Source organism: Streptomyces sp. NPDC057854 (genome assembly GCF_042797055.1).
Lineage (GTDB): Bacteria > Actinomycetota > Actinomycetes > Streptomycetales > Streptomycetaceae > Streptomyces.
Window position 1 is genome coordinate 1 of record NZ_JBHVMF010000012.1, and the last position, 54,942, is coordinate 54,942.

The 54,942-nt window shown below is 74.8% G+C and carries 54 protein-coding genes (1 of these 54 only partly in view); 38 read left to right on the top strand and 16 right to left on the bottom strand.

Features of this window, described 5'->3' with window-relative positions:
• The first annotated feature begins 153 nt into the window (after positions 1-153).
• Genes ACFVQZ_RS18495 through ACFVQZ_RS18505 form a run of 3 tightly spaced genes read left to right on the top strand, consistent with a single transcriptional unit; the run spans position 154 to position 2,976 of the window.
• On the top strand, positions 154-972 hold the full coding sequence (locus ACFVQZ_RS18495) for a hypothetical protein (RefSeq protein WP_383624243.1): 819 nt from the start codon (positions 154-156) through the stop codon (positions 970-972).
• A complete protein-coding gene (mycP, locus tag ACFVQZ_RS18500; protein WP_383623898.1) occupies positions 969-2,195 on the top strand; it encodes a type VII secretion-associated serine protease mycosin in 1,227 nt (408 codons plus the stop codon). Before ACFVQZ_RS18495 ends, mycP begins: the two co-directional genes overlap by 4 nt.
• A gap of 46 nt (positions 2,196-2,241) precedes the next feature.
• Positions 2,242-2,976 (top strand): SseB family protein, encoded by a 735-nt coding sequence (locus ACFVQZ_RS18505; RefSeq protein ID WP_383623902.1) that lies wholly within the window; start codon positions 2,242-2,244, stop codon positions 2,974-2,976.
• Between the two features lie 24 nt (positions 2,977-3,000).
• On the opposite strand, the gene ACFVQZ_RS18510 is transcribed toward ACFVQZ_RS18505, so the two are convergent.
• Positions 3,001-3,390: a DUF1844 domain-containing protein gene (locus ACFVQZ_RS18510; RefSeq protein ID WP_030493493.1), complete on the bottom strand. Its 390-nt coding sequence runs from the start codon at positions 3,388-3,390 to the stop codon at positions 3,001-3,003.
• Between the two features lie 302 nt (positions 3,391-3,692).
• Between ACFVQZ_RS18510 and infC the strand changes: the two genes are divergently transcribed.
• The 10 genes from infC to ACFVQZ_RS18560 all read left to right on the top strand — a co-directional run bounded on the left by infC (position 3,693) and on the right by ACFVQZ_RS18560 (position 14,807).
• On the top strand, positions 3,693-4,382 hold the full coding sequence (infC, locus tag ACFVQZ_RS18515) for a translation initiation factor IF-3 (RefSeq protein WP_081958947.1): 690 nt from the start codon (positions 3,693-3,695) through the stop codon (positions 4,380-4,382).
• A gap of 123 nt (positions 4,383-4,505) precedes the next feature.
• A complete protein-coding gene (gene rpmI / locus ACFVQZ_RS18520) occupies positions 4,506-4,700 on the top strand; it encodes a 50S ribosomal protein L35 (protein ID WP_030493495.1) in 195 nt (64 codons plus the stop codon).
• Between the two features lie 106 nt (positions 4,701-4,806).
• Positions 4,807-5,193, top strand: coding sequence for a 50S ribosomal protein L20 (gene rplT / locus ACFVQZ_RS18525; protein ID WP_030493496.1), 387 nt, complete (start codon positions 4,807-4,809; stop codon positions 5,191-5,193).
• 109 nt (positions 5,194-5,302) lie between these two features.
• Positions 5,303-6,142, top strand: a complete 840-nt coding sequence (locus tag ACFVQZ_RS18530) for an RNA methyltransferase (protein WP_030493497.1) — start codon at positions 5,303-5,305, stop codon at positions 6,140-6,142.
• Positions 6,143-6,275: 133 nt separating this feature from the next.
• Positions 6,276-7,409 carry a PAS domain-containing sensor histidine kinase gene (locus ACFVQZ_RS18535; RefSeq protein WP_030493498.1) on the top strand — a complete coding sequence of 378 codons (1,134 nt, stop codon included), beginning with the start codon at positions 6,276-6,278 and terminating at the stop codon, positions 7,407-7,409.
• Positions 7,410-7,576: 167 nt separating this feature from the next.
• The gene (gene pheS, locus ACFVQZ_RS18540) at positions 7,577-8,704 is read left to right on the top strand and encodes a phenylalanine--tRNA ligase subunit alpha (protein WP_383623908.1); all 1,128 of its coding nucleotides are present in this window, start codon (positions 7,577-7,579) and stop codon (positions 8,702-8,704) included.
• Positions 8,704-11,217 (top strand): phenylalanine--tRNA ligase subunit beta, encoded by a 2,514-nt coding sequence (gene pheT / locus ACFVQZ_RS18545; RefSeq protein WP_030493500.1) that lies wholly within the window; start codon positions 8,704-8,706, stop codon positions 11,215-11,217. The genes pheS and pheT overlap by 1 nt, the downstream gene beginning before the upstream one ends.
• A 280-nt stretch (positions 11,218-11,497) precedes the next feature.
• Positions 11,498-12,592: a PP2C family protein-serine/threonine phosphatase gene (locus ACFVQZ_RS18550; protein WP_030493501.1), complete on the top strand. Its 1,095-nt coding sequence runs from the start codon at positions 11,498-11,500 to the stop codon at positions 12,590-12,592.
• 281 nt (positions 12,593-12,873) lie between these two features.
• Positions 12,874-14,214 (top strand): transcriptional regulator, encoded by a 1,341-nt coding sequence (locus ACFVQZ_RS18555; protein ID WP_383623913.1) that lies wholly within the window; start codon positions 12,874-12,876, stop codon positions 14,212-14,214.
• Between the two features lie 62 nt (positions 14,215-14,276).
• Positions 14,277-14,807 carry an NUDIX domain-containing protein gene (locus tag ACFVQZ_RS18560; protein ID WP_030493503.1) on the top strand — a complete coding sequence of 177 codons (531 nt, stop codon included), beginning with the start codon at positions 14,277-14,279 and terminating at the stop codon, positions 14,805-14,807.
• A gap of 138 nt (positions 14,808-14,945) precedes the next feature.
• On the opposite strand, the gene ACFVQZ_RS18565 is transcribed toward ACFVQZ_RS18560, so the two are convergent.
• Positions 14,946-15,806, bottom strand: a complete 861-nt coding sequence (locus ACFVQZ_RS18565) for a 3-hydroxybutyryl-CoA dehydrogenase (protein ID WP_030493504.1) — start codon at positions 15,804-15,806, stop codon at positions 14,946-14,948.
• Positions 15,807-16,015: 209 nt separating this feature from the next.
• Here ACFVQZ_RS18565 and ACFVQZ_RS18570 point away from each other — a divergent pair, with 209 nt between their 5' ends.
• Positions 16,016-17,254 carry a glycoside hydrolase family 10 protein gene (locus ACFVQZ_RS18570; RefSeq protein ID WP_383624246.1) on the top strand — a complete coding sequence of 413 codons (1,239 nt, stop codon included), beginning with the start codon at positions 16,016-16,018 and terminating at the stop codon, positions 17,252-17,254.
• Between the two features lie 101 nt (positions 17,255-17,355).
• Here ACFVQZ_RS18570 and ACFVQZ_RS18575 read toward each other — a convergent pair whose 3' ends face one another.
• A complete protein-coding gene (locus ACFVQZ_RS18575) occupies positions 17,356-17,568 on the bottom strand; it encodes a DUF1918 domain-containing protein (RefSeq protein ID WP_030493506.1) in 213 nt (70 codons plus the stop codon).
• A 78-nt stretch (positions 17,569-17,646) separates the two neighbouring features.
• Positions 17,647-18,612: a DMT family transporter gene (locus tag ACFVQZ_RS18580; protein WP_383623918.1), complete on the bottom strand. Its 966-nt coding sequence runs from the start codon at positions 18,610-18,612 to the stop codon at positions 17,647-17,649.
• Between ACFVQZ_RS18580 and ACFVQZ_RS18585 the strand changes: the two genes are divergently transcribed.
• From ACFVQZ_RS18585 to ACFVQZ_RS18600, 4 genes are all read left to right on the top strand, one after another.
• Positions 18,611-20,044, top strand: coding sequence for a PLP-dependent aminotransferase family protein (locus ACFVQZ_RS18585; RefSeq protein WP_383623921.1), 1,434 nt, complete (start codon positions 18,611-18,613; stop codon positions 20,042-20,044). The genes ACFVQZ_RS18580 and ACFVQZ_RS18585 overlap by 2 nt on opposite strands.
• A 118-nt stretch (positions 20,045-20,162) precedes the next feature.
• A complete protein-coding gene (locus ACFVQZ_RS18590) occupies positions 20,163-20,612 on the top strand; it encodes a GNAT family N-acetyltransferase (protein WP_030493509.1) in 450 nt (149 codons plus the stop codon).
• Between the two features lie 68 nt (positions 20,613-20,680).
• Positions 20,681-21,274 carry a histidine phosphatase family protein gene (locus tag ACFVQZ_RS18595; RefSeq protein ID WP_383623926.1) on the top strand — a complete coding sequence of 198 codons (594 nt, stop codon included), beginning with the start codon at positions 20,681-20,683 and terminating at the stop codon, positions 21,272-21,274.
• A gap of 83 nt (positions 21,275-21,357) precedes the next feature.
• Positions 21,358-22,509, top strand: coding sequence for a methyltransferase (locus ACFVQZ_RS18600; RefSeq protein ID WP_383624249.1), 1,152 nt, complete (start codon positions 21,358-21,360; stop codon positions 22,507-22,509).
• Positions 22,510-22,547: 38 nt separating this feature from the next.
• Here the strand turns inward: ACFVQZ_RS18600 and ACFVQZ_RS18605 are convergent, their stop codons facing one another.
• Positions 22,548-23,420, bottom strand: coding sequence for an RNA polymerase subunit sigma-70 (locus tag ACFVQZ_RS18605; RefSeq protein ID WP_383623929.1), 873 nt, complete (start codon positions 23,418-23,420; stop codon positions 22,548-22,550).
• Between the two features lie 144 nt (positions 23,421-23,564).
• Here ACFVQZ_RS18605 and ACFVQZ_RS18610 point away from each other — a divergent pair, with 144 nt between their 5' ends.
• Positions 23,565-25,199, top strand: coding sequence for an SMI1/KNR4 family protein (locus tag ACFVQZ_RS18610; protein WP_383623932.1), 1,635 nt, complete (start codon positions 23,565-23,567; stop codon positions 25,197-25,199).
• Here the strand turns inward: ACFVQZ_RS18610 and ACFVQZ_RS18615 are convergent.
• The 3 genes from ACFVQZ_RS18615 to ACFVQZ_RS18625 all read right to left on the bottom strand — a co-directional run bounded on the left by ACFVQZ_RS18615 (position 25,094) and on the right by ACFVQZ_RS18625 (position 26,724).
• Complete coding sequence (locus ACFVQZ_RS18615; RefSeq protein ID WP_383623934.1) at positions 25,094-25,564, bottom strand: hypothetical protein; 471 nt, start codon at positions 25,562-25,564, stop codon at positions 25,094-25,096. The genes ACFVQZ_RS18610 and ACFVQZ_RS18615 overlap by 106 nt on opposite strands.
• Positions 25,565-25,726: 162 nt before the next feature.
• Positions 25,727-26,215, bottom strand: a complete 489-nt coding sequence (locus ACFVQZ_RS18620; protein ID WP_383623937.1) for a MarR family transcriptional regulator — start codon at positions 26,213-26,215, stop codon at positions 25,727-25,729.
• Complete coding sequence (locus ACFVQZ_RS18625) at positions 26,212-26,724, bottom strand: MarR family transcriptional regulator (RefSeq protein WP_030493516.1); 513 nt, start codon at positions 26,722-26,724, stop codon at positions 26,212-26,214. The genes ACFVQZ_RS18620 and ACFVQZ_RS18625 overlap by 4 nt, the downstream gene beginning before the upstream one ends.
• Before the next feature lie 190 nt (positions 26,725-26,914).
• On the opposite strand from ACFVQZ_RS18625, the gene argC reads away from it, so the two are divergent.
• From argC to ACFVQZ_RS18650, 5 genes are read left to right on the top strand one after another with little or no spacing between them, the layout of a single operon-like run.
• Positions 26,915-27,943 (top strand): N-acetyl-gamma-glutamyl-phosphate reductase, encoded by a 1,029-nt coding sequence (gene argC / locus ACFVQZ_RS18630; RefSeq protein ID WP_383623940.1) that lies wholly within the window; start codon positions 26,915-26,917, stop codon positions 27,941-27,943.
• Entirely contained in the window at positions 27,940-29,106 is a 1,167-nt protein-coding gene (gene argJ / locus ACFVQZ_RS18635) for a bifunctional glutamate N-acetyltransferase/amino-acid acetyltransferase ArgJ (protein ID WP_030493518.1), read from the top strand. The genes argC and argJ overlap by 4 nt, the downstream gene beginning before the upstream one ends.
• Positions 29,103-30,008 carry an acetylglutamate kinase gene (gene argB, locus ACFVQZ_RS18640; protein ID WP_030493519.1) on the top strand — a complete coding sequence of 302 codons (906 nt, stop codon included), beginning with the start codon at positions 29,103-29,105 and terminating at the stop codon, positions 30,006-30,008. The genes argJ and argB overlap by 4 nt, the downstream gene beginning before the upstream one ends.
• A complete protein-coding gene (locus ACFVQZ_RS18645; protein ID WP_383623944.1) occupies positions 30,005-31,210 on the top strand; it encodes an acetylornithine transaminase in 1,206 nt (401 codons plus the stop codon). Before argB ends, ACFVQZ_RS18645 begins: the two co-directional genes overlap by 4 nt.
• A gap of 7 nt (positions 31,211-31,217) precedes the next feature.
• On the top strand, positions 31,218-31,754 hold the full coding sequence (locus ACFVQZ_RS18650) for an arginine repressor (RefSeq protein ID WP_030493521.1): 537 nt from the start codon (positions 31,218-31,220) through the stop codon (positions 31,752-31,754).
• Positions 31,755-31,761: 7 nt separating this feature from the next.
• Here the strand turns inward: ACFVQZ_RS18650 and ACFVQZ_RS18655 are convergent, their stop codons facing one another.
• The 4 genes from ACFVQZ_RS18655 to ACFVQZ_RS18670 are packed head-to-tail and all read right to left on the bottom strand — an operon-like array spanning position 31,762 to position 35,537.
• Positions 31,762-32,454: a L,D-transpeptidase gene (locus tag ACFVQZ_RS18655; protein ID WP_383623947.1), complete on the bottom strand. Its 693-nt coding sequence runs from the start codon at positions 32,452-32,454 to the stop codon at positions 31,762-31,764.
• Positions 32,455-32,492: 38 nt separating this feature from the next.
• The gene (locus tag ACFVQZ_RS18660; RefSeq protein WP_030493523.1) at positions 32,493-33,098 is read right to left on the bottom strand and encodes a pyridoxamine 5'-phosphate oxidase family protein; all 606 of its coding nucleotides are present in this window, start codon (positions 33,096-33,098) and stop codon (positions 32,493-32,495) included.
• 59 nt (positions 33,099-33,157) lie between these two features.
• A complete protein-coding gene (locus ACFVQZ_RS18665; RefSeq protein WP_383623950.1) occupies positions 33,158-34,297 on the bottom strand; it encodes a hypothetical protein in 1,140 nt (379 codons plus the stop codon).
• Positions 34,298-34,337: 40 nt separating this feature from the next.
• The gene (locus ACFVQZ_RS18670) at positions 34,338-35,537 is read right to left on the bottom strand and encodes a hypothetical protein (RefSeq protein WP_383623953.1); all 1,200 of its coding nucleotides are present in this window, start codon (positions 35,535-35,537) and stop codon (positions 34,338-34,340) included.
• 137 nt (positions 35,538-35,674) lie between these two features.
• Here ACFVQZ_RS18670 and argH point away from each other — a divergent pair, with 137 nt between their 5' ends.
• Positions 35,675-37,102, top strand: a complete 1,428-nt coding sequence (argH, locus tag ACFVQZ_RS18675) for an argininosuccinate lyase (protein WP_383623956.1) — start codon at positions 35,675-35,677, stop codon at positions 37,100-37,102.
• 9 nt (positions 37,103-37,111) lie between these two features.
• Here argH and ACFVQZ_RS18680 read toward each other — a convergent pair whose 3' ends face one another.
• A complete protein-coding gene (locus ACFVQZ_RS18680) occupies positions 37,112-37,459 on the bottom strand; it encodes a hypothetical protein (protein ID WP_383623959.1) in 348 nt (115 codons plus the stop codon).
• A gap of 49 nt (positions 37,460-37,508) precedes the next feature.
• Between ACFVQZ_RS18680 and ACFVQZ_RS18685 the strand changes: the two genes are divergently transcribed.
• Both ACFVQZ_RS18685 and ACFVQZ_RS18690 read left to right on the top strand, forming a co-directional pair.
• Entirely contained in the window at positions 37,509-38,060 is a 552-nt protein-coding gene (locus tag ACFVQZ_RS18685; RefSeq protein ID WP_030493528.1) for a TetR/AcrR family transcriptional regulator, read from the top strand.
• The gene (locus ACFVQZ_RS18690) at positions 38,057-39,601 is read left to right on the top strand and encodes an MFS transporter (protein WP_383623963.1); all 1,545 of its coding nucleotides are present in this window, start codon (positions 38,057-38,059) and stop codon (positions 39,599-39,601) included. The genes ACFVQZ_RS18685 and ACFVQZ_RS18690 overlap by 4 nt, the downstream gene beginning before the upstream one ends.
• Before the next feature lie 78 nt (positions 39,602-39,679).
• Here the strand turns inward: ACFVQZ_RS18690 and ACFVQZ_RS18695 are convergent, their stop codons facing one another.
• Complete coding sequence (locus tag ACFVQZ_RS18695; RefSeq protein ID WP_030493530.1) at positions 39,680-40,354, bottom strand: lysophospholipid acyltransferase family protein; 675 nt, start codon at positions 40,352-40,354, stop codon at positions 39,680-39,682.
• 222 nt (positions 40,355-40,576) lie between these two features.
• On the opposite strand from ACFVQZ_RS18695, the gene ACFVQZ_RS18700 reads away from it, so the two are divergent.
• The 3 genes from ACFVQZ_RS18700 to ACFVQZ_RS18710 all read left to right on the top strand — a co-directional run bounded on the left by ACFVQZ_RS18700 (position 40,577) and on the right by ACFVQZ_RS18710 (position 42,903).
• Complete coding sequence (locus tag ACFVQZ_RS18700; protein ID WP_383623966.1) at positions 40,577-41,752, top strand: glycerophosphodiester phosphodiesterase; 1,176 nt, start codon at positions 40,577-40,579, stop codon at positions 41,750-41,752.
• A 106-nt stretch (positions 41,753-41,858) separates the two neighbouring features.
• Complete coding sequence (locus ACFVQZ_RS18705; protein WP_383623969.1) at positions 41,859-42,398, top strand: sigma-70 family RNA polymerase sigma factor; 540 nt, start codon at positions 41,859-41,861, stop codon at positions 42,396-42,398.
• 25 nt (positions 42,399-42,423) lie between these two features.
• Positions 42,424-42,903, top strand: coding sequence for a GNAT family N-acetyltransferase (locus ACFVQZ_RS18710; RefSeq protein WP_383623972.1), 480 nt, complete (start codon positions 42,424-42,426; stop codon positions 42,901-42,903).
• 22 nt (positions 42,904-42,925) lie between these two features.
• On the opposite strand, the gene ACFVQZ_RS18715 is transcribed toward ACFVQZ_RS18710, so the two are convergent.
• The gene (locus ACFVQZ_RS18715; RefSeq protein ID WP_383623975.1) at positions 42,926-43,333 is read right to left on the bottom strand and encodes a hypothetical protein; all 408 of its coding nucleotides are present in this window, start codon (positions 43,331-43,333) and stop codon (positions 42,926-42,928) included.
• 2 nt (positions 43,334-43,335) lie between these two features.
• Positions 43,336-43,698, bottom strand: a complete 363-nt coding sequence (locus ACFVQZ_RS18720) for a hypothetical protein (RefSeq protein ID WP_030493535.1) — start codon at positions 43,696-43,698, stop codon at positions 43,336-43,338.
• A gap of 577 nt (positions 43,699-44,275) precedes the next feature.
• On the opposite strand from ACFVQZ_RS18720, the gene ACFVQZ_RS18725 reads away from it, so the two are divergent.
• From ACFVQZ_RS18725 to ACFVQZ_RS18760, 8 genes are all read left to right on the top strand, one after another.
• Complete coding sequence (locus ACFVQZ_RS18725) at positions 44,276-45,346, top strand: ATP-binding cassette domain-containing protein (protein ID WP_030493536.1); 1,071 nt, start codon at positions 44,276-44,278, stop codon at positions 45,344-45,346.
• The gene (locus ACFVQZ_RS18730; protein WP_383623979.1) at positions 45,343-46,011 is read left to right on the top strand and encodes a methionine ABC transporter permease; all 669 of its coding nucleotides are present in this window, start codon (positions 45,343-45,345) and stop codon (positions 46,009-46,011) included. Before ACFVQZ_RS18725 ends, ACFVQZ_RS18730 begins: the two co-directional genes overlap by 4 nt.
• 104 nt (positions 46,012-46,115) lie before the next feature.
• Positions 46,116-46,970, top strand: coding sequence for a MetQ/NlpA family ABC transporter substrate-binding protein (locus tag ACFVQZ_RS18735; RefSeq protein ID WP_383623982.1), 855 nt, complete (start codon positions 46,116-46,118; stop codon positions 46,968-46,970).
• 168 nt (positions 46,971-47,138) lie between these two features.
• The gene (locus ACFVQZ_RS18740) at positions 47,139-47,774 is read left to right on the top strand and encodes a GNAT family N-acetyltransferase (RefSeq protein ID WP_030493539.1); all 636 of its coding nucleotides are present in this window, start codon (positions 47,139-47,141) and stop codon (positions 47,772-47,774) included.
• 73 nt (positions 47,775-47,847) lie between these two features.
• The gene (gene cbiE / locus ACFVQZ_RS18745; protein ID WP_030493540.1) at positions 47,848-49,071 is read left to right on the top strand and encodes a precorrin-6y C5,15-methyltransferase (decarboxylating) subunit CbiE; all 1,224 of its coding nucleotides are present in this window, start codon (positions 47,848-47,850) and stop codon (positions 49,069-49,071) included.
• 314 nt (positions 49,072-49,385) lie between these two features.
• Positions 49,386-52,904, top strand: a complete 3,519-nt coding sequence (cobT, locus tag ACFVQZ_RS18750) for a nicotinate-nucleotide--dimethylbenzimidazole phosphoribosyltransferase (RefSeq protein WP_383623986.1) — start codon at positions 49,386-49,388, stop codon at positions 52,902-52,904.
• 209 nt (positions 52,905-53,113) lie between these two features.
• Entirely contained in the window at positions 53,114-54,346 is a 1,233-nt protein-coding gene (cobA, locus tag ACFVQZ_RS18755; RefSeq protein WP_030493542.1) for a uroporphyrinogen-III C-methyltransferase, read from the top strand.
• Positions 54,347-54,434: 88 nt separating this feature from the next.
• A protein-coding gene (locus ACFVQZ_RS18760) for a TrmH family RNA methyltransferase (protein ID WP_383623990.1) crosses the window boundary here: on the top strand, positions 54,435-54,942 show its 5' portion. Its footprint extends 311 nt past the window's final position; only the first 508 of its 819 coding nucleotides appear in the window; the start codon lies at positions 54,435-54,437; its stop codon lies off the right edge, out of view.

Sequence of the window (54,942 nt, forward strand, 5' to 3'; positions counted from 1 at the left end):
GCCGCCCCCCAGCGCCCCGCCGCAGCGCCCCCCGCCCCCGGGTCCGTCCCGCTGCCGCCGCCCCGGGCCCCGCACCGGCCGGCCTCCGCGGCCGGCGGGGCCGCGGGGGTGCCCCGGCCGGTGGAGACGACCGCGCGGCTGCGGCCCGTGCGCGTGCCGACGTACGGGGGCGAGGAGACGCCCGTCGAGACGACCACCCGGCTGCGGCCCGTACGGGAACGCCGGCGGGGGAGGGCCGTGGCCGTCGGCGCCTGCGTCGTGCTCGGACTCGGGCTCATCGGCGGGGCCCTCGCCGGGGTGTGGCTCGCCTCCGGCGACGGGAAGCCCGCCGAACCCGCCGGGTACACCGCCGCCAAGGAGCTCTGGCACAACGCGCCGGTCGACACCCTCTTCCCCCGCACCCTCACCGCCCCGCAGGCCGGCCCCGGCCCGTCCGCCCGCACCTGGACCCGGATCGTCGTCGCGCCCGACGCGACCTGCGCGCCCGCCTCCGTCGCGCCCCGGCTGCTCGCCGCGCTGCGCCCGCTGGACTGCCGGCGCGTGCTGCGCGCCACGTACACCGACGCCACCGCCACCAGCGTCCTCACCGTCGGGCTCGTGTTCACCGATGCCGACGTCGCCGCCCAGCGCGCCCTCGGCGGGCGCGGGCTCGCCGCCCGCCTCGGCCACGACGTGCCGCCCGCGCTGGCGGGCCCCGGCACCGTCGCCGCCGGCTTCGGCCCCGCCCAGCGCGCCGCCTGGTGGGTGACCGCCCCCGCCGACCTGCCGGTCGTCGTCACCGCCGTCTCCGGCTTCGCCGACGGCCGCGCCGTCGGGCGCGCGGTCCCCGCCGACCAGGCCATGAAGAAGGGCCGCACGGACGCGGTCGCCCAGTCCGGCCTCGGCCACGAGGCCCTCGGCATCGCCGAGCGCCTGGAGAAGCAGCTCCGCACCACCGCCCAGGACGCGGCGAAGGAAGAGGAACAGCGGTGACCCGCCCCCGCCCCGGAAGCGCCCGCGCCCGAAGCCCCCGCTCCCGCGGCCGCCGCGTCCGCGCCGCCGTCACCGCGCCCGCGGCCGTCCTGCTGGCCGCCGCCTTCGCCGTCCTGCCCGCCGCCGCGCCCGCGCACGCCGACGCCATCCGCGACCGCCAGTGGGGCCACGAGACGCTGCGGGTCGACGAGGCGTGGAACACCACCAAGGGCGAGGGGATCACCGTCGCCGTCCTCGACACCGGCGTGGACGCGACCCACCCCGACCTCGCCGGCTCCGTCCTCCCCGGCAAGGACCTGATCGGCTTCGGCGCCGCCCAGGGCGACCCCCACTGGGCCCGCCACGGCACCGCGATGGCCGGCATCATCGCCGGCCACGGCCACGGCTGGGCCGACGGCAGCGGCGTCCTCGGCATCGCGCCCGGCGCCCGGATCCTGCCCGTCCGGGTCATCCTCGAAGGCAAGGACAAGGCCCGCGACAAGGCCCGCAAGACCCGCGGCACCGCCCTCGCCCAGGGCATCCGCTGGGCCGCCGACCACGGCGCCGACGTCATCAACCTGTCCCTCGGCGACGACTCGAAGTCCGCCCACCCCGACCCGGGCGAGGACGCCGCCGTCCAGTACGCCCTCGCCAAGGGCGTCTCCGTCGTCGCGTCCGCCGGCAACGGCGGCGAGAAGGGCGACCACATCTCCTACCCGGCCGCCTATCCGGGCGTCATCGCCGTCACCGCCGTCGACCGGTACGGCACCCGCGCCTCCTTCTCCACCCGCCGCTGGTACGCCACCGTCAACGCGCCCGGCGTCGACATCGTCATCGCCGACCCCGACCGCAAGTACTACGAGGGCTGGGGCACCAGCGCCGCCGCCGCGTTCGTCTCCGGCGCCGTCGCCCTCGTCCGCTCCGCCCACCCCGACCTGACCCCCGCCCAGGTCAAGAAGCTCCTCGTGGACACCGCCCGCGACCGCCCCGACGGCGGGCGCAGCGACGCCAAGGGCTACGGCACGGTCGACGCCGCCGCCGCCATCGAGGCCGGCGCCGCGCTGAAGGGCGGCGACCCGAAGGCCGCCACGGCCGGCCACCGCGCCCCGTACTTCGGTCCCGGCCCGCTCCCGGCCGCCGAGGAGAGCACCGGTCCCGGCCTGCTCGCGCCCCTCGCCGGCGGCCTCGGCGTCCTGCTCCTGCTGATCGCCGTCCTCCTCCACCGGGCCGGCCGCACCCGCTGACGGCCCGGCGGCCGGAGCGCCGGACCCGGGCGGTTAGGCTCGGGGCGTGGAGCTCAAGAACATCCCGGACCCCGGTTTCTCCGACGACGACGGCACCGCAGACCCGGCGCTCGCCGCGGCCCTCGCGGCCTGGGCGGAGGACCGCACCGCGCACGGCCCCGTCCTGGAGGCGCTGCGCGGCGCCCGGCTCCTCGTCCCCGTCGTCGCCGTGCTCGGCGAGGTGGAGACCGACCCGGAGACCGGGCTGAAGCGGGAGAAGACCAGCGACATGGCGGTGCCGACGCTGACCGCCGGTGACCGGCGCGGTCTGCCGGCCTTCACCTCGATCGCCTCGCTCGCCCGCTGGGACCCGGCCGCCCGGCCCGTCGCGGTGCCGCTCCAGCAGGCGCTCGCCGCCCTCGTCCACGAGAAGGCCGACACCCTCGTCCTCGACATGGCGGGCCCGGTGCCCTACCAGGTGAGCGGATCCGCCCTGCTCGCCCTCGCCGAGGGCCGCACCAGCACCGACCCGCTCGACGACCCGGCGGTCCGGGACGCGGTCCGCGCCGCGGTCGCCGCCGAGCCCGCCGTCCTCCGCGCCCACCTCGGGCCCGGCACCGCCGACGGCACCCTCGCCCTGGTCCTCGACGGCGACGCCGCCCCCGCCGAGGCCGCCCAGCGCGTGGCCCGGGCCCTGGCCGCCGACGAGACACTGAGGGCCCGCCTGGTGCGGGGCCTCGACCTGGCACTGCTGCCGGCCTCGGCCACCCCTCCGGGCGAGCCCTTCTACGTACGCGACTGAGGTCCGTGCGGACCGGGGGCGGGCTTAGCCGTACACCGCCCCCGTGTACTTCTCGCCCGGGCCCTGACCCGGCTCGTCGGGTACGAACGACGCCTCGCGGAAGGCGAGCTGGAGGGACTTCAGGCCGTCCCGCAGCGGGGCGGCGTGGAACGACGAGATCTCCGTGGTGCTCGCGTCCAGCAGGCCCGCGAGCGCGTGGATCAGCTTCCGCGCCTCGTCGAGGTCCTTGTGGGCGTCGCCCTCCTCGGTGAGGCCGAGCTTGACCGCGGCGGCGCTCATCAGGTTGACGGCGACGGTGACGATCACCTCGACCGCCGGGACCTCCGCGATGTCGCGGGTCATGGCCTCGAAGTCGGGGGTCCCGCCGGAGGCGTCGGCGGCGGTCGGGGACTCGTTCTGGGGGGTCTCGCTCATGCCCCACACGATAAGCGGGCGCACGGTTCGCGCCGACCGCCGGGTCCTGCTAACCTTGTGTGACGACCGGCCGGACATCTGTGTGTCCGGCCCACAAGTGGAGGCTCCGATCTCCCACCTGGCCGCCCTCGCGGGCGGCGGGTCACCGGTCAGGCGGCGCCCATCGTTCCGTACGGACGATGGAGCCGCCCGATGTGCGCCCCGCGGTTGACCGTGGTGGTGCTCCGGTTTCCTTGGAGCCCCGCCTGTGTCCCGTCGGGGCATTTTTCGTGCGCCCGCTCGGTTGGTCTCATTGATTGTGAATGACGTGTCCGTCCGCCAAGGCGGTCGCGTGGTGCTACCGAGGAGGATCCATCAGCGCCGAGCCCCGCATCAACGAGCGGATTCGCGTTCCCGAGGTGCGTCTTGTCGGCCCCAGCGGCGAGCAGGTGGGCATCGTCCCCCTTGCCAAGGCCCTGGAGCTCGCGCAGGAGTACGACCTCGATCTGGTCGAGGTCGCGGCGAACGCCCGTCCGCCCGTGTGCAAGCTCATGGACTACGGGAAGTTCAAGTACGAGTCGGCCATGAAGGCCCGTGAGGCGCGCAAGAATCAGGCGCACACGGTCATCAAGGAGATGAAGCTCCGGCCGAAGATCGACCCGCACGACTACGACACCAAGAAGGGCCACGTCGTCCGCTTCCTCAAGCAGGGCGACAAGGTCAAGATCACGATCATGTTCCGTGGTCGTGAGCAGTCCCGGCCCGAGCTTGGATACCGCCTGCTGCAGCGCCTCGCCGAGGACGTCCAGGAGCTGGGCTTCATCGAGTCCAACCCGAAGCAGGACGGCCGGAACATGATCATGGTTCTGGGCCCGCACAAGAAGAAGACCGAGGCCATGGCCGAGGCGCGCGAGGCTCAGGCCGCGCGCAAGGCGGAGCGCCAGGGCACCGCCCCCGCGGCCGGTGCCGAGGAGGCTTCGGCCGACACGTCGGCCGAGAACGCCGAGGCGTGATCCGAGGGGGCTGCCCCCGCGGCAGCCCCCGGGTCCCGCCCGGTAACCACACGAAGAATTGACGCTCCCGGTTGTCCGGTGTCCGCACCGGGGGAGCGCCACTGACGAGGAGATAACGGCGCCATGCCGAAGAACAAGACGCACTCCGGTGCCAAGAAGCGCTTCAAGGTCACCGGCTCCGGCAAGATCATGCGGGAGCGCGCCGGCAAGCGCCACCTGCTCGAGCACAAGTCGTCCAAGCTGACGCGTCGCCTCACCGGCAACGCCGAGATGGCCCCGGGTGACAGCGCCAAGATCAAGAAGATGCTGGGCATCTGATCCTGATCTCCCGCCCTCGGCCGACGAGGGCATCCGGCCAAGACCGGGACCCATCCGTTTTCCGGGTCGTGTGAACACACCACGGCCCCGCTACAAGGAGTAAGAAGTGGCACGCGTCAAGCGGGCAGTCAACGCCCACAAGAAGCGCCGGGCGATCCTCGAGCAGGCCTCCGGCTACCGCGGTCAGCGTTCGCGCCTGTACCGCAAGGCCAAGGAGCAGGTCACCCACTCGCTGGTCTACAACTACAACGACCGCAAGAAGCGCAAGGGCGACTTCCGTCAGCTGTGGATCCAGCGCATCAACGCCGCTGCCCGCCAGAACGGCATGACGTACAACCGCCTCATCCAGGGTCTGAAGGCCGCCAACATCGAGGTGGACCGCAAGATCCTCGCCGAGCTGGCCGTCAACGACATCAACGCGTTCGCCGCGCTGGTCGAGGTCGCGCAGAAGGCCCTCCCGGCCGACGTCAACGCCCCGAAGGCCGCCGCCTGATCCTCCAGGCCGCAGTGCTTCCGCCCGGACCCGCAGGCCCCGCGCCTGCGGGTCCGGCGCGTTGACACCCCCGTACCCGAGTCGAGCCGAGTCAGAGAGCCCCAGGCACATGTCCACCCCCGAGCTGATCTCCCCGCGTTCCCCGCGCGTCGTCGCCGCCCGGCGGCTCGCCAAGCGCAACTTCCGGGGCAAGGACCGCCTCTTCCTCGCCGAAGGGCCCCAGGCCGTCCGCGAGGCCGTCGCCCACCGCGGCCCCGACGGCACCCCCACCCTCGTCGAGCTCTTCACCACCGTCGAGGCCGCCGAGCGGTACGCGCCCATCGTGGACGCCGCCCGCGCCGCCGGAGCCCGCGTCCACCACGCCTCCGACGCCGTCCTCGCCGAGGTCTCCCAGACCGTCACCCCGCAGGGCCTCGTCGGCGTCTGCCGTTTCCTCGACTCGCCCTTCGAGGCGATCCTCGCCGCGAAGCCCAAGCTGGTCGCCGTCCTCGCGCACGTCCGCGACCCCGGGAACGCCGGCACCGTGCTCCGCTGCGCCGACGCCGCCGGCGCCGACGCCGTGATCCTCACCGACGCCTCCGTCGACCTGTACAACCCCAAGTCGGTCCGCGCCTCCGTCGGCTCGCTCTACCACCTCCCCGTCGCCGTCGGCGTCCCCGTCGAACAGGCCGTCGCCGGCCTCCGGGGCGCCGGCGTCCGGATCCTCGCCGCCGACGGCGCCGGACAGGACGACCTGGACGACGAACTCGACGCCGGCACCATGGGCGGCCCCACCGCCTGGATCTTCGGCAACGAGGCGTGGGGACTCCCGGAGGAGACCCGGGCCCTCGCCGACGCCGTCGTCCGCGTCCCCATCCACGGCAAGGCCGAGAGCCTCAATCTGGCCACCGCCGCGGCGGTCTGCCTGTACGCCTCCGCCCGCGCCCAGCGCCCCCGCCGCGGCGCCTGACCGCCCCGGGGCCGTATCACACCGCTGTGATCCGGCCACCCGGTGTGCCCTTCCGACTCCCGTTGGTCACCCTCGCCCAGTAGAGTGACGCACTCGGAGCCCACTGCGGTACACGGAGGGGTGGGAGCAGGGGATGACGGCCGGCACGGACAGTCCCGCGCGGAACGCACAGCGACGCGCGGACGGGCCGCGCGCCCCCGAGCCGTGGCCCGGGATCGACCCGGACGACCTGCCCGACGGGCTCGTCGTCGCCGACGAACGGGGCCGCGTCGTCTGCTTCAACGCCGCCGCCAGCCGCATCACCGCCGTCCCCGCCCCCGAGGCGCTCGGCCTGCCGCTCGACCAGGCGCTGCCCCTGGAGGACCTCAAGGGGCACCGCTGGTGGACCCTCACCGACCCGTACGGCGGCCTCGCCACCCGGCGCGGCCAGCCCGAGCGGAACCTGCTGCTGCCCGGCGGCCGGGAGGTCCTCGTCTCCGCCCGGTACGTCCGCGAGCACCCCACCGGCCCCGTCCGCCGGGTCGTCGTCTCGCTGCGCGGCACCGAGGCCCGCCGCCGCTCCGAACGCAGCCACGCCGAGCTCATCGCCACCGTCGCCCACGAGCTGCGCTCCCCGCTCACCTCCGTGAAGGGCTTCACCGCCACCCTCCTCAGCAAGTGGGAGCGGTTCACCGACGAGCAGAAGCGGCTCATGCTGGAGACCGTCGACGCCGACGCCGGCCGCATCAAACGGCTCATCGCCGAACTCCTCGACATCTCCCGGATCGACTCCGGCCGGCTGGAGGTCCGCCGCCAGCCCGTCGACATCGCCGCCGCCATCTCCCGGCACGTCCAGGCCCACACCACCGGCGGCCAGCCGCCCGACCGCTTCTTCGTCCGGACCCGTCCCGGACTGCCCGCGCTCTGGGCCGACCCCGACAAGATCGACCAGATCCTCGGCAACCTCCTGGAAAACGCGGTGCGCCACGGCGCCGGAACCGTCACCATCGAGGTGGCGCCCCGCACCGCGGGCACCGACGGCACCGGCGAGGAGGGGACGGAGGTCACCGTGAGCGACGAGGGCCCGGGCATCCCCGAGGAGTCCATGAACCGCGTCTTCACCCGCTTCTGGCGCGGCAGCAAACGCGGCGGCACCGGACTCGGGCTCTACATCGTCAAGGGCCTCGTCGAGGCCCACGGCGGCTCCATCACCGTCGGACGCGGCCCGCGCGGCGGCGCCGAGTTCCGATTTATCCTGCCCGTCGGCGCCCCGGCCCATCTCGTCTGACGTCTGACCCACCGAGACCTGACGGGACCGAGAGCCACCGGGGCCCCCACGGGCTCATCAGCGTGTCCCCACCCCGTTAGACTCGACCTTTGGCACGTTTGCGCCCTTGTCGTCTGTCGTCGAACCGGGGTCGCCCCAGCCAAGCCCACACGGAAGCACGGGAAGAGATGTCGGCACCCAATAAGTCGTACGACCCGGTCGAGGTCGAGGCCTTGAAACCGGAAGAGATCGAGCGCATGCGGGACGAGGCGCTCGCCGCCTTCGCCGCCGCCGGAGACCTCGACGCGCTCGCGCACGCCAAGACCGCGCACACCGGCGGCACCTCGCCGCTGGCCCTCGCCAACCGCGAGATCGGCGCACTGCCCCCGCAGGCCAAGGCCGCGGCCGGCAAGCTCGTCGGCCAGGCCCGCGGCGCCGTCTCCAAGGCGCTCGCCGCCCGCCAGGCCGAGCTGGAGGCCGAGCGGGACGCCCGCGTCCTCGTCGAGGAGGCCGTCGACGTCACCCTGCCGTACGACCGGATCCCGGCCGGCGCGCGCCACCCGCTGACCACGCTGATGGAGCGCGTCGCCGACGTCTTCGTCTCGATGGGCTACGAGGTCGCCGAAGGCCCCGAGGTCGAGGCGGAGTGGTTCAACTTCGACGCGCTCAACTTCGTGCCGGACCACCCGGCGCGGCAGATGCAGGACACCTTCTTCGTCCAGGGTCCGGAGGGCACCACGGGCGACGAGTCCGGTGTCGTGCTCCGCACCCACACCTCGCCGGTCCAGGCCCGCACCCTCATCGACCGGGAGCCCCCGGTCTACGTGGTGTGCCCCGGCCGCGTGTACCGCACCGACGAGCTCGACGCCACGCACACCCCGGTGTTCCACCAGATCGAGCTGCTCGCCGTGGACCAGGGCCTCACCATGGCCGACCTCAAGGGCACCCTCGACCACATGGTCCAGGCGCTCTTCGGCTCGGACATGAAGACCCGGCTCCGCCCGAACTTCTTCCCGTTCACCGAGCCGTCCGCCGAGATGGACATGCTCTGCTACGTCTGCCGCGGCGAGTCCGTCGGCAACCCCGACCGCCCCTGCCGCACCTGCGGCAGCGAGGGCTGGATCGAGCTCGGCGGCTGCGGCATGGTCAACCCGAAGGTGCTCATCGCCTGCGGCGTCGACCCGGAGAAGTACAGCGGCTTCGCCTTCGGCTTCGGCATCGAGCGGATGCTGATGTTCCGGCACAACGTGGAAGACATGCGAGACATGGTCGAGGGTGACGTCCGGTTCACCCGGCCGTTCGGGATGGAGATCTGATGCGGGTCCCGCTTTCTTGGCTGCGGGAGTACGTCGACCTGCCGGCGACGGAGACCGGCCGCGACGTCCAGGCCAAGCTCATCACCGCCGGCCTCGAGGTCGAGACCGTCGAGCAGCTCGGCGCCGGCCTCACCGGCCCGCTGGTGGTCGGCAAGGTCCTCACCATCGAGGAGCTGACGGAGTTCAAGAAGCCCATCCGCTTCTGCACCGTCGACGTCGGCTCCGCCAACGGCACCGGCGAGCCCCAGGAGATCATCTGCGGCGCCCGGAACTTCGCCGTCGGCGACAAGGTCGTCGTGGCCCTCCCCGGCGCCGTCCTCCCCGGCGACTTCCGCATCGCCGAGCGCAAGACCTACGGCAAGGTCTCGCGCGGCATGATCTGCTCCAGCGAGGAGCTGGGCATGGGCGAGGACCCGAACCACGGGATCATCGTCCTGCCGCCGGAGCACGAGGTCGGCCTCGACGCCACCGCCCTCCTGGAGCTGTACGACGAGGTCCTCGACATCGCCGTCACCCCGGACCGCGGCTACTGCCTCTCGATGCGCGGCGTCGCCCGCGAGGCCGCCATCGCGTACGGGCTGCCGCTGCGCGACCCGGCGCTCCTCGACGTGCCCGCGCCGAACTCGTACGGCTACCCGGTCCAGATCGCCGACCCCATCGGCTGCGACCGCTTCACCGCCCGCACCGTGGTCGGCCTCGACCCCGAGGCCCGGTCGCCGATCTGGCTGCAGCGCCGCCTCCAGAAGGCCGGCATGCGCCCGATCTCGCTCGCCGTCGACATCACCAACTACGTGATGCTGGAGCTCGGCCAGCCGCTGCACGCCTACGACCGCACCCGGCTCGACGGCCCCGTCGGGGTCCGCCGCGCCGAGGCCGGCGAGAAGATCACCACCCTCGACGGCACGGTCCGCGTCCTCGACGCCGCCGACCTGGTCATCACCGACAACCGCGGCCCCATCGGCATCGCGGGCGTCATGGGCGGCGCCGACACCGAGATCGCGGACCACGCCGACGCGGCCGGGGCGACCACCGAGGTCGTCATCGAGGCCGCGCACTTCGACGCGATCTCGATCGCCCGCACGGCCCGCCGCCACAAGCTGTCCTCCGAGGCGTCCAAGCGCTTCGAGCGCGGCGTCGACCCGCAGGCCGCGGCCGCCGCCGCCCAGCGCTGCGTCGACCTGCTGGTGCTGCTCGCGGGCGGCACCGCCGAGGCCGGCGTCACCGAGATCTCCGCCCCGTCCGCGCCGCGCACCATCACCATGCCGGCGAACCACCCCGACAAGGTCGCGGGTGTGGACTACGGCCGCGAGACCGTCGTCCGCCGCCTCCAGGAGGTCGGCTGCGACGTCTACGGCCAGGACGAGCTCGTCGTCACCGTGCCCTCGTGGCGCCCCGACCTCAGCGAGCCGAACGACCTCGCCGAGGAGGTCATCCGGCTGGAGGGCTACGAGAACCTGCCCTCCACGCTGCCGAAGCCCCCGGCCGGCCGCGGCCTCACCGAGCGCCAGCGCGTCCACCGCCGGATCGGCCGCGCCCTCGCCGGCGCCGGCTACGTCGAGGCCCTGAACTACCCCTTCATGGGGCAGCAGGTCCTCGACCAGCTCGGCCTCGACGCGGACGACGCCCGCCGCACGGCCGTCACCCTCGTCAACCCGCTCTCCGACGAGGAGCCCGCGCTCCGCACCACGCTGCTCCCCGGTCTGCTCGGCGCGCTCCGCCGCAACGACAGCCGCGGCAGCCACGACCTCGCGCTCTTCGAGACCGGTCTGGTCTTCCGGCCCGAGGGCGAGCCGAAGGTCGCGGTCCGCCTGCCGGTGGACCGCCGTCCCACCGACGAGGAGATCGCCGGCGTCAACGCCGCGCTGCCCGCGCAGCCGCGCCGCGCCGCCGTCGTCCTCGCCGGCGCCCGCGAGCAGTCCGGCTGGTGGGGCAAGGGCCGCCCGGCCGACTGGGCCGACGCGATCCAGGCCGCCCGCCTGATCGCCGCCGAGGCCGGCGCGGAGCTGCTGATCGACGCCGACCAGCACGCCCCGTGGCACCCGGGCCGCTGCGCCGCCTTCCACGTCATGGTCGACGGGGTCAAGACCCTGGCCGGCCACGGCGGCGAGCTCCACCCGCGCGTCGTCAAGGCGCTGGGCCTCCCGGCCCGCACCTGCGCGATGGAGATCGACCTGGACGTCCTGGAGCGCGCGAGCGGCGCCCTGGTGAAGGCCCCGCGCATCTCGGCCTTCCCGGTCGCCACCCAGGACGTGGCCCTCGTCGTCGACGCGTCGGTGCCGTCCGCCGCGGTCGAGTACTACCTGACCGGCGGCGCGGGCGAACTCCTGGAGTCCATCCGCCTGTTCGACGTCTACACCGGCGACCAGGTCGGCGAGGGCAAGAAGTCCCTGGCGTACGCGCTGAAGTTCCGCGCCCCGGACCGCACCCTCACCGTCGAGGAGGCCACCGCCGCCCGCGACGCCGCGGTCGCCCTGGCCGCCGAGCACACCGGCGCCGTCCTCCGCGGCGCCTGACCGCTCCCCACGAAGGGCCGCCCCGGGACCCCCTCCCGGGGCGGCCCTCCGCCGTTTCCGGGGCCGCCGGGCTCGTACGGGCCCGCGACGGTCGGCCGGCCGTACGCGTGGCGCGGGGCCGGCGTGGGGTGGCGGGTGGGGGGTGGTCACTCCTTCGGGTGAGATCGGTGGGGGGTGTTCCCCCGTGGTCCGTACGGTCGGCAGAATCGACGCGGCCACAGGGGCGGACCTGTGTGCCGCAGGGCCTTCGGGCGCTGTCGGGGCTCGGGAAGGGCCGTACATGATCCGTACCAGCCGTGACGACCACCGCCGTACGGGGCCCCTGGGCGCCGCCGTCGGCTCCCGGCTCCGCCGGTCGGCCCCGATCGCGCTGCCCCTCGGCTGGGGCGCGGTGGCCGTGGCGTGGAAGTTCGGCTGTCCGCTGGCCCGGCAGCCCGGGCTGCCGATGCGGATCGCGACCAGCATCGTGTTCCTGACGGTCGGCACCGGGCTCGTCCTCGGGGTGCGGTGGCAGCTGCGGCGCGAGCTGGCGCGGGTGCGGGCCGTCGCCGAGGCCACCCAGCAGGTGCTGCTGCGTCCGCCGCCCGCCCGGCTCGACGGACTCGCCCTGGCCGCCGGGCAGTTGTCCGCCACCCGCGGCGCCTCGGTGGGCGGCGACCTGTACGAGGCGGTGGCCACGCCGTACGGGGTGCGGATCCTCGTCGGGGACGTGCGGGGCCACGGGCTGGCCGCGCTCGGCGCCGTCGTCGCCGTGCTGGGCAGCTTCCGCGAGGCCGCCCACGACGAGGCCGAACTCGGCGGCGTGCTGCGGCGGCTGGAGCGGGCGCTCCAGCGCCATCTGCGGGACCGGGCCCGCGACGAGCACCCGGCGGGCGGCGGGGGAGAGCCCGAGCACCCGGCGGCCGAGGAGTTCGTGACGCTGCTGCTCCTGGAGGTCCGGTCCGACGGGCGGCTCGCCGTCCTCGACTGCGGCCACCCCGCCCCGTACCGGCTCGGCACCCGGGTGGAGCGGCTGCCGGTGGGCGAGCCGCTGCCGCCGCTCGGCGTCCTGCCGCTGCCGGCCGCGCTCGTCCCGTACACCGCCGCCCGGCTGCTGCCCGGCGAGACGCTGGTGCTGCACACCGACGGGGCGGAGGAGGCCCGCGACGGACGCGGCCGGTTCTTCGCCCTCGAAGCGGCGCTCGCCCGGAGCGCCGGACGGGCGCCCCGCACCGTCGTCCGGCAGACGCACGAGGCGCTGCTGCGGCACACCGGCGGCCGGCTCGACGACGACGTGGCCCTGCTCGTCGTCCGCAACGACCGCGTCCGGGTGCCGGCGCAGCCCGCCGAACCCGGGCTGCGCCGTCCCCGGCCCGCTCCCTCCACCCACTGCTGAGCGGAGGGTCCGGGGGCACGGGCGCCGCCCGCCCCGCCACGGAGTGTCGGGCAGATCGGCGGGGCGGGCGGCGCGGGACCGGGCGACCGCACTGTACGAGGGGGAGCCGGCGGCCCGGTCGTTCTCGCCGGTCGGCGAGAAGCCCAGTCAAGCGGTACGGCTCCGCCGGCGGGAGCGCGCACGGGCCGGAACGACGGGCACTTCCTTCACACCCCGTGCGAAAGCGCACCGGACGAATTCAGCCACCGCTACGCTGAGTTCACCGAGCGACCGGAGGGGTCATGCAGCCCAACACCCTGCTCGACGCCCTCCTGGACGAGGCGGGCGTCTCCCACGCCGGGCTCGCCGACCGTGTGAACCGGGCCGGACGGGCCAGGGGCCTTGCCCTGCGTTACGAACACACCGCCGTGGCACGGTGGCTGAAGGGCCAGCGCCCGCGCGGCCAGGTGCCCGACCTGATCTGCGAGGTGCTCGCGGCCCGGCTGGGCCGGCCCGTGGGCCTCGACGACATTGGGCTCGGCGTGCCCGCGGGCGGCGCGCCCGCGCCCGGCACCCCGCTGTCCGGCTTCGTCGACCGGGCCACCGCGCTGTGGCGGTCGGACGAGCAGCAGCGCCCGTACCTGGCCGCCGCCCCGGCGGTGACCGGCACGCCGGCCGTGATGCCGGTGTGGGAGTGGGAGAACCCGCCGGAGGACACCGACGTGTCCCGGACCGGTCTGACCCGGGTGGAGCCCGCCGACATCGCCCTGCTGAGCGCGGCCCGCGCGCACTACGAGCAGATGTACCGGAAGGCCGGCGGCATCGCGACCCGCGCCCGGATCGTCGGGTTCCTGACCACCGAGGCCGCGCCCCGGCTGCGCGGCTCCTACAGCGACGCCCTGGGGCGCTCGCTGCACCGGGCCACCGGGGGACTGGTGGCGGTGGCCGGGATCTGCGCCTACGACGCCGACGCGCACGGCCTCGCGCAGCGCTACTTCCAGCAGGCGCTGCGGCTGGCGAAGGCCAGCGGCGACCGGGCGTTCGGGGCGTACGTGATCGCGCTGATGGTCAACCAGTGCCTGCTGCTCGGGGAGTTCCGGCAGGCGGTGGCCTTCGCGGAGGCGGCGCTGCGGGCGGCCGACGGGACCATCAGCCCGGCGCTGGCGGCCGATCTGACGGCGATGCAGGCGAAGGCGTACGCCCGGCTCGGCGAGGGCCGGCCGGCGCTCGACTGCATCCGGCGGGCCGAGGCGGCGGCGGAGCGGATCGCGCCGGCGGCGGAGCCGGCCGAGACCGGGTACGTCCAGCCGGGGCTCGTCAACGTCCAGGTCGCGGAGGCGCTCCTCAGTCTGGGTGATCTCGCGGGGGCGTACGAGCAGGCGGCGCGGGCGGCGGGGGCGCCCTCGCACGACCGGGGCCGGGTGCACCGGCTGGCGCTGCTCTGCCAGGTCGAACTGCGGCAGGGCGAGGCGGACTCGGCCGCGCGCACGGCGGTCGAGATGACCGAGCGGGCGCGCGGGATGGAGTCGCGGCGGCTGCGGGACCGGCTGCGGCAGGCCCGGGAGCACCTGCTCGCCTGTGACGCGGGGGACGCGCGGGAGGCGGCGGAGCTGATCGACGGAGCGTTGCGCGTTCCGCTCTGACCGTCGAACTGGTGCGATATTGCCACCGAACACGCGCCTACCAGTCGGAAGGTGGCAAGAACGTGCAGTGGACGAAACTGAGTGAGCACTCCGTCTATGAGAACCGCTGGTTCCGGGTCAATCTCGCGGACGTCGAACTTCCGGACGGCCGCCACCTCGACCACTATCTGATCCGGCTCCGCCCCGTCGCCGTCGCGACCGTCGTCAACGACGCCGACGAGGTCCTCATGCTCTGGCGCCACCGCTTCATCACCGACAGCTGGGGCTGGGAGCTGGCCGCCGGCGTCGTCGAGGACGGCGAGACCCCCGAGGCCGCCGCCGCCCGCGAGATGGAGGAGGAGACCGGCTGGCGGCCGGGGCCGCTGCGCCCGCTCCTCACCGTCGAGCCGTCCAACGGGCTCAGCGACGCCCGGCACCACCTCTACTGGACGGACCGGGCCACCTGGACCGGCCCGCCGGCCGACGGCTTCGAGTCCTCGCGGCGCGCCTGGGTGCCGCTGAAGGAGGTCCCGGAGCTGATCACCCGCGGACAGATCCCGGCGGCGAACATGGCGGCGGGGCTGCTGATGCTCCGTCACCTGCGGCTCGGCTGACCTGCGGCGCATGACGGGGGAAAGCTGACCCGCGGCGCATGACGGGGAAAGGCGAACGGCCCGTACCTGTGCGGGAGTACGGGCCGTTCCGGTCGCGGAGAGCGACAATCAGGGGGGCGCCGGGAGCGGCGCCGGGAATCAGGCGTAGACGTAGAAGCCGGAGCCCGTCTTGCGGCCCAGCCGGCCCGCGTCCACCATCCGCTGGAGCAGCGGGGGAGCGGCGTACAGCGGCTCCTTGAACTCGGAGTACATCGAGTCGGCGATGGACGCGATGGTGTCGAGGCCGATGAGGTCCGAGAGCTTCAGCGGGCCCATGGGGTGGGCGCAGCCGAACTCCATGCCGTTGTCGATGTCCTCGCGGCTCGCGATGCCGGACTCGAACATCCGGATGGCGGAGAGCAGGTACGGCACGAGCAGGGCGTTCACGATGAAGCCGGAGCGGTCCTGGGCGCGGATCGCGTGCTTGCCGAGCGTCTTCTCGGCGAAGGCCTGCGCCCGGCTGATCGTGCCCTCGGAGGTGGTGAGGGCGGGGATCAGCTCGACCAGCTTCTGCACCGGGGCCGGGTTGAAGAAGTGGATGCCGATGACGTGGTCGGGGCGCGAGGTCGCCACGGCCAGCTTCACCAGCGGGATGGAGGAGGTGTTGGAGGCCAGGATGGCGTCGGGCCGGGTCAGGACCTGGTCGAGCACCTGGAAGATCTCGGTCTTGACCTGCTCGTTCTCGACGACGGCCTCGATGACGAGGTCGCGGTCGGCGAACTCGCCCAGGTCGGTCGTGAAGCTCAGCCGGGACAGGGCGGCGTCCCGCTCCTCCTCGCTGATCTTGCCGCGTTCGGCGGCCTTGGTCAGCGAGTTCAGCAGCCGGGTACGGCCGATCTCCAGGGCCTCGCCGGTGGTCTCGGCCACCTTCACCTCAAGGCCGCTCCGGGCACACACCTCTGCGATGCCCGCGCCCATCTGGCCGCAGCCCACCACTCCGACGCGCTCAATGTCGGCCATGGAGTCCGTCACCTCGTGCCTTTCGCTCTTCTCTGGCGGCGGGCCCCCGTGTGATTCCGGTGCGCACGCCTCGACCCCCTGACGTTACTCCGATTCGCGCGATGATCGATCGGTCGGAGCGGGCATGCTGTCCCTGCGGGTGTGAGGTATCCGACAGCTGAGGGGTACAAGTGCGGCCTATCGGGAGAAGAGGGTTTGTGACGACCGCCATGGGAGCGGCATGCGCCGTCGTGGGCCCGGGCGCCTCCGGCGCCGCGGTGCGGCGCCCCGCGACGGCGGGGCGCGCGGAGGCGGAGGCCGCGCGTTCCGGCGGTTTCCGGGGCATGTGGGTGGCGACCGTCGCCAACCGGGACTGGCCGTCCCGGCCCGGGCTCACCGCCGACGCGCAGCGCGCCGAGCTCCTGGCCCACCTCGACCGGGCGGTGGAGCGCCGGCTGAACACGGTCGTCCTCCAGGTGCGGCCGACGGCCGACGCGCTGTGGCCTTCGCCTCACGAACCCTGGGCGCAGTGCCTCACCGGCACGCAGGGTCGGGACCCCGGCTGGGACCCGCTGGGCGCGGCGGTCGCCGAGGCGCACGCGCGGGGACTGGAGCTGCACGCCTGGTTCAACCCGTACCGGGTGGCGAACCACACCGACCCGTCCCGGCTCGCCGCCTCCCACCCGGCCCGGCGGCACCCCGAGTGGACGATCCCGTACGGCGGGAAGCTGTTCTACGACCCGGGGCTGCCCGAGGTCAGGCGCTTCGTCCAGGACGCCATGCTCGACGCGGTGCGCCGCTACGACGTCGACGCCGTCCACTGGGACGACTACTTCTACCCGTACCCGGTGGCGGGGGAGAGCTTCGCGGACGACGAGACGTACGCCCGCTACGGCGCGGACTTCCCGGACCGGGCGGACTGGCGGCGGCACAACACCGACCTGCTGGTCTCGGAGATGGCGGCCCGGATCAAGGAGGTCAAGCCGGGGGTGGCGTTCGGGATCAGCCCGTTCGGGGTGTGGCGGAACATCGCCGACGACCCCGAGGGCTCGGACACCCGGGCCGGCGTGGGCACCTACGACGACCTGTACGCGGACACCCGCAAGTGGGTCGCGGAGGGCTGGATCGACCACGTGGTGCCGCAGCTGTACTGGCACATCGGCCACTCCGCCACCGACTACGCCACGCTCCTCGACTGGTGGAACGCGGCGGTACGGGGGACGGGGGTGGACCTGTACATCGGCGAGGCCCTGTACAAGGCGGGCGATCCCGCCCAGCCCGAGGCGTGGCAGGACCCGAAGGAGCTGTCCCGGCACCTCGCGCTGGCGGCGGAACGGCCGGGGGTCGGCGGGCACTGCTTCTTCGCGGCGAAGGAGGTCACGGAGGACCGCATCGGCGCCCTCGCCGCCGTCGTGGCCGACCACTACCCGACCCGGGCCCGGCCGCCACGCCGGCCCGGCGACGCCTAGCCGCTCCGCGGACCTGGGGCGCCTCGGGGCTCAGTCGTCCCGGGGCGCCTCGGGGCTCGGCGGTCCCGGGGCGCCTCGGCGGACCTGGGGCGCCGCAGTGGTCAGTGGCCCGCCGCCCCGTGCGACTGCCCCGGGTGGCGGACGACCGTGTCGGGGCCCGGCGACATCAGGGACTCGTGACCGTCGTCGTCGAACTTGACCCGGTACGGGGGAGTGCCGTTGTCCCCCATCACCTCCAGGACCTCGGCCGTGCGGTCGTGCTGACCGACGGTCCGGCCGTGCACCAGTAGCTTGTCGCCCACACTCGCCTGCATCGCGGGACCTCCCTCGCGCGCGTAACGGCCTCTGCCTGCCATTGTGACCCAGGTCACGCCGGGGCGCCGCCTTCCGGGTCAGCTCTTCGCCCGCTGGGTCACCGCGATGCAGACCAGCACGCCGGCCGCCGCGACCGGCGCGGCCAGCGGCAGGGTCTCGCCGAGCAGGAAGACCGACCAGAACAGCGTCAGCAGCGGCTGGGCGAGCTGGAGCTGGCTGGCGCGCGGGATGCCGATCGCCGCCATGCCCCGGTACCAGACGTACAGGCCGAAGAAGGTGGAGCCGGCGGCCACCCAGAGCAGGCCGATCACGCCGTGGGCGGTGAGGTGCACCGGTTCGAGGGCGAGCGCCACCGCCGAGGCCGGGACCATCAGCGGCAGGCAGAACACCAGCGCCCAGCCGATGACCTGCCAGCCCGGCATCAGCCGGGCGAGCCGGCCGCCCTCGGTGTAGCCGGCGGCGCACACCAGCAGCGCGCCGAAGAGGTAGAGGTCGCCGGCGGAGACGGCGCCGCCGCTCTGCTGGACCGTGAAGGCGATGACGACGGCGGCGCCGGAGACCGCCGCGAACCAGAAGGTGCGCGACGGGCGGCGGCCGGTCCGCACGGCGGCGAAGACGGCCGTGGTGAGCGGCAGCAGGCCGACGACGACGGCCGCGTGCGAGGTCGTCGAGGTCTGGAGGGCGAGCGTCGTCAGCAGCGGGAAGCCCACCACCACACCGCCCGCGACGACCGCGAGCCCGGCCCAGTGGCGCCGGTCCGGCAGCGGGACGCGGCCGGCGAGCAGGAAGGCCCCGGCGATGGCCGCGGCGAGCGTGGAGCGGACGGCGACCAGCGACCACGGGCCGAAGCTCTCCAGGCCCCAGACCGTCGACGGGAAGGTCAGCGAGAAGGCGACCACGCCGAGGAGGGCGAGCAGGGTGCCCTGGAGCGGAACGGCCGGGACGGGCGAGCCGGACGAGGCGGTCGAGGCGGTCGAGGTGCCGGACATCGTCGCGTCGACCGCTATCGTCTTCGGGGCAGTAGCGCTATTCTGTGCTCTCATGCATGAGCGTAGCAGTGTGGCCGAACTGGCGAAATCCCTGAGAGCGGAGCTCGACCGCTACTCTCCCGGTGGAAAGCTGCCGTCGAGTCGCGCCCTCGTCGACCGCTACCGCGTCTCCCCGGTGACCGTCAGCCGCGCCCTCGCCCAGCTCGCCGCCGAGGGACTGGTCGTCACCCGCCCCGGCGCCGGCGCCTACCGCGCCGAGACCCGCGCCCCGGCCGCCGCCGGCGACACCTCCTGGCAGGAACTCGCGCTCAGCGCCGACGCCGCCACCGAACTCGTCCCGCGTGCCGTCGACGCCTCCGGTGTCCTCGTCACCCTCGCCGCGCCCCCGCCCGGCGTCATCGAGTTCAACGGCGGCTACCTCCACCCGTCGCTCCAGCCGGAGCGGGCCCTCTCCGCCGCCCTCGCCCGGGCCGGCCGCCGGCCCGGCGCCTGGGGCCGCCCGCCCACCGACGGCCTCACCGAGCTGCGCGAGTGGTTCGCCCGCGAGATCGGCGGCGGCGTCACCGGCGCCGAGATCCTCATCACCGCCGGCGGCCAGTCCGCCCTCACCACCGCCCTGCGCGCGCTCACCGCGCCCGGCACGCCCGTGCTCGTCGAGTCGCCCACGTACCCCGGCATGCTCGCCGTCGCCTGCGCCTCCGGGCTCCGCCCGGTCCCCGTCCCCACCGACGCCGACGGCATCCGCCCCGACCTCCTCGAAGCCGCCTTCCGCGCGACCGGCGCCCGCGTCCTCGTCTGCCAGCCGCTCTTCCAGAACCCCACCGGCGCCCTCCTGCCGCCCGACCGCCGCCGCGAGGTCGTCCGCATCGCCCGCGCCGCCGGGGCCTTCGTCGTCGAGGACGACTTCGCCCGCCGGCTCGTCCACGAGGACGCCGGGCCGCTGCCGCCGCCGCTCGCCGCCGACGACCCCGACGGCGTCGTCGTCCACGTCTGCTCCCTCACCAAGATCACGTCGGCGAGCCTGCGGGTCGGCGCCCTGGCCGCCCGCGGCCCCGTCCTCGAACGCCTCCGCGCCATCCAGGTCGTCGACAGCTTCTTCGTCCCCCGCCCCCTCCAGGAGGCGGCCCTCGAACTCGTCGGCTCCCCGGCCTGGCCGCGCCATCTGCGGACCGTCTCCCAGGAGCTGAAGGCCCGCCGCGACGCGCTCACCGCCGCCGTCGCCCTCCGCCTCCCCGAACTCGCCCTGCCCCACGTGCCGTCCGGCGGCTACCACCTCTGGCTCCGGCTCCCCGACGCGCTCCCCGAGTCCACCCTCCTCGCCGCCGCCCTCCGCGCCGGCGTCACCGCCGCGCCCGGACGGCCGTACTTCTGCGCGGAACCCCCGGCCGGCCACATCCGGCTGAGCTTCGCGGGCGTCGCGGGCCCCACGGAGATCGCCGAGGGCGTCCGCAGGCTCCGCACGGCGATGGACGAACTCCTGGCGTGACACGAGGCGCCTCCGGGCCGCGCCGCCACCGCCGCGCGCGCCACCGTCGAGCCGCCACGGCCCGCGCCGGCCCGGAAACCCGCCTGACACCCCGCCCCGGCTTTGGCATCCTCCGGCCATGACCGAGACCGCCCCCACCGCCGTCGCCCTCCACGGGCCGTACGAGATCTCCGCCGACTCCGACCGCCTGGACGCCGCCCGCGTCCACCACTGGCTCTCCACCGACGCCTACTGGGCCCTCGGCCGGACCCGGGAGAAGCAGGACGCCGCCATCGCCGGCTCCCTCAACTTCGGTGCCTACCACCGCGACACCGGCGCCATCGCCGCGTACGCCCGCGTGATCACCGACCGCGCCACCTTCGCCTGGCTCTGCGACGTCTACGTCGACCGCCCCGCCCGCGGCACCGGCCTCGGCACCGCCCTCGTCACCGCCGTCCGCGACCACCTGGAGCCGTACGGGCTCCGCCGCATCTCGCTCGTCACCGCCGACGCCCACGACCTCTACGCCAAGGCCGGCTTCGCACCGCTGAAGAATCCGGACATGTGGATGTCTCTCGGACAGGACTGAACCCGCGCCGTGCCGTTCCCGCGCCGCACCCCTTGACCCCGCGCCCCACCGGCCTCACGATCGCGGCCATGGGTCTCCGGGTCACGCTGGTGGCGGCGGCACGCAGCTCCTCCCTGCTCGCCGAACGCTTCGACGACGACCGGCCGCTCGACGAGGCCGGATGGTACGAGGTCCAGCACGCCGCGCCCGCGCTCCTCCCGCTCGGCGCGGCCGAACTCCGCTACTGCTCGCCCACCCGCCGCAGCCGCGCCACCGGCGCCGCCCTCGGCTACGCCCCGCTCGCCCAGCCCGCCCTCCGCGACTGCGACATGGGCCGCTGGCGCGGGCTCACCCTCGCCGAGGTCGCCGCCCTCGAACCGGCCGCCGTCGACGCCTGGCTCTCCGACGCCCGCTCCGCCCCGCACGGCGGCGAACCCCTCCTCGCCTTCATCTCCCGCATCGGCGGCTGGCTCGACACCCGCCCCTGCGGCGACCCGTCCGGCGGCGACGTCACCGCGGTCGCCGTCGCCGAACCGTCCGTCGTCCGCGCCGCCCTCGTCTACGCCCTCCGGGCCGCACCCGCCACCTACTGGAGCGTCGACGTCCGCCCCCTCTCCACCGTCACCCTCACCGGCCGCCCCGGCGCCTGGCACCTCCACCTGGACGCCCCGGCCCTCCGCTGAGCGCCCGCCCCGCCCCGGCCCCGCGCCCCGGCCGGACCGGCGGGCCGGGACGGAGCGGCTAGCCTGGGGGCACGATGAACCGTCTGACCACGCCATGGGGCGACGTCACCCTCACCCGCCACCCCGAGGACCCGCGCGACCCGCTGCGCGCCTGGGACGCGGCCGACGCGTACCTGCTGGACCACCTCGCCGACAGCGGCACCGACCTCTCCGGCACCGTCGCCGTCCTCGGCGACCGCTGGGGCGCGCTCGTCACCGCGCTCCACACCGCCGGGGCCGGCCGGATCGTCCAGATCTCCGACTCGTACCTCGGCCGCGAGGCCACCCGGACCAACCTCGCGCGCGCCGGGGCCGCCCCCGGCGCCGTCCGGCTCCTCACCACCCAGGACCCGCCGCCCGAGCGGATCGACGTCCTCCTCGTCCGCGTCCCCAAGAGCCTCGCGCTCCTGGAGGACCAGCTGCACCGGCTCGCGCCCGCCGTCCACGCGGACACGGTGATCGCCGGCACCGGCATGGTCAAGGAGATCCACACCTCCACGCTGACCCTCTTCGAGCGGATCCTCGGCCCCACCCGCACCTCCCTCGCGGTGCGGAAGGCCCGGCTGATCCACACCACCCCCGACCCGGCCGCCGCGCCCGGACCGAACCCCTGGCCCCTCCGGTACGCCCTCCCGGCCGACACCCCCGCGCCCGCGCTCGCCGGACGCACGATCGCCAACCAGGCGGGCGTCTTCTGCGCCGACCGCCTCGACATCGGCACCCGCTTCCTCCTGGCCCACCTGCCGCGCGGCCTCGGGCACGCGCGCGTGGCCGACCTCGGCTGCGGCAACGGCGTCGTCGGCCTCGCGGTCGCCCTCGCCGAACCCGGCGCCGAACTGCTCTTCACCGACGAGTCGTACCAGGCCGTCGCCTCCGCCGAGGAGAACTTCCGCACCCACGCGGGCGAGGACCGCAAGGCGGAGTTCACCGTCGGCGACGGGCTCGCGGACGTCCCCGCCGGCTCCCTCGACCTCGTCCTCAACAACCCGCCCTTCCACAGCCACCAGGCCACCACCGACCGCACCGCCCGCCGGATGTTCACCGACGCCCGGCGTGCGCTCCGGCCCGGCGGCGAACTGTGGGTCGTCGGCAACCGCCATCTCGGCTATCACGTCACCCTCCGCCGCATCTTCGGCAACAGCGAACTCGTCGCGAGCGACCCGAAGTTCGTGATCCTCCGCGCGGTCAGACGCTGACGGAGGCCGGGGGACGCTCCGGAGGGTAGGCCCGTCCGTCACGCGTCCGGGAACACCAGGTCCAGGGCGCGGAGCCCGGCCGGGTCCGTGGTGATGTCGAGGGCGGCGATCCGGTCGCGGCGGAAGGCGAACGCCACCGCCCCGACCGGGCGTCCGGCCGCGTACGCCACCAGCCCGACCGCGCCGTCGACCAGCGCGGCCCGGACGGCGTCACCGGGCACCCGGGACAGGGCCGTCACGGCGGCCACCGCCACGGCGGCGGCCCCGTGCACCGGGCCCCGCTCCCCGTACGCCACGGCCTCCGGGTCGAGCAGGGCGGCGAGCGCGGCGGCGTCACGCGCGCGTGCGGCGGCCAGGAAGGCGTCCGCGACCGCCCGCCGCCGCCCGGGACCGGCCGCGCCCTCCCGCAGCCGCCCCGGGCCGGTCGCGTCCCCGCCGCCCCGCAGCCGCTCGCGGACCGCACGGGCGCCGCGGACGGCGTCGGCGGGCGTGCCGCCGGTGACGCGGGCCGTCTCGCCGGGGGCCAGGCCGAAGACGTCGTGGAGGAGGTACGCGAGCCGCCGGCGGGCGTCGAGCCGGTCCAGGACGGCGAGGAAGCCCAGCAGGACGGTCTCGTCCAGACGATCCGGATCCCCCGGCGGCCCGCCGGGCCCCGGACGCCGACCGCCGGGCTCCTCCGCCCCGCGCGCGGGGCCGCCCGCGTCCAGGCACGCGCGGGCGACCAGCGCCGTCAGCCAGAGCCGTACCACCGCGGGCGCGTCCGCGCCGAGGCCGGCCCGGACCCGGCCGAGGACGGCCGCCGCCTCCCGCTCCGCCCCCGCGCCCAGGAGCCGCAGGGCGACGCCCCGCAGCCGTTCCTCCTCGGCGTCGAACCGCGCGCCCAGGGCGGTCACCACAGCGTCCTCGTGCATGGGCTCTCTCTCGCTTCCCGTCGGGTTCCGTCACCTGCCTGACGGGCGGGTCGCGGCCGTTGTGACGGGGGCCGGACGGGCGTTGTCGGTGCCGGGTGCCACGATCGACACAGGGACGGTCACGGAACACGGGGGAGGGGCCGGATGACGGAGCGGGAGCGGGCGGTCGAGGAGATCGTCGCGGTGTTCGCCGAGGCGGCGCCGGAGGGATGGCGGCGGGCGGAGTTCGGCTGGCAGGAGAGCGACCACGCGTTCTCGATGGGCGCCGGGGGGTACGCGACCCCGGACGGCGGCCGGCAGCGGCTGCCGCTGCGGACGGTGCACCGCCGGCTCACCGGTCCCGCCCGGGCCCTGCGGCCTGCCGGGGCGGCCGGCAGCGTCGCCGAGCTGGAGCTCACGCCCGACGGCGCCTACCGCCTGGTCGTCGCCCCGGGCGCGGGGCCCGGGCCCGGTCTCGACGGCGCCGCCCGGATCGTCCTCGGCCCCGGCGCCCGGCTGCCCGAGCCCGGCCGGGAGGAGGCCGTCGGCACGGCGGTGCCGGCCGGCGACCCCGACGAGGCGGTCGCGCTCTTCCGGACCGTCATGGCCCGGCGCGCCGATCTGCTGGGCGGCCCCGAGCGACTGCCCGCGCCCGCGGGCGAGGACGCGATCGCGGCGGCGGAGCGACGCCTCGGCGCCCGGCTCCCCGCCGACCTGCGGGCCCTGTACGCCCTCGCGGACGGCGACCTGGTCGACGGCCGGCACCGTGACGTCCTCGGCGAGGCGGGCTGGCTGAGCCTCGACGCGATGACCGCCGTCCACGCGCGCGTGCGGGAGCCGGACTGGCTGGGCTGGAGCCACGGCTGGAACGCGGTGATCCTCGACGCGGCCCCGCCCGGCCGGGTGCGCCGCTGCACCGGCGACCCGACCCGCGTCCCGTTCCTCACCAACGAGGACGGCAACTACCGTGCGGTGGACCTCGCCCCGGCCCGCCACGGCAGACCCGGGCAGGTCATCGGCATCGGCCGCGACCACGCCCACGGCGCCGCGTACCTCGCGGACTCGGTGACGGCGCTGCTGAGGTGGACGCTCGCCGAGCTGGAGCGGGGCGCGTACGAGGTCGAGGACGGGTGCGTCTGGCTCGACCGCACGCTCAGCTCCACCGTCCCGTACCGGCCGCGCGCCGGCTCGGTGGCGGAGCCGCCCGGCCCGGACGTCCAGGAGGTGGAGGCGCGTGACACCGACGGCCCCGTCGACCTCGGCGCCCTCGCCGGCGCCCCGGCCCTGCGCCAGGTGACCCTGTACGGCGGCGCGGCGGCCGGGGACCTGACCCCGCTGCGGACGGCGCCGGTCGAGTCGCTGACCACCGCCCTGAGCGGCACCGGCGGCGGCCTGGCCCCGCTCACGGGCCATCCCCGGCTGCGGGCGCTGCGGCTGACGGGCGCCGCGGCGCCGGTGGACCTGGCTCCGCTGCGTACCGTCCCCGGTCTGTGCGGGCTCGACGTGAGCGGGGTGCCGCTCGCGGACGCGTCGGTCCTCCGTGAGCTGCGGGGGCTGCGGTATCTGGTGCTGGACCGGCGGCAGTGGGCGGCGCTGTCGGCCGCCGGCGGGGCGCCGGACGGTCTGGCCGCGGCCGTGCTGGCCGAGCCGGGCGCGGGGCTCGACGAGACGCTGGAGCTGGCGGCCCGGCTGGGTCAGCCGCTGGAGGTCTTCCGGGCGGCGGGCGTCCTGCCGGTCTCGGCGAGAACCAGACAGACGAAGGCGACCCCGAGGAGCGCGAGCGCTCCCGGGCCGACGTAACCGGGTCCGTCGCCGGTCGCCCGGCTGCCGCCGTCCTCCCGCAGGCAGAGGTACCGGGGCGGCAGGTACGTGACCCGGTGGCCCACCACGTCGGCGGCGGTCCGTGGGTCGTCCGCGATCCGGCAGGGCCGCGGGGGGAAGGCGTCGGTGCCGCTGTCGTCCGTGACGAGCACGGCGAGTCCCACGCCGAGCAGCCCCCAGGCGTACAGCGCGACGGCGGCGGCCGCCGCCAGCGCCGCCCCGCACCGCAGCAGCGTCTGCCGCCCGGCCCGCCGCACCCCGACCCGACCGAGCCGTCCGCATCCGTACCCGGTGAGTCCGACCGCGGTGAGGACCGCGGCGACGAGCAGCGCGAGGATCGTCATCCGCCGACCTCACCACCGCGGCCCGCCGACGGCCATGACGGAGGCCACAGTTCCGGGCACGGACCGGCCGGGAGCGTGAGCGGGCGGGTGCGGCGGCGCCGTGCCGTGCCGTCCGGCCACCCCGCCCCGACGGGCCGTCAGGCCGCCCCGTCCCGCGGGCCGTCAGGCGGCCGCCGCGCGCTCCAGTTCCGCGAGGACCCGGTCGGCGCGTTCGGTGACCAGGGCGAGGACGCGGCCGGCGGCGGCCAGATCCTCGGCCGGGATGCCGCCCCAGACGCGGGCGGACAGCGGGGCCGCCTCGGTGGCGACGGCGGCGAGCAGGTCGCGGCCCGCGTCGGTGGGGAGCAGGCGGGGTCCGTCGGCGGTGAGCAGGGCCTTGTCCCGCAGGGCGTCGAGGGCGGCGCGGGCGTCGGCCGGGTCGCCCTTGACGCTCGCGCGGACCCGGGCGACGAGGTCGTCCCCGGTCAGCGTGGTCTCGGCGGTGACGGCCGTGCGCAGCGCGATCTGCTGGAGGAATGTGACGCCGTGCCGGGCCAGGACGTGTTCCAGGACGCCCCGCGCGGCGTAGTGCGCCAGGCCGAGCGCGCGGGCGTCGGCGGCGGGCGCGCCGGCGGTCGCGGGTGTCGTGCGGTTCGTCGGGTGCGTGGTCATGGTGTGGCCCCCTGAGTGGTCTCGTCGGTGGTGGTGCCGGTGTCGCGGGGAGGGGAGGGAGCGAGGGGGACGTCGAGCAGCGCCGTCAGCTCCTCGGTGAAGGCGCGGGTCCGCGCCGCGTCGAGGCCGCCCAGCGGTTCCAGGAGCTGCTGGAGCAGGTCCTGGACGACGGTGACGGCCCGCCGGGTGACGGTCCGCCCCTCGTCCGTGAGGGAGAGCTGCACGGCCCGCGGGTCGCGGGGGTCCCGCTCCCGGGTGATCAGGCCGGCCGCCTCCAGGGAGCGGGCGAGCTTCGAGACGTACAGCGCCTCCATCCCGGTGTGGTCGGCGAGCCGCCGCTGGCTGGGCCGCTCGCCGGTCCGCCGCATGCCGTGCAGCGACGCCAGCAGCGAGTACTGCGCGTGGGTGAGGCCCAGCGGGGCCAGCGCGCGGTCGACCGCGACCCGCCACTTGTTGGCGAGCCGCCACACCAGAAAGCCGGGCGTGGGGCCCGGGGTTCCCTTGCTCATGGCGCATACCGTACATGGCTACTATGTCCATGGCTACTAAATTCGCGAGACGGACCGCGGCACGGGTCGCGGGCCGGACCGTTGGGCGCTCCGCGAGCCGGACCGCAGGGCGTTCCGCGCCACCCTCCCCGCCTCATTGCATAAAACTGCGACTCCCCGTATAGTCATGCCATCCATGAGGAGGGTTTCGATGACGGTACGAGCAGCAGTCGCAGGCGCGAGCGGATACGCGGGCGGGGAACTCCTGCGCCTGCTCCTCGCGCACCCCCACGTCGAGATCGGCACCCTGACCGGCCACTCCAACGCCGGACAGAGGCTCGGCGGCCTCCAGCCGCACCTGCTGCCGCTCGCCGACCGCGTCCTCGCGCCCACCACCGCCGAGGAGCTGGCCGACCACGACGTCGTCTTCCTGGCCCTGCCGCACGGCCAGTCCGCCGCCGTCGCCGAACAGCTCGGACCGGACGTCCTCGTCGTCGACATGGGCGCCGACTTCCGGCTGCAGGACCCGGCCGACTGGGAGACGTACTACGGCTCCCCGCACGCCGGCACCTGGCCCTACGGCCTCCCGGAACTGCCGGGTGCCCGCGCCGCGCTGGAGGGGTCCAAGCGCATCGCGGTGCCCGGCTGCTACCCCACTGCCGTCTCGCTCGCCCTCTTCCCGGCGTACGCGGGCGGGCTCGCCGAGCCCGAGGCCGTGATCGTCGCCGCCTCCGGCACCTCCGGCGCCGGCAAGGCCCTCAAGCCGCACCTGCTCGGCAGCGAGGTCATGGGCAACATGACCCCGTACGGCGTCGGCGGCGGCCACCGGCACACCCCCGAGATGATCCAGAACCTCTCCGGCCCGGCCGGCGAGCGGGTCACCGTCTCCTTCACCCCCACCCTGGCGCCGATGCCCCGCGGCATCCTCGCCACCTGCACCGCCGCCGCGAAGCCCGGCACGACCGCCGAGGCCGTCCGCGCCGCGTACGAGAAGGCGTACGCGGACGAGCCGTTCGTCCACCTCCTCCCCGAGGGGCAGTGGCCCGCGACGGCGTCCGTCCACGGTTCCAACGCCGTTCACATCCAGGTCGCGTACGACGCGAACGCGCACCGGATCATCGCGATCAGCGCCATCGACAACCTCACCAAGGGCACCGCCGGCGGCGCGGTGCAGAGCATGAACATCGCCCTCGGCCTCCCCGAGGACACCGGACTCTCCACGATTGGAGTCGCTCCATGAGCGTCACCGCAGCGCAGGGATTCACGGCGGCGGGCATCGCCGCCGGGATCAAGCAGAACGGCAACCCGGACCTGGCCCTCGTGGTCAACACCGGGCCGCGCCGCGCCGCCGCGGGAGTCTTCACCTCCAACCGCGTCAAGGCCGCCCCGGTCGTCTGGTCCCAGCAGGTCCTCGCCGACGGCGAGCTGACCGCCGTCGTCCTCAACTCCGGCGGCGCCAACGCCTGCACCGGCCCGCAGGGCTTCCAGGACACCCACGCCACCGCCGAGAAGGTCGCCGAGGTCCTCAGCTCCCGGGGCACCGAGGTCGGCGCCGGCGAGGTCGCCGTCGCCTCCACCGGCCTCATCGGCGTCCTCCTCCCCATGGACAAGCTCCTCCCGGGCGTCGAGAAGGCCGCCGCCGAACTCTCCGCGCACGGCGGCGAGAAGGCCGCCATCGCCATCAAGACCACCGACACCGTCCACAAGACCGCCGTCGTGACCAAGGACGGCTGGACGGTCGGCGGCATGGCGAAGGGCGCGGGCATGCTCGCCCCCGGCCTCGCCACCATGCTGGTCGTCCTCACCACCGACGCCGACGTCGACGCCAAGGGCCTCGACGCCGCCCTGCGGACCGCCACCCGGCTCACCTTCGACCGGGTCGACTCCGACGGCTGCATGTCCACCAACGACACCGTCCTCCTCCTCGCCTCCGGCGCCTCCGGCACCACCCCCGCGCAGGACGAGTTCGCCGACGCCGTCCGCGAGGTCTGCGCCGACCTCGCCCGCCAGCTCATCGGCGACGCCGAGGGCGCCAGCAAGGACATCCGCATCGAGGTGATCAACGCGGCCACCGAGGACGACGCCGTCGAGGTCGGCCGGTCCATCGCCCGCAACAACCTCCTGAAGTGCGCCATCCACGGCGAGGACCCCAACTGGGGCCGCGTCCTGTCCGCCATCGGCACCACCTCCGCCGCCTTCGAGCCCGACGAGCTGAACGTCGCCATCAACGGCGTCTGGGTCTGCCGGAACGGCTCCGTCGGCGAGGACCGCGACCTCGTCGACATGCGCTACCGGGAGGTCGTCATCACCGCCGACCTCGCCGCCGGCGCCGAGTCCGCGGTCATCTGGGCCAACGACCTCACCGCCGACTACGTCCACGAGAACAGCGCGTACTCGTCATGACCAACGCCACGCGGAAGCACACCGCCCTCCCCAAGGCCCAGACGCTCATCGAAGCCCTGCCCTGGCTCACCCGCCACCACGGCAAGACCGTCGTCATCAAGTTCGGCGGCAACGCCATGATCGACGACGAGCTGAAGGCCGCCTTCGCCCAGGACGTCGTCTTCCTGCGCCACGCCGGCCTCAAGCCGGTCGTCGTGCACGGCGGCGGCCCCCAGATCAGCGCCGCCCTCGACCGGCACGGCATCGTCAGCGAGTTCAAGGCCGGCCTCCGGGTCACCACCGAGGACGCCATGGACGTCGTACGAATGGTGCTCGCCGGCCAGGTCCAGCGCGAGCTCGTCGGGCTGCTCAACCAGCACGGCCCGTTCGCCGTCGGCCTCACCGGCGAGGACGCCCACACCATCACCGCCACCAAGCACCGCCCGGAGATCGACGGCGAACGCGTCGACATCGGCCGCGTCGGCGAGATCACCGCCCTCGACACCGGCGCCATCCAGGCGCTCCTGGAGGACGGCCGCATCCCGGTCGTCTCCTCCATCGCCCGCTCCCAGGACGACGGACATGTCTACAACGTCAATGCTGATACGGCGGCTGCGGCACTCGCTGCGGCGCTGGGCGCCGAGACCCTGATGGTCCTGACCGACGTCGAGGGCCTGTACGAGGACTGGCCGAACAGCGACGAGGTCATCAGCCGGCTCACCGCGAGCGAGCTGGAGAAGCTGCTGCCCGAGCTCTCCAGCGGCATGGTCCCCAAGATGGAGGGCTGCCTGCACGCCGTCCGCAACGGCGTCACCACCGCCCGCGTCATCGACGGGCGCGTCCAGCACGCCATCCTGCTGGAGATCTTCACCGACGAGGGCATCGGCACGATGGTCGTGCCGGACGGACAGGGGGAATCATGAGCAACCAGCGGCTGACCGAGCGGTGGCAGGGCGCGCTCATGGACAACTACGGCACCCCGCGCCTCCCCCTGGTCCGCGGCGAGGGCGCCCGGCTGTGGGACGCCGACGGCAAGGAGTACCTGGACTTCGTCGGCGGCATCGCGGTCAACGCCCTCGGCCACGGCCACCCCGCCGTCGCCGAGGCCGTCTCCCGCCAGATCCGGAGCCTCGGCCACGTCTCCAACCTCTTCGTCGCCGAACCGCCCGTCGCCCTCGCCGAGAAGCTCCTCGGCCTGTTCGGCCGGCCCGGACGCGTCTTCTTCTGCAACTCGGGTGCCGAGGCCAACGAGGCCGCGTTCAAGATCGGCCGGCTCACCGGCCGCACCCACATGGTCGCCACCGACGGCGGCTTCCACGGCCGCACCATGGGCTCCCTCGCCCTCACCGGCCAGCCCGGCAAGCAGGCCCCGTTCCTGCCGCTGCCCGGCGACGTCACCCACGTCCCGTACGGCGACGCGGAGGTACTGCGCGCCGCCGTCACCGAGGACACCGCCTTCGTGATCATCGAGCCGATCCAGGGCGAGAACGGCGTCGTCGTCCCGCCGCCCGGCTACCTGAAGGCCGCCCGCGAGATCACCCGCGCCACCGGCACCCTGCTCGTCCTCGACGAGGTCCAGACCGGCATCGGCCGCTGCGGCCATTGGTTCGAGCACCAGGCCCACGAGGGCGTCGACCCCGACGTCGTCACCCTCGCCAAGGGCCTCGGCGGCGGCCTGCCACTCGGCGCCACCGTTGCCTTCGGCGCGGCCGCCGACCTCTTCGCCCCCGGCCACCACGGCACCACCTTCGGCGGCAACCCCGTCGCCTGCGCCGCCGGCCTCGCCGTCCTCGACACGCTCGGCGCCGACGCGGCCCTCGACCACGTCAAGTCCGTCGGCGAGCGGCTGCGCTCCGGAATCGAGGCCCTCGGGCACCCGCTGGTCTCCCACGTCCGTGGCGCGGGCCTCCTGCTGGGTATCGTGCTCACCGAGCCCCTCGCACCCCAGGTGCAGCAGGCGGCTCAGGACGCCGGCCTCCTGGTGAACGCGCCCGCCCCCGACGTCGTACGGACCATGCCCCCGCTGGTCCTCACCGACGCCGAGGCGGACGCCTTCCTCCAGGCGCTCCCGGCGGTCCTGCACACGGTGCACGAGGCGAACGGGCAAGGACGAACCGGAGAATGAGGCGACGATGACCGACGCGCAGGGGAACGAGCACGGAGGGCCGTCGGTCCCGCAGACCCGCACCGCACGCCACCGCAGGATCGTCGACATCCTCAACCGGCAGCCGGTGCGGTCGCAGAGCCAGCTCGCCAAGCTCCTCGCGGACGACGGGCTGAGCGTCACCCAGGCGACGCTCTCCCGCGACCTCGACGAGCTCGGCGCGGTGAAGATCCGCAACACCGGCGGCGAGCTGATCTACGCGGTCCCCAGCGAGGGCGGCTTCCGCACCCCCCAGGCCCCGCTCGGCGAGTCCGCGAAGGAGGAGCGGATGCGCCGGCTCTCCGGCGAACTCCTCATCTCCGCCGAGGCGTCCGCCAACCTGGTGGTCCTGCGGACCCCGCCGGGCGCCGCCCAGTTCCTCGCGTCGGCCATCGACCAGGCCGAACTGCACGCCATCCTCGGCACCATCGCCGGCGACGACACCCTGCTGCTCATCTCCCGCGACCCGGTCGGCGGCCAGGCCCTCGCCGACCACCTGCTGCGCCTCGCGCAGAAGGGCACCTGAGCCCCGGTCAGTACCGCGTGACCGCCGTCGGACCCCGCCGGGTGCCGACGGCGATGTGCGGCCGGCGCGCCGGATCGGCCCAGGCGAGGATCGCCCGCATCGCGTCCGCCGGGACGGAGACGCACCCGGCGGTGGCCCCGCGCCCGTTCACGTGCAGGAAGATCCCGGCGCCCCGGCCGCGCACCGGGCGGGCGTAGTTGAAGCCGATGACGAGCGCGTGGGCGTACTGCGTGCCGTACGCGACGATGTGCTCGGCCTCCGCGGCGCGGCAGTCCGCCGGCAGGCCCTCGACCCAGCGGTTGTACGCACGCGAGTCGTTGTCCTGGCACCACCACGAGTCCCGGGTGGCCCGGACGTACCGGAAGCGGGTCCCGGCGGGCGCGGGCCGGATCCCGAAGGCGTACGGCAGGTCGTACAGGCCCGTCGGCGTGGTCTTCGTCCCCTGCCGCCTGGTGGCCCCGTCGGCCAGCCCGTTCGCGCCGAACCGCGCCGGCGCCGATCCCGCCCGCACCCACCGCCCGCCCCGCCGGTCCCACCAGGTGACGGTCCCGGTGGTGGCGGAGGCGTCCGCGGCCACGGCGGTGACCAGCTGCGAACCGCCGCCGGTGTCCGCCATCCGCGCGGGCAGCGGCACCTCCGGGGGAGCGGGCGCGGAGGCCAGGGAGAGCAGCGCGGCGCCGAGGACGAGAAGGGTACGCATGGCGGCGACGCTAGGCCGCCCGCGCACCCCCTGCCACGCTACTGGCCCGAGTGGGGGAGCGCGGGCAGCGGCAGCGGAAGCGCCGGCAGTCCGTCGAGGCTGGTGGCGACGTGGTCCTTGCCCTCGCAGTAGGCGTTGAACTCCTCGTCCGTCTTGCGGTTGAAGAAGTCGGCGTGCAGCGACCGCTCCTCGCGGAACTCCATCAGCGGCACGGCGAAACCGCAGGAGTCGCTGATCCGCCGGGCGTGCACCAGGACGATCGCCCGCGCGCTGATCTGGTCCTTCACGGCCTCCTCGGGGAACCGCGCGAAGAGCTCCGGCCAGCGCGGGTCGTCCCGCAGGACCGCCTCGCCCTCGCCGTGCACCCGCACCACGGTCGGCGGACCGGAGAACGCCGTCCACATCAGCGTGATCCGCCCGTTCCCCGGCTCCCGCAGGTGCGCCAGGGTCTCGGCGCTGCTGCCGCCGAAGTCGACGTAAGCCAGGGTCAGTTCGTCCAGCACGACGAGCGTGCCCTTGCGGCCCTTGGGGGAGAGGTTGACGTGCCCGTCGCCGGAGAGCGGAGCGGTGGCGGTGAAGTACAGCGGCTGCGCCTCGATGAACTCCCGCAGCCGCCCGTCTATGCGTGCGTACGTTTTTCCCATGGGCTCATCTTCCTCCGCCGTGCACCGCCGTGACGGCCTGTTTCACGGAACGGACCGCGTCAGGACCACAGCGCCCGCCGCGCCGCCCGTACGACGGCGGGCTCGGGGTCGTCGAGCAGCGCCTCCATCAGCCGGGGCTCCACCGCGTCGAGCAGCCGCAGCCCCGCCACCGCCGAGGCCCGCACCCGGCCGTCCGGGTGCGCCGTCAGCTCCCGCAGCAGCGGCGCGTCCACGCTCCGGGACCCGCACTCGCCGAGCCCGAGCGGCGCCCGGGCCGGTATGCGGGCGCCGGCGCAGGCGGCCCGGTACGCGGCCACCGGATCGCCGCCGCCCTGCCGCAGCACCCACCGGGCGCAGGCCCGGGTCCGCCCCGACCGGTCGTAGAGGTACGGCTCCGCCTCCGCGTGCCGCCCCGCCCGGCGCAGCGCGGTCACCCCGGCCGCCCGGACCCGCCCGGCACGGGCGCCCAGCAGTACGGCCAGGGTCGCGTCGGGCTCGTCGGCGGCGACGGCGGCCGAGGCGGCCCGCTCCTGCACCAGGGGGTCGGAGTCCCCGGCGGCCACCAGGGCCAGGCCGCGCCCGCTGTACAGCTGCCGGTCGAGGGCCACGGCCAGCGCGACCCGCCGGGTGGCGCCGTCGCGGCAGGCGAACAGCAGACGGGTGACCCGGTCGGGGTCCCCTTTCCGCAGCAGCCCGTCGAGGAGTTCCGTCGCCGCGCCGCCCCGCAGCCGCCGGCCGAGCCGCAGGATCACGGGGGCGGTGACGGCGAGCGTCCCGGCGGAGGCGTCGGCCAGGGACTCCCGCAGCACGGCGAGGGCACGCGCGCGTACCGGCGCGGCCCAGTCCGCCGCCCGCACCGCGACCAGCGGCAGCAGCTCCGGCCGTCCCACCGCGTGCGTCAGCGCGGCCTCCCGGATCCGCCCGTCCGGATCGCACAGCGCGAGCGCGATCCCGGCCTCGGTGGGCTCCTCCCGCACCCGGCCGGCGGCCCGTTCCCACAGGCCCCGCCACCCGGGCCCGCGCACCCCGGTGAGCCACGCGTGCGACGGCGTGAGCGCCCCCCGCCGGACCGCGTGCCGCACGTCCTCGTCCAGGTCCGCCCATGCCTTGGGGCGGGTCACGTCCAGCACCCGGCGCAGGGGAAGTCCCCGCCCCAGCCGCCGTACCGCCGCCTGCCGCGCCTCCGCCTCGTGTGTCATGCGGGGAGGCTAGGCGGCACCGTCTCCCGCGCGCCCCGCATTATTCGCCGGCGGGCGCGGTTCCGCAGCCGCAGGCCGCCCGGCGGCGCCGGCGGGCTTCGGTCCACCAGGCGGCGAGGCGTTCGGCGTGCGCGTCGGCGAGGGCGCGGATCTCCTCCGCGTGGGGGCCCGCGGCGGCCTTGCGGTCCCACCGCAGGCGCCGGGCCTGGGCGCGGGCGGCGGAGCGGACCCGCGGATCGGGGTCGTCGAGCAGGCGGAGGGCGTTGAGCAGGACCTCCGGGGCGTAGCGGAAACCGAGGAGTTCCATGGCGAGGCGTCGGCGCGGGGGCGGTTCGCCGGGGGCCGTGAGCGCGATCAGGTGCGCGGTGGAGACCTCGCGGGCGGCCCGGCCGAGGGCTTCGCGCGCCGCGCGCGCCACCTCCGGGGCCGGGTCGGCGAGGTGCGGCAGGGCCTCGGCCCAGCCGAGAGCGTGGCGGCGGGCGAGCAGGGTGAGGGCGCGGGCCCGCACGCGCGCGTGGCGGTGGCCGAGGAGACCGCGCAGGGCCCCGGGGGCGTCGCGCAGGGCGCGCAGCACGACCGCCCCGACGCGGGGGTCGGGGTCGTCGGCGTACGGGGGCAGTCCGGCGTCCGGCAGGGCCCGCAGCAGCCGCAGCGCGCCCAGCGCCCGGGCGCGTACGGCGCCGTCGGCGTGCCGAGTGAGCGCCCGGAACAGCGGGACGTCCTCGGGGCGGCGCTCCTGCGCGAGTCCGCCGACCGCCGGGGGCGTGACGGTCGCCGGGTCGGCGCACAGCCCGCGCAGCCGTGCGGCCGGGTCGCCGCCGGCCTCCCGCAGGGCGTCCCGGGCGAGGCCGCGGACCCAGGGGGAGGGGTCCGTCAGGTGCGGTACGAGGTCCCCGGCGCGTCCGGCGGCTCCGAGGCGCGCCACGGCGAGGCCCCGGACGACGTTGTCCGGCGCGGACAGCAGCAGGTGGAGGGCGGGAAGGGCGCCGGGCAGGTCCGGCAGGGCGCGGGCGGCGAGCCTCCGGACGTGCCGGTCGCGGTCGCCGAGGGCGAGGCCGGCCAGGTCGCCGGGGGAGGGCAGCCCGGCGTCCAGGGCGCGGCGGAGCGCCCGGACCCGCGCCTCGGCGTCCTCGCCCTCCTCCGGGAAGCCGGGGAACCGTTCCCACGCGGCGGCCGTGTCCTCGCCGTGCGGGAGCCGTTCTCCCGGGCGGAGCGGGTGCGGGGGCGGTTCGCTCGTCATGCGGCGGACCCTATCCGGGGCGCGCGGCCCGGGCAGCCGACAGGGCCCTTGATTGACGAATCATGCGGAAGTCTGCATACTCATGCATCAGTAAGGGAAGCAAGGGTTCGGTCATCGACGGCGAGGAGCAACCAGAAGTGAGCAGCAACAACGGTGACGTCCGGCTCTGGGGCGGACGCTTCGCCGACGGCCCCGCCGAGGCCCTGGCGAAGCTCTCCGCCTCGGTCCACTTCGACTGGCGCCTCGCGCCGTACGACATCGCCGGATCGCGCGCCCACGCGCGCGTGCTCCACAAGGCGGGGCTGCTCACCGAGGACGAGCTCACCCGGATGCTGGCCGGCCTGGACCGGCTGGAGGCGGACGTCGCCGACGGCTCCTTCACCGGCACGATCGCCGACGAGGACGTCCACACCGCCCTGGAGCGCGGCCTCCTGGAGCGGCTCGGCGCCGAGCTCGGCGGCAAGCTGCGGGCCGGCCGGTCCCGGAACGACCAGGTCGCCACCCTCTTCCGGATGTACCTCCGCGACCACGCCCGGATCATCGGCGGCCTCATCGCCGACCTCCAGGACGCGCTCGTCGGCCTCGCCGAGGCGCACCCGGACGTCGCCATGCCCGGCCGGACCCACCTCCAGCACGCCCAGCCGGTGCTCTTCGCCCACCACGTCCTGGCCCACGTCCAGTCGCTCTCCCGGGACGCCGAGCGGCTGCGCCAGTGGGACACCCGGACGGCGGTCTCCCCGTACGGCTCCGGCGCCCTCGCCGGCTCCTCGCTCGGGCTCGACCCGGAGGCGGTCGCCAAGGACCTCGGCTTCGAGCGCGGCTCGGCCGGCAACTCGATCGACGGCACGGCCTCCCGGGACTTCGTCGCGGAGTTCGCCTTCATCACCGCGATGATCGGCGTCAACCTCTCCCGGATCGCGGAGGAGATCATCATCTGGAACACGAAGGAGTTCTCCTTCGTGACCCTCCACGACGCCTTCTCCACCGGCTCGTCGATCATGCCGCAGAAGAAGAACCCGGACATCGCCGAGCTGGCCCGGGGCAAGTCCGGCCGCCTCATCGGCAACCTGTCCGGCCTGATGGCCACCCTCAAGGCCCTGCCGCTCGCCTACAACCGCGACCTCCAGGAGGACAAGGAGCCGGTCTTCGACTCCTGCGACCAGCTGGAGGTCCTGCTCCCCGCCTTCACCGGCATGATGGCCACGCTCACCGTGAACCGCGAGCGCATGGAGGAGCTGGCCCCGGCCGGCTTCTCGCTCGCCACGGACATCGCGGAGTGGCTGGTCAAGCAGGGCGTGCCGTTCCGGGTCGCGCACGAGGTGGCCGGCGAGTGCGTGAAGGTCGCCGAGTCCGAGGGCAAGGAGCTGGACGAGCTGACGGACGAGCAGTTCGCCAAGATCTCCGAGCACCTGACCCCCGAGGTCCGCACGGTCCTCAACGTCCCCGGCGCCCTCGCCTCCCGTGACGGCCGCGGCGGCACCGCCCCCTCCGCCGTCGCCGCCCAGCTGGTCGAGGTCAAGGCGGACCTGGTCATCCAGCACGCCTGGGCCGACGCCAAGAACTGACACCGGGACCTACAGCGCCGCCGCCCAGTCCGCGAGCCTGTCGAAGTCCGGCCGGAGAAGCCCGAGCCGGGGGTCGACGTGCAGCAGCAGGGCGGCGGCGAGGTGGTTCCGGTCCACGTACTCGTGGTCGTACGGCGTGATGTCGTCGTCCACCCACGCGAACGGCCGCCCCCGCGCGTAGTCCAGCACGTACTGCGTCTTCCAGAACGTCCCGCGCGGGGCGGCCCCATGCATCCGCGGCCAGTCGACGAACGGCAGCTCCGGCAGCCCCAGCGGCTCCCGCCCGTGCCTGCGGTCGAGCCACCGCAGCGGCCCGGTGCCGGGCCGCCCGCCCGGCCGCATGCCCTGGTGGGGCATCGCAATTTCACATGAGACATGGATGTCTCACCCGGTGTAGAGTTGTCTCATGTCAGTCGACCGCACCCAGGTGCTCCGTACCGCCGCCGCCCTGCTCTCCCGCAAGGCGACCGCCACCATGGACGAGGTCGCGCGGGCGGCCGGGATCGGGCGGGCCACCCTGCACCGGCACTTCGCCGGGCGGGACGCGCTGGTGCGGGCGCTGGAGCAGATGTGCATCGAGGAGGCGGAGGCCGCGCTCGACGCGGCCCGGATCGAGGAGGGGCCGGCCGACGAGGCCGTCCGGCGGCTCGTCGCCGCCTCGCAGCCCGCCGCCCCGCTGCTCTCGTTCCTCGTCACGGAGAACCAGCTCTTCGAGGGCGAGGGGCAGAACGAGGGCTGGGCCCGGCTCGACACCCGGCTCGTCGCCCTCTTCCGGCGCGGCCAGGAGGAGGGCGTCTTCCGCATCGACCTGAGCCCCGCCTGGCTCTGCGAGGCGTTCTACGGGCTGATCAGCTCGGGCGCCTGGGCCGTCGCCGACGGGCGGGTCGCCGCCAACGACTTTTCTTACATGATCGCCGAGCTGCTGCTCGGCGGAGCGCGCAGGAGCGTGGAGAAGTGATCACCGAAACCGTCCAGCCCGAAAGCCATACCGAGGGCGTCCGCCGCCCCGGCCGGTGGCTCGCCCTCGCCGCACTCGTCCTGGCCGTGCTGCTGGTGGCCGTGGACGCCACGGTGCTCGGCCTGGCGACCCCGTTCCTCTCCGAGGACCTGAAGCCGACCGGCACCCAGCTGCTGTGGATCGGCGACGTCTACTCCTTCGTCATCGCCGGTCTGCTCGTCTCCATGGGCAGCCTCGGCGACCGCATCGGCCGCAAGAAGCTGCTCCTCGTGGGCGCCGCCGCGTTCGGCGCCGTCTCGGTCCTGAACGCCTACGCGTCCAGCCCCGAGATGATGATCGCCGCCCGCGCGCTGCTCGGCGTCGCCGGCGCGACCCTGATGCCGTCCACCCTCGCCCTCATCCGGAACCTCTTCCACGACCCGCGCGAGCGCAGCCTCGCCATCGGCATCTGGGGCGCCATGGCCTCGGCCGGCGCCGCCGTCGGCCCGGTCGTCGGAGGCTTCCTGCTGGAGCACTTCTGGTGGGGCTCGGTCTTCCTCATCAACCTGCCCGTCATGGCCGTCCTGGTCGTCATCGGCGTCAAGCTGATCCCCGAGTCGAAGAACCCGAACCCCGGCCCCTGGGACCTGCCCAGCGTCGGCCTCTCCCTCGTCGGCATGATCGGCGTCGTCTACGCGATCAAGGAACTGGCCTCGCACGGCCTCACCCTCGACGTGGCCGTCGCCGCGCTCGCCGGCGCCGGCGGCCTCACCTGGTTCGTCCGCCGCCAGCTCACCCTGCCGGCCCCGCTCCTGGACATGCGCCTGTTCCGCAACCGCGGCTTCTCCGGCGCCGTCCTCGCCGACCTGCTGACCATCCTCGGCCTCGCCGGCCTGGTGTTCTTCCTGTCCCAGTTCTTCCAGCTGGTCCAGGGCCGCTCACCGCTGGAGGCCGGCCTCGCCGAACTGCCCGCCGCGGTCGGCTCGGTGACCGCCGTTCTGCTCGCCGGCCGGGTCGCCCGCCGGTACTCGGTCCGCTCGGTCGTCGCCGGCGGCCTCGCCGCCATCGGCCTGGCGCTCGCCGTCCTCACGGTCATCGGCCGCTCCACCGGCTACCCGGTCCTCGGCGCGAGCCTGCTCGTCGTCGGCGTCGGCGCGGGCCTCGCCTTCACCGTCACCGCCGACGTGATCCTCTCCAGCGTCCCCAAGGACCAGGCCGGCTCCGCGTCCGCCGTCTCCGAGACGGCGTACGAGCTCGGCGCCGCGCTCGGCATCGCCCTGCTCGGCTCCATCGTGACCGGCGTCTACCGCGGCTTCACCGCCCCGGCCGGCGTGCCGTCGGACATCGCCGCCGCCGCCCACGACTCGCTCGGCGGCGCCGTCGAGGCGTCCGGGGCCCTCGACCCGGCCCGCGCCGGCGCGCTGGTGACGGCCGCCCAGGACGCGTTCGTCGACGGCCTGCGGATCGCCGCCGGCGTCGGCGCGGCCGTCCTCCTCGCCACCGCCGTCGCCGCCTGGTTCCTCCTCCGGGACCAGAAGCTGGGCGAGACCACCGAGCACTGACCCGGCACGCCGGCAGCCGCGACGCCGGCACACGAGAGCGCCCCCGGACGGCATCCGTCCGGGGGCGCTCTCACACCGTCACGCCGCTTCCTTCGCCTTCGTGGCGTACATGTCCACGTACTCCTGGCCCGACAGGCGCATGACCTCCGCCATCACCGAGTCCGTCACCGCGCGGAGCACGTACCGGTCGCGGTCCATGCCCTCGTAACGTGAGAACTCCAGCGGCTCGCCGAACCGGACCGTCACCTGCACCGGGCGCGGGAAGCCCGCGCCGCCCGGCTGCGCCTTGTCCGTGCCGATCACCGCGAACGGCACCACCGGCGCGCCGGTCATCAGCGTCAGCCGCGCCACGCCCGTACGGCCCCGGTAGAGCCGGCCGTCGGGGGAGCGGGTGCCCTCCGGGTAGATCGAGAAGATCTTGCCCTCCTCCAGCACCCGGCGGCCCGTCATCAGCGCCGCGACCCCGCCCCGGCCGCCGTCTCGGTCCACCGGGATCATGCCGACGCTGGTGAAGAACCACGCCATCAGCCGGCCCTTCAGGCCCTTGCCCTTGACGTACTCGTCCTTGCCGATGAAGTAGACCGGGCGGTCCAGGCAGATCGGCATGATCATGGAGTCGATGAAGGTGAGGTGGTTGCCCGCGAGGATCACCGGCCCGTTCCCCGGCACGTTCTCGGCCCCCTCCACACGGGGGCGGAACATCAGGCGCAGGACCGGACCGAGAGTGGCCTTCACGATCGCGAGACGGGACAACGGTTCCTCCGGTGGCGGGCGGGCGGCTCCGGGAGCCGACGGTGCAGCACGCGACGATACTCGCGGGTCACCCCCGCCCGCACATCGGGTTCACCGAACGGATACACGGTGTTGACGCGTGTTTGCGCCATGTTCCGCCCAGGTCCTCCCCCCGTAGGGGATCACTGCCTACCGTCGGGGCCACCCACCGACAGGTGCGGGACATCACACAGGAGGACCTCCATGACCCAGGGCGCACCCAGGACCCCGGCCCGCCGCACGCTGCTCGGCGCGGCAGGCGCCGCCGCGTTCGGCGTCACCGCCGGGCTCGCCGCCGGCGCGGGCACCGCGCAGGCCGCCGAGACCGGCCGCGCGCACGGCCGGGGCCACGGGCGCGGCTACCGCTCGCTCCCCGTCCCCACCGTCATCGCCCACCGCGGCGCCAGCGGCTACCGCCCCGAGCACACCCTCGGCTCGTACGCGCACGCCCTGGACCTCGGCGCCCACGTCATCGAGCAGGACCTCGTCCCCACCAAGGACGGGCACCTGGTCTGCCGGCACGAGAACGACATCACCGGCACCACCGACGTCGCCGACCACCCCGAGTTCGCCTCCCGGAAGACCACCAAGACCGTCGACGGCGTCGCCTACACCGGCTGGTTCACCGAGGACTTCACCCTCGCCGAGCTGAAGACCCTGCGCGCCAAGGAGCGGATCCCCGGCACCCGCCAGGAGAACACCCTGTACGACGGCCGCTGGACCGTCCCCACCTTCGAGGAGGTGCTGCGCTGGGCCGACGAGGAGGGCCGCCGCCGGGGCCGCGAGATCTGGCTCCACGTCGAGACCAAGCACCCCTCGTACTTCCGCTCGATCGGCCTCGGCCTGGAGGAGCGCCTCGCGAAGCTGCTCCGCCGCTACGGCCGCCACCGCGCGCACTCCGCCGTCTTCCTCCAGTCCTTCGAGCCCAGCAGCGTCCAGCGCCTGTCGAAGCTGGTCGACTCCCCGCTGGTGGTCCTGCTGTCCGGCGCGAACACCCGCCCCTGGGACTTCGTCGAGGCCGGCGACCCGCGGACCGTCGCCGACCTCGTCACCCCGGCCGGACTGCGCTGGATCGCCTCGTACGCCCAGGGCATCGGCCCCACCCTCGACCTGGTGATCCCCAAGGACGCCGCGGGCCGGCTCACCACCCCCACCACCCTGGTGCGGGACGCCCACGCGGAGGGCCTGATCCTCCACCCGTACACCCAGCGCAACGAGAACGCCTTCCTGCCCGCCGACTTCCGCCGGGGCACCGACCCGGCCGCCTACGGCGACGCCTTCGGCGCCCTGAAGCGGTACTTCGAGACCGGCATCGACGGCGTCTTCTCCGACAACCCCGACACCGCCCTGCTGGCCGCCGCGGACTTCGCCGGCCGCTGACCCGGGACCGCCGCCCGGTCGGCCGGCGCCGCACCGCCGTACGCCGACCGGGTGGTTCCCCCGCCGCGGCGCAACCACGCCGCCGCGCCCCCGCATCGCACCGGGCATGACCTCCCCGGAAACCCTCCTCGCCGCCCTCAGCCCGCTCCTCGCCGCCGAATCGCGGGCCGAGGCCGCCGCCGGGATCGAGCCCGGCGACCTCGAACAGGCCGTGTGGCTGCGGCTCCTGGAACGGCTCGACGCCGACGGCGGCGCCCCCGAGCGCCCCGCCGACTGGCTCCGCCGCGCCGTCCGCGCCGAGGCCCGCCGGGCCCGCCGCACCACCGGCCGCGAACGCCCGTACCACGACGGCGACACCCGCCCCGATCCGTACGGCCCCGGCCCCGAGAGCTCCGCCCTCACCGCCGAACGCCGCCGCACCCTCCGCGCCGCCGTCACCCGGACGCCCGGCCGCTGCCCCCGGCTGCTGAACGCGATGCTCGACCCCGCCGACCCCACCTACCGCGAAATCGCAGGAACGTTGGGTATCTCACAAGGAAGTCTGGGGCCGATGCGTTCCCGTTGCCTGGGATGCCTGCGCAGAATGCTCGCGGCAGAGGTTCCCGCATCCGGCCGACGGGGAAGAGTGCGGGGTACCGATCGGTGACCAGATGAGCGGGAGGCATGCACACATGGGCCTGAGTGTGACCATCTCGGCGGCGGACGCGCGCGACGCGGAGCAGATCCTGAAGCTGCAGTACCTCTGCTACCAGAGCGAGGCCGAGCTGTACGGCGACTGGTCCATCGAACCGCTCACCCAGACGCTCGACGCCGTCCGCGCCGAGATCGCCGAGGGCCACGCCCTGGTGGCCCGGCTCGGCGACGAGGTGATCGCCTCCGTCCGCGCCCGCACCGACGAGGACGGCACCGCGCACATCGCCAAGCTCATCGTCCACCCCCGGATGCGCCGCCACGGCATCGGCGGCCGGCTCCTCGACGCCATCGAGCGCCACTGCGCCGGCACGGACGCCGCCCCCAAGCGCTTCCAGCTCTTCACCGGCCACCGCAGCGAGGGCAACCTCCGCCTCTACCGCGCCAAGGGCTACGCACCGACCGGCGCCCGCGAGGTCGGCCCGAAGCTCACCCTCGTCACCCTGGAGAAGGCCGCCTGAGCCGCCCGCGCGCCGGCCGGCCTCAGGCGGTGCGCGACCGGCGCAGCCACCAGATGCCGCTCAGCGGCAGCAGCACCGGGATGAAGACGTAGCCGTAGCCGAACTCCGACCACACCGTCGAGTCCGGGAAGGCCGACGGCTCCAGCAGCGTCCACGTCCCCACGACCAGCACGCCCGCGAGCTCGGCGGCGCAGCACACCAGCGCCGCCCTGCGGGCCGTCTCCCCGCCGCGCACCAGGGTGTACGTGATGAACACGTACACCACCGCCGCCACCGCGGACAGCGTGTACGCCAGCGGCGCCTCGTCGAACTTGGCGCTGATCTCGTACACCGAGCGCGACGCCGCGCCCACCGACATCACGCCGTACAGCCACACCAGCAGCATGCCGGGGCCCGTCACGAGCCGGGTCCCGGTCCGCGTCTCCGCCATGGTCAGCCCACCGTCCAGATGTCGAAGAGACGCACCTCCAGGACCGCGAGCACGACCGCGCCCGCCGCCACCGTCGCCGAACCCCAGCGGGTCCGCTCGGCCAGCGACATGAAGCCCGCGATCGGCACGGCGCACAGCGCGCCGAGCAGATAGGCGACGAAGATCGTCGTCCCCTCCTCGGCCTTCTCGCCGCGCACCAGCTGCACGATGCCGACGATCAGCTGGACCAGGACCAGGAAGGTCACCACGGCCATGCCGATGAAGTGCCAGTCCTTGGTGGGCTGGTCCCGGTAGGCGGCGAAGCCGCACCAGGCGGCGAGGGCGAGCGCGGCCACCGAGACCGCGATCGTGAGGGCGTCAAGCATGCGCCCGAGGGTATTACGGCCCGAATGCCCCTCTCCGCGCGCCCCCGCCCCCAGCGCCCCGGCGCCCCGTCGCCGGACCGTGGTCTTGGCCACATCCCGGCCTCGTCCGGGCGGTCCGCGCGCCTCCGCCGGAGCACCCGGAGGGGCGTCTCCACCGCAGGCGGCACAGGGGGAGAGGCAGGAGCGAGCCGGTCCGGGAGCGTCCGCATCGCGTCTCAGCGCCGTCCGGAATGCGGACAGCGGACTTCCGTTCGCGACTGCGCATGCTTTACTTGCAGCCATGACCACGACGAGCAGCCGCATCCTTGCGACCGAGGCGAACACGACGCCCGGTGCTCGTTGTATGTGTCGAATGTGCGCCTTCTGAGGGCCCCCGCCTGAGCCTCGCGCCCCGAAGCGAGACCCCGACGGCCGAGCCGATCCGCCCGCCTCCCGGCGCCGGACCGTGCCCGCCCCGCGCACACCGCCACCCCGGCCGACCGCCGGAGCGGCCCCCGTGCGCCTGACTGTCCGAAAGACGAATGCCCCGTGCACGGCGGACCCACGCGTCGCGCACTCGACAGTGACGGAAACCCCTGTGATCACCACTTCGGGCCTGACCAAGGTCTACGAGTCACGCGGCCGCCAGGTCACCGCCCTGGACGGCGTCGACCTCCACGTCCGCGAGGGCGAGGTCTTCGGCGTGATCGGCCAGAGCGGCGCCGGCAAGTCCTCCCTGATCCGCTGCGTCAACCTCCTGGAGCGCCCCACGTCCGGCACGGTGACCGTCGACGGCGTCGACCTCACCGCCCTCGCCGGCAAGGGCCGCCGCGCCGGCAAGGACCTGCGCCGGGCGCGCAGCAGCATCGGCATGGTCTTCCAGCACTTCAACCTGCTGTCCTCGCGCACCGTCAAGGACAACATCGAGCTCCCGCTGGAGATCCTCGGCGTCCCCTCCGTCGAACGCTCCCGCCGCGCCTTCGAACTCCTCGACCTCGTCGGCCTCGCCGACAAGGCGAAGAACTACCCCGGCCAGCTCTCCGGCGGCCAGAAGCAGCGCGTCGGCATCGCCCGCGCCCTCGCCGGCGAGCCCAAGGTCCTCCTCTCCGACGAGGCCACCAGCGCCCTCGACCCGGAGACCACCCGCTCGATCCTCCAGCTCCTGCGCGACCTCAACCGGCAGCTCGGCCTCACCGTCCTGCTCATCACGCACGAGATGGACGTCGTCAAGACGATCTGCGACTCCGCCGCCCTCATGCAGAAGGGCCGGATCGTCGAGTCCGGCACCGTCGCCGAGCTCCTCGCCACCCCCGGCTCCCAGCTCGCCGCCGAACTGTTCCCGGTCAGCGGCCACGCCACCGGCCCCGACCGCACCGTCGTCGACGTCACCTTCCACGGCGAGGCCGCCACCCAGCCGGTGATCTCGCAGCTCTCCCGCACGTACAACATCGACATCTCCATCCTCGGAGCCGCGATGGACACCGTCGGCGGGAAGCAGATCGGCCGCATGCGGATCGAACTGCCCGGACGGTACGAGGACAACGTCGTCCCGGTCGGCTTCCTGCGCGAGCAGGGCCTCCAGGTCGAGGTCGTCGAGGACCCGGCGGAGCCGGGCGCGCCCGTGCTGCCCGCACAGACCCCCGTGCTCGCGAAGGAGAGTGCCAAGTGACCTGGGAAGAGATGCGCCCCCTGCTCGAACAGGGCACGGTCGACACCCTCTACATGGTCCTGTGGGCCACCGTCGTCACCATCGCCGGCGGCCTCCCGCTCGGCATCCTCCTCGTCCTCACCGACAAGGGCGGACTGCTCCAGAACCGGCCCGTCAACAAGGTCGTCGGTGCGATCGTGAACATCGGCCGCTCGCTGCCGTTCATCATCCTGCTGATCGCCCTGATCCCGTTCACGACCTTCGTCGTCGGCACCTTCATCGGCCCCACCGCCATGATCGTGCCGCTCGCCATCGGCGCCATCCCCTTCTTCGCGCGCCTGGTCGAGACCGCGATCCGCGAGGTCGACCACGGCCTCGTCGAAGCCGTCCAGTCCATGGGCGGCGGCATCCCCACCATCGTCCGCAAGGTGCTGCTCCCGCAGGCCCTGCCCTCGCTGGTCGCCGCCGTCACCACCACCGTCATCGTGCTCATCGGCTACTCCGCGATGGCCGGCGCGGTCGGCGGCGAGGGCCTCGGCTCCAAGGCCGTCACCTACGGCTACCAGCGCTTCGACACCACCTTCATGCTCGTCACCGTCGTGATCCTCATCGCCATCGTGACGATCGTCCAGCTCATCGGCGACGGCGTCGTCCGGCTCCTGGCCCGGCGCGGCCGCGCCGCCTGACGCCACCCCAGACCTCTTCGCGGCAGAAGCGATTCGCCGGCCGAAGAACACGCCCGGACTCGTTGTCCAGGCATCCACCGCTCCACAGGAAAGAGGCACTCTTCGTGCGTAAGAACATCAAGCTCACCGCCGGCTTCGCGTCCGTCACCGCCCTCGCCCTCGGCCTCACCGCCTGCGGCACCTCCTCCGACCCGTCCTCCGCCAAGGACGCGGCCGGCTCCGCCGACAAGGCGCTCGTCATCGCCGCGTCCCCGACGCCGCACGCCGACATCCTGAAGTTCGTCAAGGACAACCTCGCCGAGAAGGCCGGCCTCAAGCTGGAGGTCCGGGAGTTCACCGACTACGTCCTCCCGAACACCGCCACCCAGTCCGGCCAGGTCGACGCCAACTTCTTCCAGCACAAGCCGTACCTCGACGACTTCAACAAGAAGAACAAGACCACCATCGTCCCCGTGGTGAACGTCCACCTGGAGCCGCTCGGCCTCTACTCCAAGAGCCTGAAGTCGGTGAAGGACATCAAGGCCGGCCAGACCGTCGCCGTCCCCAACGACACCACCAACGAGGGCCGCGCGCTCCACCTCCTCGCCGAGAACGGCCTCATCACCCTCAAGGACGGCGTCGGCACCGACGCCAAGCTCTCCGACATCACCGACAAGAAGGGCCTGGAGTTCAAGGAGCTGGAGGCCGCCACCGTGCCCCGCGCCCTGAGCGACGTCGACGCCGCCGTCATCAACGGCAACTACGCGATCGAGGCCGACCTGTCCCCGGCGAAGGACGCCCTGGTCCTGGAGAAGGCCGAGGGCAACCCGTACGCCAACTTCCTCGCCGTCAAGGAGGGCAACGAGAAGGACGCCCGCGTGCAGAAGCTCGCCGAGCTCCTCAACTCGCCCGAGACCAAGAAGTACATCGAGGACACCTACAAGGGCTCCGTCATCCCCGCCTTCGGCGCCGCCAAGTAACGCCGCCGGTACAGTCCTTGAGCGGAAGGCCCCGCCCGCCCCGTCCGGCGCGCGGGGCCTTCCGCGCGTCACCCCCACGTCCGACCCGGCCATGCGCGCCCGCCGCCCCATGCTGCATGCTGTGCGTTCACGGTCTCTCAACGGACGGTCTTCGGTACGGAGCTGCGCATGACTACCACCTTTCCGGACATCTCCATCAGCACGGACCGGCTGGTGCTGCGCCCGTACGAAGAGGCCGACATCCCCGCCTTCGTCGAGATGATGAACGACGAACTCGTCACCGCCTGGACCTCCGTCCCCCACCCGTACGGGCGTGCCCACGCCGAGGACTGGGTCCGCAGGATCGCTCCTGCGGAACGGACCGAGGGCCGCGGCATCGTCTTCGCCGTCACCGAGTTCCTGACCCAGCGCCTGGTCGGCACCGTCCACCTGTACGACACCGACTGGCGCGTCCGCGCCACCGAGGTCGCCTACGTCACCGCCCCCTGGGCCCGCGGCGAGGGCTACGCCACCGAGTCCGTCCTCGCCGTCGCCCAGTGGCTCTTCCGCGACCGCGGCTTCGAACGCCTCCAGCTCCGCACCGCCGCCGACAACACCGCCTCCCAGCAGGTCGCGCAGAAGATCGGCTGCATCAGCGAGGGCGTCCTGCGGAACGCCTGGATAGCGCGCAGCCTCACCGAGTCCGGCGAATGGACCGACATCCGCACCGACCTCATCGTCTGGAGCCTCCTCCCCGAGGACCTCGACGGCGTCGCCGACCAGATGGCCGAGGCCGGATACTCCTCGTACACCGACTGGGGCTGAGCCGCGCCGCGGCCCGCCCGGGGTACGCTCGACCCGCCCCCGACCTGCGACGACACCACAGGAGACACACGCGATGGCCGACCGGGTCACGGTGATCGGCTGGGACGGCTCGCCCCTCACCGCGGCGGCCAGGTCCGCGCTCTCGGCCGCCACCCTGGTGGCCGGCGCCGCCCACCACCTCGCGCTCCCGGAAGTGCCGCCCGGCGCCGAACGGGTCCGGCTCGGCAGCGTCGGCCTCGCCGCCCGCCGGATCGCCGGCCACCGCGGCACCGCCGTCGTCCTCGCCGACGGCGACCCCGGCTTCTTCGGCGTCGTCCGCACCCTCCGCGCCCCCGAACACGGCCTGGAGGTCGAGGTCGTCCCCGCCGTCTCCTCGGTCGCCGCCGCCTTCGCCCGCGCCGGCATGCCCTGGGACGACGCCCGGGTCGTCGTCGCCCACCAGCGCACCCTGCGCCGCGCCGTCAACGTCTGCCGCGCCCACCCCAAGGTCGCCGTCCTCACCTCCCCGGGCGCCGGCCCCGCCGAACTCGCCCTCCTCCTCGACGGCGTCCACCGCACCTTCGTCGTCTGCGAGGAACTCGGCACCGCCCGCGAACAGGTCTCCGTCCTCACCTCCGACAAGGCCGCCGACCACACCTGGCGCGACCCCAACGTCGTCCTCGTCATCGGCGGCGCCGGCGGCACCGGGGCCTCCGCCGCCCCCTGGCTGATGGGCCACGACCCGTCCGCCGCGGCCGTCCGCGGCTGGGCCGGACCCGGCGAGCGGGACGGCTCCGAGGACCGCCCCGGCATCGGCCACGACCCCACGCTCCGCGCCGTCCAGCTCGCCCGCCTCGGCCCGCGCGCCGGCGACCTCGTCTGGGACGTGGGCAGCGCCGGCGGCGCGTTCGCCGTCGAGGCCGCCCGCTTCGGCGCCGCCGTCATCGCCGTCGACGCCGACCCCGCCGCCCGCGCCCGCACCGAGGCCGCCGCCCGCCGCGACGGCGTCCTCCTCCAGACCGTCACCGGCCGCGCCCCGCACGTCCTGGAGAGCCTTCCCGAGCCCGACGTCGTCCGCGTCGGGGCCGGCGGCGTCCCCGTCGTCACCGCCTGCGCCGACCGCCGCCCCGAGCGGATCGCCGCCCACGCCACCACCCGCGACGAGGCCGAGGCCATCGGCTCCGCCCTCGGCGACGGCGGCTACGCCGTCGAGACCCAGCTGCTGCAGACCGTCGGCCTCGACCCCGCCGACTGGACCGAGCGCGACCGGTCCGTCGTCTTCCTGCTCACCGGCCGCCGGACCACCGGCGCCCCGTGACCCGGCCGTCCGCCGGGGCAGGTAGGCTGGCCGATTGTTGTACCGCGCGGGGACGTTCGGCGCGTTGTTCGTCAATGTCCTGAAACGGCGACCGTCTTGACCCGTTCTCGACGGTCAACGGGCGTGCGGGACACCGGGGGGACCGCGCGACGTGGCGCAGTCCACAGCGCACCGTGGCGGAACAGCCCGCCACGACGGGCGCGGGCCGCGACAATGCTTGAGTGCCGCAGGGCCTCCGTGCCGCGCGGCGCACGCGCTCGTTCTCGTTGACGGGCGCAGCTCTGAACGAACACGACGATGGGCGAGGGGTACGCATGACGGACACCGGCCAGGTCCCGGGCGAGGGACTGCCGGAGAACGCAGGCATGGTCGAGCAGCCGGGCATCCCCGAGCCGGGCGCGTACACCTTCCTGGACCCCTCCGGCCCGCTTCCCGAGGACGACGACATGCTGCTGATGCCGGGCGCCCAGGGCGCCTGGAGCGAGCAGCCCCCGGGCGCGGTGCCCGCGCCGCCGATCGCCGTCCCCGCCCCGCCGGAGGCCGCCGCCCCCGGCGCCGTGCCGCCGCACGCCGCCGTCCCGCAGGCCGACCCGCTCACGGACCCGCTGATCGACCCCCTCTCCGGCCCGCTGCCGGACGGCCTCGTCCTCGCCGACCAGCTGACCGCGCCGGCCGCCGGGACCCCGCCGCACGGCGTGCCGCTCGGCACCCCCGCGCACGGCGTCCCCGCCGCCCCGCAGGAGCCCGCCGCCACCGCCCACGGCTACGAGCCCGGCGTCCTCGACACCGGCGCCCACGAGGCCGCCGGCCGCGACTCCGGCTCCGTCGACCTCGGCGGCGTCCGCGTGCCGCCGCCGGCCGCCCCCTCCCGGCGCCCGCTCCACATGGGGCCGCCGGTCCCGGAGACCGCGACGGGCGGCGTCGTCCGCTCGCTCGCCGACCGCGGCCCGGCCGCGCCGGTGCCCGCTCCCGCGCCGCAGATCCCCGCGCCGGCCCCCGAGCCGCTGGTGGCCACGGCCCCCGCGCCGGTCCCCGTGCGGAACCCGGGCCCGCCGACCACCGGACCCGAGTACTTCGAGGTCGCGCAGGACCTGCAGACGGCCCCGCAGGGCGCCGAACCGTGGACCGCGCAGCCGCAGGAGCCCGTGGCGCCCGCCGAGGCGCCCGCAGAAACGGTCGTTCCGCAGAGCGGTCAGTTCGTGCCGGTCGAGGGCTCCCTCCCGACCGCCGAGCAGCCCGCCCCGACCCCGACCCCGCCGGCCGGCACCCCGCTCCCCGAGCCGGAGACCGCGACGCCGGAGCCCCCGGCCCCCGAGGCCGTCGCTCCGGAGGCCGTGGCTCCGGAGGCCGTTGCTCCCGAGGCCGTGGCGCCGGAGGCTGTGGCTCCCGAAGCCGTGGCTCCGGAGGCCGTGGCGCCCGAGACGCCCGAGCCGGTCGCGCCCGAGACCGTGGAGGCGACCCCCGCCCCTGAGGCCGTCGCCGCTGAGGCCGTCGTCCCCGAGGCCGTCGTCCCCGCCCCGCGCGAGGGCGAGCCCGCCGAGGCGGTGCCGCCGGCGGTCGCCCCGGCCGCCGAGGTGCCGGAGGCCGCCGCGCCCGCCGAGCAGCCGGCCGAGGCCCAGGAGCCCGTGGCCGAGGCCGTCGTGACCGAGGCCGCCGCGCCCGCCGACGTACCGGCGCGGCCCGACGCTCCGGGGGCCGAGCAGGCCCCCGAAGCCCCGGTCGAGCCCGAGCCCGCGCCCCAGCCCGCCGCCGAGCCCGAGGCGCCCGTGGCCGAGCAGCCGGCCGAGCCGGTGCCGGCCGAGGAGCCGCCGGCCGCGGCGGACGGCCCGGCGGAGACCCCGGCCGGGGAACCGGCCGCGGAGACCCCCGCCGAGCAGGTCGCCGCCGAGGCCCCGGCCGAACCCGTCGCCGAGGCTGTCGCGCCGGAGCCCGAGGCCGCCCCCGTCGAGGCCGCCCCCGTCGAGCCCGCCCCCGCCGACACCTTCGCCGAGGCGGCCACCGACGTCACCGAGGCCCCCGCCGACGCGCCCGTCCACGCCGTCGCCGAGGAGATCCCCGTCGTCGCCGAGGACGACCCCGAGGCGGTCCCGGCGGAGCCCCGCCCGGCGGCCCCCGGCTACGACGACGCCGAGCGCGAGGCCGTGCTCCGCGTGATGCGCGAGCGCCGCGACATCCGCAACGGCTTCCGCTCCGACCCGATCCCGCACGAGGTGCTGCTCCGCGTCCTGGAGGCCGCCCACACGGCCCCCAGCGTCGGCCACTCGCAGCCCTGGGACTTCGTCGTCATCCGCTCCGCCGAGACCCGGCAGACCATGCACGAACTGGCCCAGCGCCAGCGCGAGGCGTACGCCAAGTCGCTGCCGAAGGCCCGCGCGAAGCAGTTCAAGGAACTGAAGATCGAGGCCATCCTCGACACCCCGGTCAACATCGTGGTGACCGCCGACCCCACCCGGGGCGGCCGGCACACCCTCGGCCGCTACACGCAGCCGCAGATGGCCCCGTACTCCTCGGCCCTCGCCGTCGAGAACCTGTGGCTCGCCGCCCGCGCCGAGGGCCTCGGCGTCGGCTGGGTCAGCTTCTTCGACGAGCGCGAGATGGTCCGCGAGCTCGGCCTGCCCGAGCACCTGGAGGTCGTCGCCTACCTGTGCGTCGGGTACGTCGACGAGTTCCCGGACGAGCCCGAGCTGATGCAGGCCGGCTGGGCCAAGCGCCGCCCGCTCTCCTGGGTCGTCCACGAGGAGACGTACGGCCGCCGCGCCCTGCCCGGCGAGGAGCCGCACGACCTGCTCCAGGAGACCGTCGCCGCCATCCGCCCGCTCGACGCCAAGGCGCTCGGCGAGGCGTGGGAGCGGCAGAAGCGGATGACGAAGCCGGCCGGCGCGCTCGGCATGCTGGAGATCATCTCCGCGCAGCTCTGCGGCCTCTCCCGGGCCTGCCCGCCGCCGATTCCCGAGCCCGCCGCCGTCGCGATCTTCGCCGGCGACCACGGCGTGCACGCCCAGGGCGTCACTCCCTGGCCGCAGGAGGTCACCGGCCAGATGGTCGCGAACTTCCTCGGCGGGGGAGCGGTCTGCAACGCCTTCGCCAACCAGGTCGGCGCCGAGGTCTGCGTCGTCGACGTGGGCGTCGCCACCGAGCTGCCCGCCACCCCCGGTCTGCTGCCCCGCAAGGTCCGGGCCGGCTCCGGCGACTTCACCACCGGCCTCGCGATGACCCGCGAGGAGACGGTCGCCGCGATCGAGGTCGGCATCGAGACCGCCCGCGACCTGGTCGCGGCCGGCAACAAGGCGCTCCTCACCGGCGAGATGGGCATCGCGAACACCACCGCGTCCGCCGCCCTCATCTCCGTCTTCACCGGCGTCGACCCCGCCGAGGTCACCGGCCGCGGCACGGGCATCAACGACGAGACCCACGCCCGCAAGGTCGACGTCGTCCGCCGCGCCCTCGACCTGCACCAGCCGGACCCGGAGGACCCGATCGGCGTCCTGTCGCGGATCGGCGGCCTGGAGCACGCCGCCCTCGTCGGCTTCATCCTGGGCGCCGCCTCGCTGCGCACCCCGGTGATCCTCGACGGCGTCTCCACCGGCGCGGCGGCCCTCGTCGCCCGGGCCATCGCCCCCGAGTCGCTGGCCGCCTGCATCGCGGGCCACCGCAGCGCCGAGCCCGGCCACGTCGCCGCGCTCAACACGCTGGGCCTGCGCCCGCTGGTCGACCTGGACCTCCGCCTCGGCGAGGGCACCGGCGCGCTGCTGGCCCTGCCGCTGGTGCAGAGCGCCGCCCGCGCCATGCACGAGGTCGCGACCTTCGACTCCGCGGGCGTCACCGAGAAGTAGCCCGTACGGCCCCGGCACCGCCGCCCACCCCGGCGGCGGTCCCGGGGCCGCCCCATGTCCCCGCACCCCCTCCGTACCGGCGAGGGACAAGGGTCACAGGGTGCCCACCCCCCGTCACCGATATCGTGGTCACGGGCCGACAGCCCGCCCCACCAGCCGCTTCACCGCCGCAGCGGCCACCCCACGCCCCTCTGAGGAGCCGCCCGCACATGGCCGAGCACGTCGAGCACCCCGCCTACCCCGTCGGCCTCCGCCTCGCCGGCCGGCGCGTCGTCGTCCTCGGCGGCGGCACGGTCGCCCAGCGCCGGCTGCCCGCCCTCATCGCGGCCGGCGCCGACATCACCCTGATCTCCCCCTCCGCCACCCCCTCCGTGGAGGCCATGGCCGAGACCGGCGAGATCACCTGGGTCCGCCGCCGGTACGAGGACGGCGACCTCGCCGACGCCTGGTACGCGCTCGTCGCCACCACCGACCCGGCCGCCAACGCCGCCGCCTCCGCCGAGGCCGAGCGCGCCCGCGTCTGGTGCGTCCGCTCCGACGACGCCGACGCCGCCACCGCCTGGACCCCGGCCACCGGCCGCGGCGACGGCGTCACCGTCGCCGTCCTCACCGGCCACGACCCGCGCCGCTCGGCCGCCGTCCGCGACGCGATCCTGGAGGGCCTGCGCGACGGCTCCCTCGCCGCGCCCGCCCGGCGCGCCCGCGCCCCCTTCGTCGCCCTCGTCGGCGGCGGCCCCGGCGACCCCGACCTGATCACCGTGCGCGGCCGCCGGCTGCTCGCCGAGGCCGACGTCGTCATCGCCGACCGGCTCGGCCCCCGCGACCTCCTCGACGAACTGCCGCCGCACGTCGAGGTCATCGACGCGGCGAAGATCCCGTACGGCCGCTTCATGGCCCAGGAGGCCATCAACCACGCGCTCATCGAGCACGCCAAGGCCGGGAAGTCCGTCGTCCGCCTCAAGGGCGGCGACCCGTTCGTCTTCGGCCGCGGCATGGAGGAGGCGCAGGCGCTCGCCGCCGAGGGCATCGCCTGCACCGTCGTGCCCGGCATCTCCAGCTCCATCTCGGTCCCCGGCGCCGCCGGCATCCCCGTCACCCACCGCGGCGTCGCCCACGAGTTCACCGTGGTCAGCGGGCACGTCGCCCCCGACGACCCGCGCTCGCTCGTCGACTGGGCCGCGCTCGCCCGGCTCACCGGCACCCTGGTGATCCTCATGGGCGTCGACAAGATAGGGAAGATCGCCGAGGCGCTCGTCGCCCACGGCAAGGACCCCGGCACCCCGCTCGCCCTCGTCCAGGAGGGCACCACCGCGACCCAGCGCCGGGTGGACGCCACCCTCGCCACCGTCGCCGACGTGGTGAAGGCCGAGGAGGTCCGCCCGCCGGCCGTCATCGTGATCGGCCCGGTGGTCGCGGAGGGCCCGGACAAGCTCACCCGCTGAACCCCCGACAGAGCGCGGTGACCGGCGGCGCCGACCGCCGTCCGTCCCGCGCATTGGCACCACACCCCGGACAAGGCAGTATCACTTCGTGGCCGAACTCATCACGATCACCGACCCCGACGACCCGCGCCTGCGCGACTACACCGGCCTGACCGACGTCGAGCTGCGCCGCCGGCGCGAGCCCGCCGAGGGCCTCTTCATCGCCGAGGGCGAGAAGGTCATCCGCCGGGCCCGGCAGGCCGGTTACGAGATGCGGTCGATGCTGCTCTCCGCGAAGTGGGTCGACGTCATGCGCGACGTCATCGACGAGGTCCCCGCCCCGGTGTACGCCGTCCAGCCCGACCTCGCCGAACGCGTCACCGGCTACCACGTGCACCGCGGCGCGCTCGCCTCCATGCAGCGCAAGCCGCTCCCGGAGGCCGCCGAACTCCTCGCCGGCGCCCGCCGGGTGGCCGTCATGGAGTCGGTCAACGACCACACCAACATCGGCGCCATCTTCCGCAGCGCCGCCGCCCTCGGCATGGACGCCGTGCTGCTCTCCCCGGACTGCGCCGACCCGCTCTACCGCCGGTCGGTGAAGGTCTCCATGGGCGCCG

Excerpts from the sequence above, each read along its gene's own strand:
- ACFVQZ_RS18510 (WP_030493493.1), bottom strand. The coding sequence starts at position 3,390 with ATGAGCGAGACCCCCCAGAACGAGTCCCCGACCGCCGCCGACGCCTCC.
- infC (WP_081958947.1), top strand. The coding sequence starts at position 3,693 with ATGACGTGTCCGTCCGCCAAGGCGGTCGCGTGGTGCTACCGAGGAGGA.
- rpmI (WP_030493495.1), top strand. The coding sequence starts at position 4,506 with ATGCCGAAGAACAAGACGCACTCCGGTGCCAAGAAGCGCTTCAAGGTC.
- ACFVQZ_RS18530 (WP_030493497.1), top strand. The coding sequence starts at position 5,303 with ATGTCCACCCCCGAGCTGATCTCCCCGCGTTCCCCGCGCGTCGTCGCC.
- ACFVQZ_RS18535 (WP_030493498.1), top strand. The coding sequence starts at position 6,276 with ATGACGGCCGGCACGGACAGTCCCGCGCGGAACGCACAGCGACGCGCG.
- pheS (WP_383623908.1), top strand. The coding sequence starts at position 7,577 with ATGTCGGCACCCAATAAGTCGTACGACCCGGTCGAGGTCGAGGCCTTG.
- pheT (WP_030493500.1), top strand. The coding sequence starts at position 8,704 with ATGCGGGTCCCGCTTTCTTGGCTGCGGGAGTACGTCGACCTGCCGGCG.
- ACFVQZ_RS18550 (WP_030493501.1), top strand. The coding sequence starts at position 11,498 with ATGATCCGTACCAGCCGTGACGACCACCGCCGTACGGGGCCCCTGGGC.
- ACFVQZ_RS18555 (WP_383623913.1), top strand. The coding sequence starts at position 12,874 with ATGCAGCCCAACACCCTGCTCGACGCCCTCCTGGACGAGGCGGGCGTC.
- ACFVQZ_RS18565 (WP_030493504.1), bottom strand. The coding sequence starts at position 15,806 with ATGGCCGACATTGAGCGCGTCGGAGTGGTGGGCTGCGGCCAGATGGGC.
- ACFVQZ_RS18570 (WP_383624246.1), top strand. The coding sequence starts at position 16,016 with ATGGGAGCGGCATGCGCCGTCGTGGGCCCGGGCGCCTCCGGCGCCGCG.
- ACFVQZ_RS18575 (WP_030493506.1), bottom strand. The coding sequence starts at position 17,568 with ATGCAGGCGAGTGTGGGCGACAAGCTACTGGTGCACGGCCGGACCGTC.
- ACFVQZ_RS18585 (WP_383623921.1), top strand. The coding sequence starts at position 18,611 with ATGCATGAGCGTAGCAGTGTGGCCGAACTGGCGAAATCCCTGAGAGCG.
- ACFVQZ_RS18580 (WP_383623918.1), bottom strand. The coding sequence starts at position 18,612 with ATGAGAGCACAGAATAGCGCTACTGCCCCGAAGACGATAGCGGTCGAC.
- ACFVQZ_RS18590 (WP_030493509.1), top strand. The coding sequence starts at position 20,163 with ATGACCGAGACCGCCCCCACCGCCGTCGCCCTCCACGGGCCGTACGAG.
- ACFVQZ_RS18595 (WP_383623926.1), top strand. The coding sequence starts at position 20,681 with ATGGGTCTCCGGGTCACGCTGGTGGCGGCGGCACGCAGCTCCTCCCTG.
- ACFVQZ_RS18605 (WP_383623929.1), bottom strand. The coding sequence starts at position 23,420 with ATGCACGAGGACGCTGTGGTGACCGCCCTGGGCGCGCGGTTCGACGCC.
- ACFVQZ_RS18610 (WP_383623932.1), top strand. The coding sequence starts at position 23,565 with ATGACGGAGCGGGAGCGGGCGGTCGAGGAGATCGTCGCGGTGTTCGCC.
- ACFVQZ_RS18615 (WP_383623934.1), bottom strand. The coding sequence starts at position 25,564 with ATGACGATCCTCGCGCTGCTCGTCGCCGCGGTCCTCACCGCGGTCGGA.
- ACFVQZ_RS18620 (WP_383623937.1), bottom strand. The coding sequence starts at position 26,215 with ATGACCACGCACCCGACGAACCGCACGACACCCGCGACCGCCGGCGCG.
- ACFVQZ_RS18625 (WP_030493516.1), bottom strand. The coding sequence starts at position 26,724 with ATGAGCAAGGGAACCCCGGGCCCCACGCCCGGCTTTCTGGTGTGGCGG.
- argC (WP_383623940.1), top strand. The coding sequence starts at position 26,915 with ATGACGGTACGAGCAGCAGTCGCAGGCGCGAGCGGATACGCGGGCGGG.
- argJ (WP_030493518.1), top strand. The coding sequence starts at position 27,940 with ATGAGCGTCACCGCAGCGCAGGGATTCACGGCGGCGGGCATCGCCGCC.
- argB (WP_030493519.1), top strand. The coding sequence starts at position 29,103 with ATGACCAACGCCACGCGGAAGCACACCGCCCTCCCCAAGGCCCAGACG.
- ACFVQZ_RS18645 (WP_383623944.1), top strand. The coding sequence starts at position 30,005 with ATGAGCAACCAGCGGCTGACCGAGCGGTGGCAGGGCGCGCTCATGGAC.
- ACFVQZ_RS18650 (WP_030493521.1), top strand. The coding sequence starts at position 31,218 with ATGACCGACGCGCAGGGGAACGAGCACGGAGGGCCGTCGGTCCCGCAG.
- ACFVQZ_RS18655 (WP_383623947.1), bottom strand. The coding sequence starts at position 32,454 with ATGCGTACCCTTCTCGTCCTCGGCGCCGCGCTGCTCTCCCTGGCCTCC.
- ACFVQZ_RS18660 (WP_030493523.1), bottom strand. The coding sequence starts at position 33,098 with ATGGGAAAAACGTACGCACGCATAGACGGGCGGCTGCGGGAGTTCATC.
- ACFVQZ_RS18665 (WP_383623950.1), bottom strand. The coding sequence starts at position 34,297 with ATGACACACGAGGCGGAGGCGCGGCAGGCGGCGGTACGGCGGCTGGGG.
- ACFVQZ_RS18670 (WP_383623953.1), bottom strand. The coding sequence starts at position 35,537 with ATGACGAGCGAACCGCCCCCGCACCCGCTCCGCCCGGGAGAACGGCTC.
- ACFVQZ_RS18680 (WP_383623959.1), bottom strand. The coding sequence starts at position 37,459 with ATGCCCCACCAGGGCATGCGGCCGGGCGGGCGGCCCGGCACCGGGCCG.
- ACFVQZ_RS18685 (WP_030493528.1), top strand. The coding sequence starts at position 37,509 with ATGTCAGTCGACCGCACCCAGGTGCTCCGTACCGCCGCCGCCCTGCTC.
- ACFVQZ_RS18700 (WP_383623966.1), top strand. The coding sequence starts at position 40,577 with ATGACCCAGGGCGCACCCAGGACCCCGGCCCGCCGCACGCTGCTCGGC.
- ACFVQZ_RS18705 (WP_383623969.1), top strand. The coding sequence starts at position 41,859 with ATGACCTCCCCGGAAACCCTCCTCGCCGCCCTCAGCCCGCTCCTCGCC.
- ACFVQZ_RS18710 (WP_383623972.1), top strand. The coding sequence starts at position 42,424 with ATGGGCCTGAGTGTGACCATCTCGGCGGCGGACGCGCGCGACGCGGAG.
- ACFVQZ_RS18715 (WP_383623975.1), bottom strand. The coding sequence starts at position 43,333 with ATGGCGGAGACGCGGACCGGGACCCGGCTCGTGACGGGCCCCGGCATG.
- ACFVQZ_RS18720 (WP_030493535.1), bottom strand. The coding sequence starts at position 43,698 with ATGCTTGACGCCCTCACGATCGCGGTCTCGGTGGCCGCGCTCGCCCTC.
- ACFVQZ_RS18740 (WP_030493539.1), top strand. The coding sequence starts at position 47,139 with ATGACTACCACCTTTCCGGACATCTCCATCAGCACGGACCGGCTGGTG.
- cbiE (WP_030493540.1), top strand. The coding sequence starts at position 47,848 with ATGGCCGACCGGGTCACGGTGATCGGCTGGGACGGCTCGCCCCTCACC.
- cobT (WP_383623986.1), top strand. The coding sequence starts at position 49,386 with ATGACGGACACCGGCCAGGTCCCGGGCGAGGGACTGCCGGAGAACGCA.
- cobA (WP_030493542.1), top strand. The coding sequence starts at position 53,114 with ATGGCCGAGCACGTCGAGCACCCCGCCTACCCCGTCGGCCTCCGCCTC.